The organism is Massilia sp. CFBP9012 (genome assembly GCF_034045115.1).
Lineage (GTDB): Bacteria > Pseudomonadota > Gammaproteobacteria > Burkholderiales > Burkholderiaceae_D > Telluria.
This window is the reverse complement of the sequence record NZ_JAXCWM010000005.1, coordinates 1-57671: the sequence shown is the minus strand read 5'-3', so window position 1 is coordinate 57671 and position 57671 is coordinate 1. Positions and strand designations below refer to the sequence as shown.

Genomic DNA, 57671 nt, shown 5'->3' with positions numbered 1-57671 from the left:
CAGCTCCAGTGGGCCGAGGGAATATGGGGAAAACAGCTTGCTCATGGTGACTCCTGCGTGTCGAGGAGGACAAGTCTAGTCCTGTCCACCGATTCGTGCAGGGCGCGAAAAAAAACGGGCCGCAGCCCGTTATGGTCAATCAATGCGCACCACCATGATCCCGGCGCGCAAGCCCACCCGCACGTCGGGGTTGGGGAACACGACCAGTTCCTCGTCGTGCTCGACCGTGTAGACCGTGTCGCCGTCGGAAGCGATCACCTCTCCCCGTTTCATCGGCGTGAAGTTCCAGGTCTCGCGGCCCACGCGCATGCTGAACGCATCGGACAGCTTCATGATCGAGCGTGCCGTCGCGAACACGTGCGGCGCCACTTTCGCTTCCCCGGCCGGTCGGCCGCGCAGCAAACGATCCAGCGCCTTCGATGCATCGGCGAACTGCGACAGGTCGTTCTGCCCCAGCGTGCCGACCCGCCCCAGCTCGACCGTGGTGCCGGCCGCGCCGAGATGCTCGGACGTGAAATAGCTGTAGGTGCCGGCGGAGGCCGGATTCATGATGATGGCCTGGATCCCGGCCTCGCCCATCCACGCGATGAGGGTGTCGCGGGCCCGGTCGGCGATCAGCTCGGGCACGATCGCGAACATCGGATAGTGCGAAGGCCGGATCGCCGTGTGCAGGTCGAGGTGCCAGCGCTGTGGCCCGCTGCCTTCAAAGAAGGCGCGGGTGACGTCGATCAGCACGTCGGCGCGGCCAGCCTCGAAAGTCCCGGCCAGCGAACCACGCTCCAGACGGAACATACGATTCAGGTCCGCATCGATGAAGCGCTTGGCCGAACGGATCGCATCGATGTTCCCGACGCACAGCATCAGGTCCACCGCCAGCGCCTCCGGCGTGCGCGACAGCGCCTCGACCAGGTACGCGACCATCTCGATCGGTCCGGTCTCGTCGCCATGCACGCCCACCGACACCAGCACGCTGGGACGGCCGGCATCCGGCGTCGCCGCCTTGACGGTCAGCACGCCGGAGGCCGGCTGCGCGACGGCAAAGCCGGCGCTTTCGAAGCGCTGCGCGACCGAGGCGAAATCCGCCTCGGCCAGCGCGCGCACTGCTTCAGGCAATGCGCTCACGACTCAAGCCGCCAGACGTTCCGGGCTCAGGCCTTCGGACAAGGCCCACACGTCCAGCATCGCCTGCTCCAGGTCGGCCGGCTGGGCGAAGCCGGTCAGGCCGCGCGCAGCCATCACTTCTTCCACCGCCGATTCCATATTGCCGTCCTGGCCCGCACGCTCGATCACCTGCAGCAGCAGGCGTTGCTGGGCGCGGCGCAGCGATTGCAGCGCATAGTTGCGCAGCTGTTCCTGCGACTTGCTCTGCGCCGGCAGCTTCAGGCCCAGTTCCAGCGTATCGATGCCGACCTTCTGGCGCAGCACGGTGCCGATCTGCAGGAACTGCAGCAGGGTCATGCCGCCCGGACGCTGCACCGACACGGCAGCGAACAGGAACGAGGCCTGCGATTCGATGATCTCGACCGCCTTCCAGGCCGCAGCGAACGGCACCGGCAGGCCGGTGTGGCCGTCGGCTTCCGAACGGATCTGCGGCGCCTGGCTCCCGTCGGCCTCGGCGAACAGGGTCGACAGTTCCTTCAGGCCTTCCGAATTGGCCGGCAGCGACAGCACGCCTTCGACCGTGGCGCGCAGCATGGCGCGACTGCGGTTGTCGACCGAGACCGACACATCGCGCGGCACCACCAGCGCGTCTGCGTCGAGCGCCTCGAATACCGGCGCCAGGTGCAGGGCAGCCCAGGCGCGGGCCCATGCCTTGACCACTTCGGTCTCGTCGATGCGGTGTTCCAGCGCCAGGTCGCGCAGCATCAACGGGCCGCAGCGGTTGACCGCCTCGTTGGCCAGCACGGTGGCCAGGATGGTGTTGGCCAGCGGATGATCCAGCGGATCGCGGGTCGCCACCAGCTGGGCCGGGAAGTAAGGGCGCAGCAGCGAGTCGGCCCACGCTTCGCCCGTCAGCTCGAGCGCCGCCAGGGTACGCTTGAAGCGGTTCTTGACGTTGGCGATCACCACCGCCAGCTCCGGCGCCGTCAGGCCCAGGCCCAACGACTTGCGGCGCTGCAGCTCGACGTCCGTCGGCAGCTGTTCCAGCTCGCGCGAGACGGCGCCTTCGGCTTCCAGGTTGCCGATCAGGGTGATGTAGCCGTCAACCACCGCGCTATTGGCCTGCGCCTGCACTTCGCGCGTCAGCAGGTGGGTCTGCAGCGTATTGTCGCGCAGGACCAGGCGCTCGATCTCGCCCGTCATCTCGTTCAGGATGCGGTTACGGTCGGCTTCAGGCAGCTTGCCGGCGTTGACTTCGGTGTCGAGCCAGATCTTGACGTTGACTTCATGGTCCGAGCAATCCACGCCGGCCGAGTTGTCGATCGCATCGGTGAAGATGCGGCCACCGGCGAGCGCGAACTCGATACGGCCGGCCTGGGTCGCGCCCAGGTTGCCGCCCTCGGCCACCACCTTGCAGCGCAGTTCGTTGCCGTTGACGCGGATCGCATCGTTGGCGCGGTCCTTCACTTGCGCGTGGGTTTCGGTCGAGGCCTTGATATAGGTGCCGATGCCGCCGTTGTAGAACAGGTCGACCGGCGCCTTGACGATGCGGTGCATCAGTTCCTGCGGTGGCAGCGAGGCTTCCTCGATGCCCAGCACTTCGCGGATCTGCGGCGACAATTCGATCGAGCGGGCGTTACGCGGGTACACGCCGCCGCCAGCCGAGATCAGGTTCTTGTCGTAGTCTTCCCACGACGAGCGTGGCAGCGCGAACATGCGCTCGCGCTCCTTGAACGAGACTTCGACGTCCGGGGTCGGATCGAGGAAGATGTGGCGGTGGTCGAAGGCCGCCACCAGTTTCAGCTGGCGCGACAGCAGCACGCCGTTGCCGAACACGTCGCCCGACATGTCGCCCACGCCGGTCATGGTGATCGGGTTGTTGGCCAGGTCGTGGCCCAGTTCGTAGAAGTGGCGCTTGACCGCTTCGAACGCGCCCTTGGCGGTGATGCCCATCTTCTTGTGGTCATAGCCGTTCGAGCCGCCCGAGGCGAAGGCGTCGCCCAGCCAGAAGCCACGTTCGACGGCGATGCTGTTGGCGATGTCGGAGAAGGTCGCGGTGCCCTTGTCAGCCGCCACCACCAGGTAAGGATCGTCGCCGTCATGGCGCGCGGTGGCCGCCGGCGGCACGATCTCGCCCTGCACGCGGTTGTCGGTCACTTCCAGCAGGCTGGCGATGAACAGGCGGTAGACTGCCTCGCCCTCGGCCGCCACCACTTCGCGCGGGGCGCCGGTCGGCATCTGCTTGCAGACGAAGCCGCCCTTCGAGCCGGCCGGCACGATGACGGCGTTCTTGACCATCTGCGCCTTCACCAGGCCCAGCACCTCGGTGCGGTAGTCTTCCATGCGGTCCGACCAGCGCAGGCCGCCGCGGGCGACCGGGCCGCCGCGCAGGTGCACGCCTTCGAAGCGGCGCGAGAACACATAGATCTCGCGGAAGGGACGCGGCTCCGGCGCCAGCGCCAGGTTGCTGGTGTCGACCTTGAAGATGATCTTCTCGCCCCCGTTCTGGAAGTAGTTGGTGCGCACGGTGGCCAGCGCCAGGTCGACCAGCGCGCCCATGATCTCTTCGGTGTCGGCGTGGTTCACGCTCGGCAGGCCGGTTTTGAGGGTGTACAGCTTGCTGCTGCCTTCGTTGCGCTGATCAATGCTCAGGCTCGGGTCGAAGCGCCCGATGAAGCCGGCGACGAATTCCTTCACCAGGGACGGCTGGGTGCGCAGGGTCTCGGCCATGTAGCGCACCGAGAACTTCGAGCCCAGCTGGCGCCAGTAGCTGATATAGGCGCGCACCAGCTGCACTTCGCGCAGCGACAGGCCGCCTTCGATGGTCAGGCCGTTCATGCGGCCGTCTTCGGCCTCGTCGTTGAACAGGGCGGAAAACAGTTCTTCGGCCACCTGGGCGATGCCCGGCTTGGCCAGCTTGGCCGCGCTCTCGGCATCGACCGTCAGCGCGGTCACATAGCGGCGCACGCCGTCCAGGCCGGTGTGGCGGTAGGTCTGCTCGCGGTCGACCGCGATGCCGGCGTTCTGCAGCGCCGGCAGGATGCGCGACAGCGACGGCACGGTCTCGCTCGAATACAGGCGGATCGAGGCGCCGGCGGCGTCATCGTGCTCGATGCGCGCAGTCACGCGGTCCGGACGGCAGCGGGTCAAGAGAGCATGCACGTCGCGGAACGCGGTTTCGGGCGTGGTCGCGGCGACGAAGTTGACCGGCAGGGTCGGCACGATCTTGCGCATCAGGCTGCGCTGGCGGCTTTCGTCGACCGAGTTGATCAACTCGGCGAAGCGGTCATGCCAGCCATCGAGCACGCCCAGCAGCGGACGCTGGATATCGCTTTCCAGGTCGAGCGGGTAGCGCGCGGCGTGGGCGGTCAGGTAGACGCGCGCCAGCGGGCCGTCGGCCACCAGGGTCTGGACGTCGACGTCGCGCGCGCCCGAGCTTTCCTTCAGGGCGGCGGCCAGGCTGGACGCCACGGCGGCGCTGAAGCGCTCGCGCGGCAGGTAGACCAGCACGTTCAGGTGGCGCTGGTAGACGTCGCGGCGCGCGAACACCTTGGCGCGCGGCTGCTTGTACAGCGAGACCACGGCGCCGCAGACTTCGGCCAGCCATTCCGGCTCGGCTTCCAGCGCTTCGGTGCGCGGCAGCGATTCGAGGATCTCGATGAATTTCTCGGCGCGGAAGCCTTCCTGGCGCACGCCGGCGATCGACAGCACGCGCGCCACGCGGCCGCGCGCGAACGGCAGGCGCGCCAGCGGGGTCGAGGTGGCGGCGCGGGTGAACAGGCCGATGAAGCAGTGCTCGCCCAGGATCTTGCCTTGCGCATCCAGGTCACGCACGCCGATGAAGTCCAGCGGCGCGTCGCGGTGCAGGGTGCCGGCCACGTCGGCCTTGACGATCGACAGGTTCTCGGCGCGCAGCGACAGGGTCTCGAAGTCGCCCGGAATGCTGGCCAGGCAGGTACCGTAGACCGGGTGCGCGGTGTCCTTGAGCACGCCGATGCGGCTCGGGATGTCGCGTTCGAGTTCGCGCGCGCCCGGCTTGACGACGTAGTAGGCGTAGCCGAACGGCTCGAAGCCCTCGTTCTTGGCCCACTCGAGGAAGGCCGCGACTTCCTGGCCTTCCGGGGTGCCGGCGGCAGCAGCGGCGGCGGCGACTGCCGTCATGCGGTCGCCCATGGCGACGGCGTCGCGCTGCACGGTGGCGGCGTCGTTGGCGACCATGCGCAGGCGCGCGGTCAGCTTGTCCAGTTCTTCGAACTGCAGTTCATCGTTCAGCAGGCACAGGACGATCGATTCCAGCGGGCTGCCGGCTTCGCCGATGGCGGCAAAGGCGCCATTGGCATCGCGGCGCACCGGCAGCACGGCGTTCATCACGCCGGCGGCGGTGATGCGTTCGCGGCGCAGGGCCATGACGAAGGAGTCGACCAGGTAGGGACGGTCGTCGTTCAGAATCAAGAGTGCGGTGGCGGTGCCTCCGCGGCCGTCCAGGTAGCGCATGGTGGCGATCTGGGCGCCGGGGCCGCTGCGCTGGGCCAGTTGCGAGAACCCGTCCACCAGTACCGGCGCCAGGCTTTGCGGCGCGGTGCCGGCCAGGTCTTCGTCGTCGAGCGATCCGATCCAGGCGGCGGTCAGGGCATTGACCTGCGCGCTGTCGGCGGACTGGTTGGCGTTGACCAGCGCGAGCGTCTGGTTGCGCAGATCGTTGGGCATGTCTTTCATCTTGCTTCTCCAAAGTTGTGTGCCTGGTGCGTCGACAGCTCGTGGCCCGACGCGGCCCTGCTTATACAAGGCAGGGATCTTCCCGCCCGAATACTACATCGTTACAAGTCGTACAGCCCCGGCAGTCCGAGGATGCGGGTGAGTTCTTCCAGTGCGGCCGCGCATTCGAGCGCCAGCTGCGGGTCGGCCAGGTCCTGGGGCTCGACGCGGTCGCGGTAATATTGTTCGACCCAGGCGACCAGCCGCGCATACAGCGCCTCGGTCATGATCACGCCCTGGTGCATGGCGGCGGCTTCTTCGTCGGTCAGCACCACGCGCAGGCGCAGGCAGGCCGGTCCGCCGCCATTGCGCATGCTCTGGCGCAGGTCGAATTCGACCAGCTCGTCGATCGGGCCGCCGCTGGCGACCAGGCCGGCCAGGTAATTCGACACGGCCGCGTTCTCGCGGCATTCGTGCGGCACCACCAGCGCCATGCGGCCGTCCGGCTTGGACAGCAGCTGGCTGTTGAACAGGTAGCTGGCCACGGCGTCGGCCACCGGCACCTGGCTGCTCGCCACGCGCACCGACTGCAGCTCGGTATCGACGCCGGCCAGGGCACGCCGAAGCAGATCCAGGGTGCCCGCTTCGTCGGCGAACGCCTGCTCGTGATGGAACAGCACGTTGCCGTTGCCGACCGAGATCACGTCGTTGTGGAACACGCCCTGGTCGATCACGTCCGGATTCTGGGCGGCGAACACGGTGCGCGCCGGGTCCAGGCCGTGCAGGCGCGCGATGGCCTGCGAGGCCTCGAGCGTCTGGCGCGCCGGGTATTTCTTCGGCGCCGGGGCGGATGGGTCGAACTCCACGCGCCCATAGACGAAGAATTCGACGCCGGCCGCGCCATGGCTGGCGGCGAAGCGCGTGTGGTTGGCGGCGCCCTCGTCGGCGAAGGCCGGCACCGACGGCAAGGTATCGTGCACCACGAAGCGATTGCTGTCGGCGAAGATCGCACGCAGGGTGCGGGTCGCCTGCAGGTGCTCTTCGGAGCGGTGCAGCTTGTTGTTCAGGTTCGCGGCAGTAAAGTGCACGCGGCCGTCGAGCGAGTCGGCCGACGGGCTCACGGTGCCGGCATTCGCGGTCCACATCGGCGCGGCCGACCAGGCGCAGGCCAGGATCACCGGCGCTTCGCGCCAGGCGCGCGCCAGCACGTCGGCATCGGTGCCCGAGAAGCCGAGGCTGCGCAGCAGGCGGAAGTTCGGACGGCCCTGCGGCGGCATCACCGCCTGGGCGAAGCCGCGCGCGGCCAGTTCGCGCATCTTGGCCAGGCCCTGCAGCGCGGCCTGGCGCGGATTCGAGGCCGAACGCACATTGTTGAACGAGGCGACGTTGCCGAACGAGAGGCCGGCATAGTTGTGCGACGGGCCGACCAGGCCATCGAAGTTGAATTCGCGGGCGTCGCGCATGCTCAGGCTCCTCGCGCCGGGAAGGCCAGGCCGGGCGACAGCCTGGCCGGCATTTCCAGTGCTGCGGTCTCGATCGAGGCCACCGGATAGGCGCAGTAGTCGGCCGCGTAATAGGCGCTCGGACGGTGGTTGCCCGACTTGCCGACGCCGCCGAACGGCGCCGAGCTGGCCGCGCCCGTGGTCGGACGGTTCCAGTTGACGATGCCGGCGCGGGCGCGCACGGCAAACCGCTTCCACAGTACTTCCGACGGCGACAGCAGCGCGGCAGCCAGGCCGAATTCGGTGGCGTTGGCAACGCGCAGGGCGTCATCGAAGTCGTTCACGCGGATCACCTGCAGCAGTGGACCGAACCATTCTTCGTCCGGGATGCCCTGCGCACCGGTGGTGTCGACGATGCCGGCCGTGACGAAGCCGGCGTTCGTATCGAGCTGGCGCATCTGCAGCAGGATCTTTCCACCTTTCGTCGCCATATCCGCCTGCGCCTGCACCAGGCGCGCGGCGACCGCGCTCGAAACCACCGGCCCCATGAACGGCTGCGGCTCGGCGTTCGACGGGCCGACCTGCAACTGCGCTGCCACTTCGACCAGGCGTGCCAGGAAGGCCTGCCCTGCCTCGTTATCCTGGATGACCAGGCGGCGCGCGCAGGTGCAGCGCTGGCCGGCCGAGATGAAGGCCGACATCACCGTGTGGTGGACGGCGGCGTCAATGTCTTCCACGTCCCAGACCACCAGCGGATTGTTGCCGCCCATTTCCAGCGCCAGCATCTTGCCCGGCTGGCCGCCGAACTGCTTGTGCAGCGCCGCGCCGGTCTGGCTGCTGCCGGTGAACAGCACGCCATCGATCAGCGCTTCCTGGCCCAGCGCGATGCCGGTCTCGCGACCACCGTTGACCAGATTGAGCACGCCCTTCGGCAGGCCGGCCTTCTCCCACAGTTCGACGGTTTTCACCGCCGTGCGCGGCGCATATTCGCTCGGCTTGAACACGACCGTATTCCCGGCGATCAGGGCCGGCACGATGTGGCCGTTCGGCAGGTGGCCGGGGAAGTTATAGGGGCCGTAGACGGCAAACACGCCGTGCGGACGGTGGCGCAGGACGGCATTGCCGTCGGCGACCTTGCTGGCCGTCTCGCCAGTGCGCGCGCCGTAAGAAAGGACAGAAATGTCGATCTTGTTGGCCATGGTGGCCACTTCGGTGCGCGCTTCCCACAGCGGTTTGCCGACTTCCTCGGCGATGGTCGCCGCCAGTTCCTCGGCATTTTCTTTCAGCAGGTCGCGAAAGCGTGTCGCGATGGCGATGCGTTCGTCGAGCGACGTCAGTGCCCAGGCTTCGAAGCCGGCATGCGCAGCGGAGGCGGCGCGCGCCACGTCTTGGGCCGTCGATTCATTGCTGGTCCAGGTCTGGTTGCCGGTCGACGGATCGATGGTCGCCAGTTCGCGGCCGCTGCCGGCGAGCCACTCGCCGTTGATGTAGTTCGAAAGATTAGCCATGGGAAGTCTTCCTGGTATTGAGTGTCAGGGTACGCACGTTGTCGCCCGCCTGACAGCGCAGCTGCGCCAGCTCGGCGGGGTTCAGGACCACGCTGGTGGCGCCCGGCACGGCGCGGGTCAGGATCATCCGGAAATCGTCGAGGCGCGTGTTCGACACCAGCATGTGCTCGGTGTCCGGCGCCGCCTCCTCGACCGGCAGCCCTTCGGCCGCCACCGCCAGCACGCTGTCGCGCACCGCGCGCAGTTCGGACACGCGGCCCTGCAGCACCGGACCGGCGTCGAAGATGTCGACATAGCCCTCGTAATGCATGCCTTCCTGCTCCAGCAGGCGGCGCGCCGGCTGGGTCGAGGTGTGCACCTTGCCGATCACCTCGACCGCCGACTGCGGCAGGTAGTCGACATACAGCGGCTGGCGCGGCATCAGTTCGGCTATAAAGGATTTCTTGCCGATCGCGGTCAGGCCGTCGACGTGGTTGAAGTCCATCTTGAAGAAGTGGCGGCCCAGGCCTTCGTAGAACGGCGAATCGCCCGACTCGTCCTGGTAGCCGCGCATCTCGGCGATGATTTTTTCGGTGAACAGGTGCTGGAACTGGGCGATGAACAGGAAGCGGCTCTTGGACAGCCACTTGCCGTTGAAGCCGGCGCGGTACTGCGGCAGCAGGAACAGCGAGCACAGTTCGGTCGAGCCGGTGAGGTCGTTCGACAGGTACAGCGTCTCCATCCGGGTGAACACGTTCAGCTCGCGGCTGCAGTGCACCAGGGTGCCGATGCGGTAGTTGTAGAACGGCTCGGTCAGGCCGACCGCGCCCTTGATCGCGCACACGCCGGCGATGCGGCTGTCTTCGGTATGTTCCAGCACGAACATGTAGTCGCGCTTCTCCGGCGGGATGGTTTGGGCGAACGAGGCCTCGGAGGTGGCCAGGCGCTGGCCCAACATCTCGGTGTCGGGTTTCAGGGTGGTCATGCCACTGCCGGCCTGGCGCGCCATTTCCATCAGGGCGTCGAGGTCGGACAGTCTGGAAGAACGGATCACGAGCATGCTGGTTCTCCCTGGATGCGCACGCACACCACTTCGTCGCCGGCCGAGACGCCCAGCGCCTGCTGGACCTCGCGCGGCAAGTCGATGCTGTGCGCATGTTCGATCGGTGCACAGCGCACGGTCACGGCGCGGAAACCGTTGTCGACGCTGGCGACGGCGTAGTCGACGGGCGCAACGTCGGGCGCATGAGCGGGTGCATGAGCCGGCGCATGAGCAGGACCGGCGCCCACGCGCAGCCGGTGCGAGGCGCAGAACGAACGCAGCGCGTTCTTGTGCGCCTGCAGGATCGGACCGCCGTCGAAGATGTCGATGTATTCGTCGGCCTCGAAACCTTCTTGCGCCAGCAGGTCGAAGGCCATCTGGCCGCCCGGATGGATCTGGCCCAGCGCAGCCTGGGCGTCGCCCGGCAGCAGCGGTACGTAGACCGGATAGTGCGGCATCAGCTCGACGATCAGGGTGCGGTTGCGCGCGCCCTCGATCAGGCGCTCGGCCTCGAGGAAATCCATCTTGAAGAACTTGCGGCCCAGCGCATTCCAGAACGGCGACTGGCCGTCGCCGTCCAGGCGCCCGGCCAGCGGCACGAAGAAGCGGTCGCCGAAGCGGTGCGGCGCCAGCATGGCGTACAGCAGGCGCGCGCGCGACAGCAGCGCGGCTTCGATGCCGGCGCTGTCGCGGTGACGCAAGAAGAAACCGGACAGCTGCGAATAGGCGGTGAGCTCGGAGCACAGGGTCAGCGCATGCACGCTGTGGCTGATGTTCAGGTCGCGCGAGACCTGCTGGATCACGTCGTTGCGGAACGCGAAATAGGTGCCGTTCGAGCCGGCCGAGGCGTGGATGATGGCGGTGCCGACCACTTCGCGCGAGCGCAGGTCTTCCAGCACGAACAGATACGACTCTTCGCTCGGGATATCGACCTGGGCCGCGAACGAGGCGAGCGAGCGCTCGACCGCCGCGACAATGCCCTCACGCGTGCGCGGGAGCGTGTGCACGCCCGGCATCGAGATGGCCGCCATCGCTTCCAGCGCGCCGATATCCGCGCGATCTACCGGACGGACAACATACATGTGTACTCCCTGGTGAAACGTAAGTGGAGACAATGCCCACGGCCGGCCCACCCTCCCGGGCGGGCCGGCCGTGACCGGATTCTGACGATCAGGCGCCGGTAAATTCCGCCACCGCCGCGCGCATCAGGCGGTCGGCTTCTGCGATCTGCTCGTCCGACACCACCAGTGCCGGCGCCAGGCGCACGACGTCCGGGCCGGCGATCAGCAGCATCAGGCCAAGCTTCTCGCACAGCTTGGTGTAGTCCTTCGAACGGCCCTTGACGCCTTCGGCCATCGGCAGGCCGATGAGCAGGCCCATGCCGCGCGGCTGGCCGAACACCTGCGGATAATCCGCCGCCAGTTGCTGCAGGTTGGCCATGATCTTGGCGCTGGCTTGCTTGACGCGGCCCAGGAAGGCCGGCTGGTTGATCAGCTCGAGGACCTTGAGGCCGACGCTCGATGCCAGCGGGTTGCCGCCGTAGGTGGTGCCGTGGGTGCCGACCGCCAGGTACTGGGCGATCTCGGTGGTGGTCAGCATGGCGCCGATCGGATAGCCGTTGCCCAGCGCCTTGGCCGAGGTCAGCACGTCCGGCACCACGCCCATCTGCTCGTAGGCGAACAGGGTGCCGCAGCGGCCCATGCCCGACTGCACTTCATCGAACACCAGCAGCGCGCCGGTCTGGTCGCAGAACTCGCGCAGCGCCTTCAGGTAGTCGGGATTGCCCGGGATGACGCCGCCCTCGCCCTGGATCGGTTCGACGATCACGGCGGCGACGTCGTCGGTGATGGCGGCGCGCGCCGCTTCGATGTCGTTGTACGGGATGTGGGAGAGGTCTTGCGGCAGCGGCTCGAAGCCTTCGGTGTACTTCGGCTGGCCGCCGACCGAGACGGTGAACAGGGTGCGGCCGTGGAACGACGACAGGCAGGACACGATGCGCGACTTGTGCGGGCCGAACTTGCCGTGCGCGTACTTACGCGCCAATTTGAGGGCCGCTTCGTTGGCTTCGGCGCCCGAGTTGCAGAAGAAGGCGCGTTCGGCGAAGGTGGCGGCGATCAGAGCCGAGGCCAGGCGCAGCACCGGCTCGTTGGTGTAGCCATTGCCGATATGCCACAGGGTGTTCAGTTGCTTGGTCAGCGCTTCGTTCACTTCCGGATTGGCGTGGCCCAGGGCGGTGACGGCGATGCCCGAGGTGAAGTCGAGGTAATGCTTGCCTTCCTGGTCCCACAGGTCCAGGCCCGACGCGCGCACCGGCACCATCGCGGCCGGGGCGTAGGTGGGGACCAGGACCTCGTCAAAAGTCTGACGGCTAACCGGCAGCGTGGCGATACCCGAATCAAGCTTTGCGTTCATGGCTTCTTTTCCTCATCCAATCAGTGTGGGTGGCGCGGGATAGATTCACCGCATGATCGGCCCATTATAGAAACGCTTCCCGACAACTTCTTTTAGAAGTGCGACAGGCATTTTCATTTTTGGACGACTGGGTAAGGCCCAGCCTTGCCCAGTCGTCCCCGCGAAGGCGGGGACCTAAGTTTGCTTGCGTATTCGATGCGCTTGAGCCTATGGGCAGCGCGAACGACTTGGGTTCCCGCCTCCGCGGGAACGACGTGGCTGGGCTGCGGGCCGAGGATGTGAGCAGTTACTGCGCCAGCTTGCGCTGGCGCTCTTCGCGTGGCGTATTCCCGAACAGCGCCCCAAATGCCGTCGAGAAATGCGAGCCCGAGGAAAACCCGCACATCAACCCCACCTGCACGATCGAGTGGTTGGTATCGAGCAGCAGTTGGCGGGAGCGGCGCAGGCGCAGTTCGAGGTAGTAGCGCGACGGCAGGCTGCCCAGGTATTGCTTGAACAGGCGCTCAAGCTGGCGCCGCGAAACGCCGGCCAGCTGGGCGATCTCGTCGGTCGAGAGCGGCTCTTCGATGTTCGCCTCCATCAGCGCCACCGCCTCGGACAGCTTGGGCTGCAGGGCGCCGAAACGGGCCTGCAGCGCCACCCGCTGGCGCTCGTCCGGGCCGCGCACGCGGTCGATGCACAGGGTTTCCTTCACTTGCGCCTGGACCGTGGCGCCGAACAGCAGCTCGACCAGCCGCAGGGCAAAGTCGATGCTGGCCGCGCCGCCGCAGCAGGTGAGGCGGTTGGCGTCGACCTCGTACAGATGGGGCGTGAGCACGGCCTGCTCGGCCTGGGCGTTCACGTCCGGATACAGGGCCCAGGGCAAGGCGGTGCGCACGCCATGCAGGACGCCGGCGTCGGCCAGCCACAGCACGCCGGCCCCCACCCCGCCCCAATACGGCGCGGCGCGGCAACGCTCGATCAGCGCGCGCAGGTTGGCCGGCCGCAGGGCCGCCTCGGCCTCGTCGGCCACCAGCAGCACCAGGTGCCAGTGGCGCCCGGGATCGCTCATGAATTTGTCGGGACCGCGCACGTCGACGTGCAGGCGGTCCGGCCCCAGCACCTTGGCCGCCAGACGCAGCGGCTGGTACAGCCCGGACCAGGTCAGCGCATCGGGCTCGCCGGCATTGACCAGCAGGATGCGCAGCGGGCGCTCCTGCGCCAGCAGGGACAGGTCAGGCTGCATCGCGGCGGGTGAGGGATGCCATGGCTGCAGAAGGGGACGCGCGACGGACGTGATGAAAGGACATGGTCGTCTATCATACCGGAGAACAATCGCCACGTTTCGAGCCGGCCATGCCTCCGGCAGAATCTTGCGTGGCGGGCAACGTAAGGCGCGGCGGACGGCTATAATCCCCGCCCATGGGGGAACGATATCTAAAAAGCGTCCGGCTGCTGGCCGAGTGCATGCAGGGCTTCGAGCGCGTCTCGGGCGATGCGGTGCGCCAGAACGGGTTGACGCATGCGCAGTTCGATATCATCGCCACGCTGGGCAATACCACCGGCATGAGCTACAAGGAACTGGGCGAACGTACCCTGATCACCAAGGGCACCCTGACCGGCGTCATCGAACGCCTGGAACAAAAAGGCCTGGTGCTGCGCGAGCGCAGCTGCGACGACAAGCGATCGTTCTTCGTGCGCCTGACGCCTGCCGGCGATCAAGTGTTCTGCGATGTGTTCCCGAAAGTGATTGCACGTGGAAAAGAATTATTCACCGCCTACAGCGATGCCGACTTCGCCGTGCTCGAAGACGCGCTCGGCCTGCTGCGCGAGCGCATCCGCGCCAATGGCGCCTGCGCCCGGCATGACGGCAGCGACGATGGCGACCGCCCCACTCCCTCCCTATTCCACCTGAAGGAAACGCCTTGAAAACCTCTCTCATCGACGGCAAGAAGCCACCCCATTTCGACAAGCACATCATCGGCAACATCCTGCTCGACGTCGCTCCACTGGACGAAGTGCGCGATGAACCGATGCTGATCGGCGTGCGCAACGAAGCCGGCGAGATCTATCGCCTCATCGGTGCGGCCAAGCTCAACAGCTACATGAACGCGGTCGAGGAACTGCTCGATCTCGGCCTGGTCGACGAACTGGAAAACCTCGAAGAACAGAAGGAAGGCTGCGACGCCATCTTCAGCGAAGAGTAATTACACCGGACGCCAAGGTCCCGCCGAAGTCGATACCATAGGGCAATATTTTTGCAAGCAAGATGTTGTGTTAGGGGTATAATTTTTTCATGGACCAAGTCTCCGCACTCGACAGCATCGCCGCCGAAGCCAGCCGCGGCGAACTTGCCTTCCCCACCAGCGTCAACGCCTCGCTGACCCTGCAGCGGGCGCTGGGCGAACCCGACTGCCATATCGATGCCGCCGCCCGCCTGGTGCAGGCCGAGCCGCTGCTGGCGGCGCGCACGGTCGCGATCGCCAACTCGGTGGCCTATAACCGCAGCGGCAACGACGTCACCAATGTGCGCGCGGCGGTCCAGCGGGTAGGCTTTCGCACCCTGGGCGCCCTGGCGACCTCGGTCATCGTGCGCCAGCTGGCCAGCGAGATCCGCGATCCGGGCCTGCGCCACAAGGCCGACCAGCTGTGGGCCCACTCGGCCCACGTGGCCGCGCTGGCCCAGGTGATCGCGCGCCGCGTGTCCTTCGTCGATCCCGAAACGGCGCTGTTCGCCGGCATCGTGCACGAAGTCGGCGGCTTCTACCTGCTGTCGCGCGCCGAAGCCCTGCCCGGCCTGCTGGACGACAACCTCGATGCCTGGCTCGACCATGGCGAAGCGGCCATCGGCCGCGGCGTGCTGCACAAGCTGGGCGTCCCGGCCCCGGTGATGGGCGCGATCGAAGCGCTGTGGGACGGCATGCGCGCGCTGCCGCCGGAAACCCTGGGCGACACCCTGCTGCTGGCCAATGACCTGTCGCCCCTGCCTTCTCCCCTGTTCGCGCCGCCCGGCGCCACTACCCATGCGGCAGCGGCGACCATCGACTTCGTGTTCGGCGAAGGCACGCTCAAGGGCGTGCTGGAAGAATCGGGCGAGGAAGTGAAGAGCCTGACGTCGGCCCTGATGTAAGCATCCCACAAAAAAAACGCCCGCTCGGTAAGGAGCGGGCCAAGTCCAAAACTAGGGATGTCCTGAAAGAGACAGCTTCATCTTAAGCCTGGCGGCGTAGCGCACTCCGTACGTTCACGCACACTGGCCATCACTCTTTTCGCTTCGCCCGTTCCGGGCCATTGCCGGCCCAGCCGTGCATTTCCCATCCTCGCTTTCTGCTAAGGTCGTTCTGCCAGGACGCGACTGCAGAGCGCGTCCGGCGCAATCACGCTCTGGAGGACATCCCATGAAAATCAGCCTGAACGACCAGGTGGCGCTCGTGACCGGCGGCGACTCCGGCATCGGCCGCGCCATCAGCATCGCCTTCGCCGCGGCCGGCGCCAAGGTGGTAGTCAACTACAACAGCAGCCAGGACAAGGCTGACGAAGTCGTACGACAGATCAAGGAAGCCGGCGGCGATGCGCTGGCGGTGCAGTGCAATGTATCCAGCGAAGACGACGTCGAGCGCCTGTTCGCGCAGGCCGACAAGGCCTTCGGCGGCCTCGACATCCTGGTGGCCAATGCCGGCATGCAAAAGGATGCCGGCATTGCCGAGATGTCGCTGGATGACTGGAAAGCCGTGCTCGAAGTCAATCTGACCGGCCAGTTCCTTTGCGCCCGCGCGGCAGTCAAGCGCTTTCGCCATCAGGGCAACCGCGGCCGCATGCGCGCCAACGGCGTCATCCTGTGCATGAGCTCGGTCCACGAAACCATCCCCTGGGCCGGCCACGTCAACTATGCCGCGTCCAAGGGCGGCATCGGCATGTTCATGCGCTCGCTGGCCCAGGAGGTCGCGCAAGAACGCATCCGCGTCAACGGCATCGCCCCCGGCGCCATCCGCACCCCGATCAATGAAGACGCCACCGAAGGCGAGGCGGGCAAGAAGCTGCTCGAGCTGATTCCGTATGGACGCATCGGCGAGACCGACGACGTGGCCACCTTGGCGCTGTTCATGGCGTCCGACCTGGCCGATTACATGACCGGCACCACGGTCTATGTCGACGGTGGCATGTCGCTCTACCCAGGATTTGAAGACAATGGCTGAACCAAACGCAACCCGCCCGCCGCGCCCGATCGGCGACCACGGCGCCATCGGCAATATGGCCACGATCGCGCTCGTGGCGCTCGATGGCGCCATCGACTTCCTGTGCTGGCCCGACTTCGACAGCCCCAGCATCTTTGCCGCCCTGCTCGACCCCGAACAGGGCGGCCACTTCACCATCGCGCCCGAAGACGGGGACATGCGTGTGGTGCAGACCTATGTGCCCGACACCAATGTGCTGCTGACGCAATGGATGGGCGAAACGGCCAACGTCGAGATCACCGACTTCATGGTCGGCCCCGAGGAGCTCGGCCACGGCCCGGCGCGCCTGCTGCGCCGGGTGCGGGTCAGCAGCGGCGAGGCCCGCATCCGGATCGACTGCCAGCCGCGCTTCGACTATGCCCGCCAGCGGCCCCAAGTGACGGTGGGGCAGGACCACGCGCTGTTCGCCGCTCCTGGCGCCCCTCGCCTGCGCCTGTCGGCGCCGGTGGAATTCGTGGCGACCGACGGCGGCGCCAGCGCCTCGGTCGTGCTGCACGACGGCGACGTGATGGACTTCGTGCTCGACCAGGATGGCGACTCGAGCCTCGACGCCGGCGCGCGCGACGCCCTGCTCGCCGAAGTCATACAGCGCTGGCAGGACTGGACCAGGCGCTCGACCTACAAGGGCCGCTGGCGCGAGGCGGTCAACCGCTCGGCGCTGGTGCTCAAGCTGATGACCTCGTGCCGCCACGGCTCGATGGTCGCGGCCGCGACCTTCGGCCTGCCCGAGGTATTGGGCGGTTCGCGCAACTGGGACTACCGCGCAACCTGGATCCGCGACGCCTCGTTTACCGTGTATGCGCTGATGCGGCTCGGCTACACCGACGAGGCCAAGGCGTTCACCCGCTGGGCGGCCGAGCGGCCGAAGCATGACTCGACCGAAAGCCACCTGCGCATCATGTACGCGCTCGACGGCAGCCAGATCGGCGAGGAAATCGAGCTCGACCACCTAACCGGGTATGCCGGTTCCAGGCCGGTACGCATCGGCAATGCGGCCGCGACCCAGCTCCAGCTCGACATCTTCGGCGCCCTGCTCGACGCCATCTACCTGAGCAACAAGTATGGCGAGGCGATCTCGCATGCCGACTGGGTCGGCGTGTGCGAGGTGGTCGGCTATGTCTGCGACAACTGGCAGCGTCCCGACATCGGCATCTGGGAAGGCCGCGAAGAGCCGCGCGAACACCTGCATTCCCAACTCATGTGCTGGGTGGCGGTCGACCGCGCGGTGCGCCTGGCCAGCAAGCGCTCGCTGCGGGCGCCGTTCGAGCGCTGGATCGCGGCGCGCAACGATATCTCGCGTTATATCTGGGACACGTTCTGGAACGAAGAGCTCGGCCACTTCGTGCGCAGCAAGGGTTCGCGCGACCTGGATGGCGCGCTCCTGATGATGCCGCTGGTGCGCTTCGTCGGATCGACCGACCCGCAGTGGCTGGCCACGCTGGACGCGATCGGGGAACAGCTCGGCGACGATGCGCTGGTGCTGCGCTACGACCGCGACGACGGCCTCGAGGGCCAGGAAGGCGCGTTCGCGGCCTGCTCCTTCTGGTACGTCGAATGCCTGGCGCGTGCCGGCCGCATCGACCAGGCCCGCAACAATATGGAAAAGCTGCTCGCCTACGGCAACCACGTCCACCTGTATGCGGAAGAGTTCACCAGCAAGGCTGAGCTGCTCGGCAACTTCCCGCAAGCCTTTACGCACCTGGCCCTGATCAGCGCCGCGACCTATCTCGATGCTGCGCTCGACGGCAAGATCGAGCATCCGTGGCAGTTGTAGAAACTGCGGACAAAAAAGGCGCTGTCATCGTTACCTGTTGATGACCCCGAATGCAATACGCAGTAATTGCTCGACGGAAGTGACTCGGCCGCCATCGAGCGCCCACTGCCAGCCCAGATAGTTTGGGAGCCAGCGCGACGCCACGCCATGGAAGCGCGCCAGCCATTCCTTGAATCGGCGGTGATAGGCATTGACGTTTTGAACGTGGATGGCGCCCTCGGCGCCATTGCGGACGCGTTCGCCGGCACTAAGATTGACGGCCTGGTGGGCGATGTCATGGGCACGGGCGAAGGCGGGATAGGCGGCGTTGGCGTCGGTGACCAGCAGTGCCTGGGGATCGAGTTTTGGCAGCAAGTGCTTGACCAGCTGGACCACTTTCAAGGTGCCGCGTCCGGTAACAGCGTCGATGGTTTGTCCGCCGCGGTCGCGTGCCACCAGGATGCAGTCGAGGTGATGCGAAATCCCGCGCAGGGCTGCCCTGCCGCCACGCTTGCGCGGCCGGCGATCGAGCTTGCGCGAACCTTTTTGCGATTCGAGCAGGAACATCTCGTCGGCCTCGACGATGCCTAGCAGACGTTCAGGCCGGTCGTCCTTGACCCGGTCGAGAAAGCGGTGACGCCAGCGAAAGGTCGTGTTGGAGTGCACGCCGAGCCGCTTAGCTGCAGAGCGGACCGTGCGGGAATCGAGGACCGTGTCCAGATAATCGAGCCACTTGCCCTTGTGCCTGAGCCGCGCTAGTGGCGTACCCGTCAGGTCGTTGAAGGTGCGGCCGCATGCGCAACAGCGAAAGCGTTGCAGGTCGTTAGCGTGACCATGCCGGTGGCAACGCTCGCAGCCGCAATCCGGGCAGCACCGCCCCTTTGACCGGATCTCGCCTATGAGAGCAACCACCCGGTCGAGCCCGGCAGCTGGATGCAGGGCGGCGAGCACCTGCTGACGCTGCGGCTGGTTCAGTTGAGGCAGCTGGGCGAACAGCTTCTCAAACTTCGGTGCTTTCATCGTGCGCTCCCGATCGATGACGACCAGGATTTGACCGCGGGTCAGCTCAGCAGTTCAATGCTCATCCATATCTAACGATGACAGCGCCACAAAAAAAACCCGCTCCGTTGCCGGGGCGGGTTGAAGTCCAAAACTAGGGATGTCCTGAAAGAGACGAGTCCATCTTACTGTTGGCAAGGCGGTAGCTCGGTGCGCTGATTCACACTTTGACATGATTTTTTGACATGTCTGCCCTCCTCGATTATTCCGATCAGCGAAATAATCATGTGCCAACAGAGTCATTCCCATCAAATTCATTTGATCCCACACTGCTTGCATGGGGCGCGATTGACGCGCTCCATTAACCAACCAGGGATCAAGAACATGAAAATCCATCACCACCCGCTGTCCGGCCATTCCCACCGTGTCGTGCTGTTCGCTTCGCTCCTCGGCGTGCCGCACGAGCTGGTCGAAGTCGATCTCAAGACGGGCGCGCACAAGAAGCCCGCCTTTCTCGCACTGAACCCGTTTGGCCAGGTGCCGGTGCTGGAAGACGAAGGCACGGTCATCGCCGATTCGAACGCCATCCTGGTCTATCTCGCCACCAAAGCCGGCCGTAATGATTGGCTTCCCGTGGACGCGGCCGGCGCCGCGGCCGTGCAGCGCTGGCTGTCGGTGGCTGCCGGCGAAGTCGCCTACGGTCCGGCGGCAGCGCGCCTGATCACCGTATTCGGCGCCAAGTACCATGCCGACGAAGTCATCGCCCGCGCCCACGCCCTGCTCGCCCGGCTCGAAGGCCACCTGGCCGGCGGCGACTGGCTGGCAGCAGACCATCCGACCATCGCCGACGTCGCGCTCTACAGCTACCTCGCCCGCGCGCCCGAAGGCAATGTCGACCTGTCCGGCTATCCCGCCGTGCAGGCCTTCCTGCGCCGCATCGAGGCCTTGCCGGGCTTCGTTCCGTTTGTCCAGACGTCGGTCGGCCTGGCTGCCGCAGCGTAACGACGGCCCACGCATTGAGAGGAGACGACATGGCCGAACAACTGGAAAAGCTGCCCACCTGGCACGAAGGCGAAAAATTCATCCAGGCGAAATTAGGGGTGGTCGAACGCATGGATATCGTCGGCCGGCGCGTGGTGCGGGATTTCATGCCCGACCAGCACCGCGCCTTCTATGCCCAGCTGCCCTTCATCGTGCTGGGCAGCGTGGATGCCAGCGGCGATGCGTGGGCAACTTTTCTTGAAGGCCGGCCTGGCTTCATGTCGTCGCCGACGCGCACCTCGCTCGACCTCGCCACCCGTGTGCACCCAGCCGACCCGGCCGCCGGAGGCATGCGCGATGGCGCGCCGGTGGGCCTCTTGGGCATGGAGATGCACACGCGGCGCCGCAACCGCATGAACGGACGCCTGGCGCACACGGATGCCGGGCTGCATATCGACGTCGACCAGAGCTTCGGCAACTGTCCGCGCTACATCCAGCTGCGCGAGTTCGCTTTCGGGCGCGAGCCGGGCGCCACGTTCACCGGCCAGGCCGAGCACCTGGCCGCGCTCGACCCGGAGGCGCGCGCGCTGATCGCAGGGGCCGACGCCTTCTTCGTCGCCTCCTATGCCGACCGGAGCGATCGTACGGAACGGCGCCAGGTCGACGTCTCGCACCGCGGCGGGAAAGCCGGCTTCGTGCGCATCGCCGGCGACGGCACGCTCACGATTCCCGACTTCGACGGCAACCTGTTCTTCAATACGCTGGGCAATATCGTCGTCAACGGCAAGGCCGGCCTGCTGTTCGTCGACTTCGCCAGCGGAGACATGCTGCAGATGAGCGGCGACGCCGAAGTCGTGTTCGACTCGCCCGAGATTGCCGCCTTCCAGGGCGCCGAGCGGCTGTGGACGTTCAAGCCGCGCCGCATCGTGCGCCGGCGCGCCGGCCTGGCCTTGCGCTGGACCTTCCAGGACGGTGGCTGGTCGGACAACTCGCTGATGACCGGCGACTGGCAGCAGGCTAGCGAGCGCCTGCGTGCGCTTGACTTCGCCAACCGCTGGCGCAGCCTGAAGGTGGCGCGCATCGTCGAGGAAAGCACGGCGATCCGCTCCTTCTACCTGGAGCCGGACGACGGCGCCGGGCTACTGCCGCACCTGCCGGGGCAGCACCTGCCGATCCGGGTCACGTTGCCCGGAGCCGACAAGCCGCTCATCCGTACCTATACCCTGTCGCACGCGCCTTCCGATGGCGGCTACCGGATCAGCGTCAAGCGCGAGAGCCTGGTGTCGCGCTACCTGCATGAGCAGCTGCGCGAAGGCGACGTGCTCGAAACCCGCGCGCCGGCCGGCGACTTCACGCTCGACATGGCGACCAGCCGCCCGGTGGTGCTGCTGGCCGGCGGCGTCGGCATCACGCCGATGCTGGCGATGCTGCGCCATATCGTCTACGAAGGATTGCGCAAACAAAAGATTCGTCCGACAACCCTGTTCTATGCCGCCCGCTCGAAGGCCGAGCGCGCCTTCGACAGCGAACTGGCCGAACTGGTCGCCGCCGCGAAGGGCGCCGTCAAGCTGGTGCGCGTGCTGAGCGAACCGGACGAGGCCGGCGAGGGCCAGGACTACGAGGCCGCCGGCCGCATCGACATGGCGCTGCTCGGCCAATACCTGTCCTTCGGCGACTACGCGTTCTACCTGTGCGGCCCTCCGGCCTTCAGCCAGGCGATCTATGACGGGCTGCGCGGCTACGGCATCGCCGACAGCCGGATCCATGCCGAAGCCTTCGGGCCAGCCTCCCTGGCGCGCACGCCCGACTGCGCCGCCGTGGCGGCCCCTGCGCGGCTACCGCCGGCGACAAAAACCGTCCCGGTCATGTTCATGGATTCGCTCAAGGAAGCGCGCTGGACACCCGGCAGCGGCACCCTGCTCGAGCTGGCCGAGGCGCGCGGACTGGAACCGGAATTCAGTTGCCGCGAAGGCACGTGCGGAACCTGCCGCACCAAGCTGCTCAAGGGCGCGGTGACCTATATCAAGGAGCCAGGCGCGAGCGTGGCAGACGACGAGGTGCTGGTCTGCTGCGCCGTGCCGGCGGAGCAGCCGGATGGCGACGGCGGCCTGCAGCTGGCCCTGTAAAGCGCGGCCGTGGGATGGTGGGGTAACGGGGCAAAAAAAACCCGCTTCGTTGCGGAAGCGGGTGAAGTCCAAAACTAGGGATGTCCTGAAAGAGACAGGTTCACTATAGGCGGGCCATGGTGGCGATTCCGTGCGCTGCCACACACAACACTGTGAAATTCGTAGCGCAACAGCGTCACATCAAACAAAATGCCGCCGCGGCAAGCCGGGGCGGCATTTTTTATGCGCAGCGGAAAGCTTAAACCACCGCGCCGTCGGTCTCGTCCTTTTCCTTGATCGGCTTGATCAGGTCTTCGCGCTTGACGCCCAGCCACATGGCCACCGCCGCCGCCACGAACACCGACGAATACACGCCGAACAGGATGCCGATGGCCAGCGCGATCGCGAAGTAGTGCAGCGCGTAGCCGCCGAAGAACAGCATCGACATCACCATCATCAGGGTCGAGCCGTGGGTGATGATGGTGCGCGAGATGGTGCTGGTGATCGCGTGGTCGATGACTTCCGACGTCGACATCTTGCGCTGCTTGCGGAACATCTCGCGGATCCGGTCGAAGATGACGACCGATTCGTTGACCGAGTAGCCCAGCACCGCCAGCGTTGCCGCCAGCACCGTCAGCGAGAATTCCCACTGGAAGAAGGCGAAGAAGCCCAGGATGATGACCACGTCGTGCAGGTTGGCGACCACGGCGGCGACGGCGAATTTCCATTCGAAGCGGATCGCCAGGTAGATCATGATGCCGACGATGACCATGATCAGCGCGTTCAGGCCGTTCTGGGCCAGCTCCTCGCCGACCGATGGGCCGACGAACTCGACCCGCTGCAGGCTGATCAGTTCTTCGCCGGACGCCTTGGCGCAGCTGGTGTGGTTGATCACCTCGCCTTTTTCGGTCGTGACCTGGCTCTGCTTCGGCGCACCGCCGTCGGCGGCGCAGATGGCGTTGAAGACGCGGGCCGAGGTGCCGGCCGCTTCCGCGCCTTCCAGGATCGGCAGGCGCAGCATGATGTCCTGGGCAGTGCCGAAGCTGGCCACTTCAGGATGCGAATAGCCCATGCCGCGCAGCGTGTCGCGGATCTTTTCCTGGTTGGCCGCATGCGGATAGCGCAACTCCATCACGGTGCCGCCTGTGAATTCCACCGAGAAGTTCAGCCCTTTGCTGAACAGGAAGAACACCGCGAGCACGAAAGTCAGCACCGAGATCGCATTGAGGATCAGGGCGTGGCGCATGAACGGGATGTCCCGTTTGATCTTGAAAAATTCCATGTCAGTCTCGAGTCCTTACTTCTTGGTAGGCGACATGCCCGGCTGCCAGACCGTGCCGATCGAAATCTTGGTCAGTTTCTTCTGGCGGCCGTACCACAGGTTTGCGAAACCGCGGGCCACGACGACGGCCGAGAACATCGAGGTCAGGATGCCCAGGCAGTGCACCACGGCGAAGCCGCGCACCGGACCGGAACCGAAGATCAGCAGCGCCAGGCCGACGATCAGGGTGGTCACGTTGGAGTCGACGATGGTGTCCCAGGCGTGCTTGGAACCGGCCGCGATCGCCGCCTGCGGCGGCGCGCCGCCACGCAGCTCTTCGCGGATACGCTCGTTGACCAGCACGTTGGAGTCGATCGCGACGCCCAGCGCCAGCGCGATTGCGGCGATGCCCGGCAGGGTAAGCGTAATGCCCAGGATCGACAGCAGGGCCAGCAGGAACAGCACGTTGGCCGCCAGCGCCAGCGCCGAGAACACGCCGAACAGGTGGTAGTAGACGATCATGAAGACCGCGATCGCCACGAAGCCCCAGATGGTCGAGTGCAGGCCGCGATCGATGTTTTCCTGGCCCAGTTGCGGGCCGATCACGCGTTCCTCGACGAATTCCATCGGCGCCGACAGCGCGCCCGAGCGCAGCAGCAGGGCCAGCTCGTTGGCGTCCTGCGAGGTGCCCATATTGGTGATCTGGAACGACGAACCCAGCTCGCTCTGGATGGTCGGGGCCGACAGGACGTTGTACACGCCCTTTTCTTTCAGCAGGATGGCCATGCGCTTGCCCACGTTGTCGCGGGTAGCCTGGCGGATGCGGCGGCCGCCGTCGCCGTTCAGGTCGAGAGAGACAGCCGGCTGCTGGTTCGAATCGAAGCTGGCGGTGGCGCTCGAGATGTATTCGCCGGTCAGGATGATGTCACGTGACAGCACGACCGGGGCGCCGCGGCCTTCGGTGAACAGTTCGGAATTGATCGGGATGGCGGCCGACAGCTCGGTGCCCGGGGTCACGGTCGAGTCGACCATGCGCAGCTCGAGGGTCGCGGTACGGCCGATGATGTCCTTGGCGCGCGCCACGTCCTGCACGCCCGGCAGCTGGACCACGATGCGGTCGGCGCCCTGCTGCTGGATGATCGGCTCGGTGGTGCCCAGTTCATTGATACGCTTGGACAGGGTCACGATGTTCTGCTTGACGCCGTCTTCGATGGAACGCTTGATCGCATCCGGCTTCAGGCTGACGACCAGTTTCTGGTCGGCGCCGTCGGCGGCGTCGGCGAAGTTGATCTCGTTCGACTGCGCGCTCAGCACGCCGCGGGCGGCGGTGCGGGTGGCGGCGTCGCGGAAGCGCACTTCGATGTTGTCGCCCACGCGCTCGATGCCGGCGTGGCGCACGTTCTTGTCGCGCAGATTGCTGCGCACGCTCGATTGAAGCGCCTTGACCTTATTGTCGATCACGGCCTTGGTGTCGACCTGCAGCAGGAAGTGCACGCCGCCACGCAAGTCGAGGCCCAGGCTCATCGGACCGGCGCCGATCTTTTCCATCCAGGCAGGAGTATTCTTGACCAGGTTGACGGTGACGATGTAATCGGGATTGGCCGGGTCGCGGTTGAGCTCTTTTTCGAGGGCCAACTTGGCCTTGAACTGCTCTTCGGTACCGGCAAAGCGAGCGCGCACTGACGTGCTGTGGCCCGTGCCCTCGAGGGTGATGCCGGTGGAGGGAACGCCGACACGCTTGAGCGCATCCTCGACCAGGCCAACCGAGGCGCTGGTGATGTTCAGGGTCGAACGGCCCGATGTCACCTGCAACGCCGGCGTTTCGCCGAAGTAGTTAGGCGCCGTGTACAACGCGCCGAGCAACAGCGCGAAGACGATCAGTAGGTATTTCCAGACGGGATAGCGATTCATAGTGTTCCGGCGTTCAGGTTGGGCAGTGCGGCCCGGGTGGAGCCGCACAGGCTTGCACTTACAGGGCTTTCAGGGTGCCCTTCGGCAGCAGGGTGGTCACCGCGTTCTTCTGCACGGTGATGTCGGTGCCGGTCGCAATTTCCAGGGACACATAGCCGTCGGTCACTTTCGAGACGCGGCCCACGATGCCGCCGGCGGTGACGACTTCGTCGCCCTTGGTCAGTGCTTCCATCATCGCTTTCAGCTCGCGCTGGCGTTTCTGCTGAGGACGGATCATCAGGAAGTACATGACCACGAACATCAGGATCAGCGGCAGGAAGGTCGTCAGGCTGCCCATGATGCCTGGGTCAGCGGCGGCGGTTTGCGCGTAAGCGTTGGAAATGAACACAAGAACTCCGATTGTGAAGTTAAAAAAATAAGCGGTGTATTCTAGCATCGGCTAGACACCGAAAACCAAATCTGGCAATAGGTAATCTTGCTTTTCAGTATTGCAAGAGCCAACTAGAAATTTAGCACGGGGCAGCAGCGTCAATACGATGCTGCCCCGCTCAGCGAGTAAGCAAGCGCTTACACGCCGCGCGCGCGGCCCGCATTGAACTCGATGCGGAACTCGTTGAAACGGTCGGCATCGATGGCGTCGCGCATTTCCTGCATCAGCTTGAGGTAGTAATGCAGGTTGTGGATGGTGTTCAGGCGGGCGCCAAGGATCTCGTTCGAGCGGTGCAGGTGATGCAAGTAGGCGCGCGAGAAATTCTTGCAGCAATAGCAATCGCAGCTCTCGTCGAGCGGCGCCTGGTCTTCCTTGTAGCGCGCGTTCTTGATCTTGACGTCGCCGAAGCGGGTGAACAGCCAGCCATTGCGCGCGTTCCGGGTCGGCATCACGCAGTCGAACATGTCGACGCCATTCGCCACGCCGTCGACCAGGTCTTCCGGCGTGCCGACGCCCATCAGGTAGTGCGGCTTGTTCTCAGGCAGGCGCGGGCCGACGTGGGCCAGGATGCGCTTCATGTCTTCCTTCGGCTCACCCACCGACAGGCCGCCGATCGCCAGGCCCGGGAAATTAATATCCTCGAGGCCGGCCAGCGACTCGTCGCGCAGGTGCTCGTACATGCCGCCCTGGACGATGCCGAACAGCGCGTTCGGGTTTTCGCCGCCGGTGAACTCGTTCATCGAGCGCTGGGCCCAGCGCAGCGACATGCGCATCGACTTGGCGGCCTCCTCTGCGGTGGCCGGACGGCCGTCGATTTCGTAGGGCGTGCACTCGTCGAACTGCATCACGATGTCCGAGTTCAGCGCGCGCTGGATCTGCATCGAGATCTCGGGCGACAGGAACAGTTTCGAGCCGTCGATCGGCGAGGAGAACTTGACGCCCTCTTCCGTGATCTTGCGCATCGCGCCCAGCGAAAACACCTGGAAGCCGCCGGAGTCGGTCAGGATCGGCTTGTCCCAGCCCATGAACCCGTGCAGGCCGCCGAACTTGTTCATCACGTCCACGCCGGGACGCAGCCACAGGTGGAAAGTGTTACCGAGGATGATTTGCGAGCCGACTTCCTTGAGTTCGACCGGGTCCATCGCCTTGACCGAACCATAGGTGCCGACCGGCATGAAGATCGGGGTTTCGATGGTGCCGTGGTTCAGTTTCAGGCGGCCGCGGCGGGCGTGCGACAGGCCGCTGGTGTCTTTTTTGAGCAGGGTAAATTCGAGCATCGTTTTTCTATCAACGTGAAGTGGTCGTCAGCAGCATGGCGTCGCCATAGCTGAAGAAGCGGTATTCATTGGCGATCGCGTGGGCATAGGCCTTGCGGATCGGAGCATAGCCGGCGAAGGCCGACACCAGCATCAGCAGCGTCGACTTGGGCAGGTGGAAGTTGGTGACCAGGCGCGAGACCGTCTTGAAGGTGTAGCCGGGCGTGATGAACAGCGCGGTATCGGCGCTGCCGGCGACCAGCTCACCGCTTTGCGAGGCCGATTCCAGCGCGCGCAGGCTGGTGGTGCCGACGGCAACCACGTCGCGGCCCGCCGCTTTCGCGGCGCGCACCGCGTCCACCGTCTCTTGCGCAATGGTGTACCACTCGGTGTGCATCTTGTGCTCGCTCAAATCCTCGACCCGCACCGGCTGGAAGGTGCCGGCGCCCACGTGCAGAGTGACGTAGGCGAACTGGACGCCTTTTTGCGACAACTTGTCGAGCAGGGGCTGGTCGAAGTGAAGGCCGGCCGTCGGCGCGGCGACCGCGCCCGGTTCCTTCGAGTACACGGTCTGGTAGCGCTGTTCGTCGAATTCGTCGGCGGTGTGCTCGATATACGGGGGCAGCGGCAGGCGGCCGTGGGCCTCGATCAGCTCGAACACATCGCCCTCGAAATGGAGGGTAAAGAATTCGCCGGCGCGTTCACCGGTGGTCACATCGAAAGCGTCGGCCAGGCGGATGCGGTTGCCGGGCTTGGGCGACTTGGAGGCGCGCACCTGGGCCAGCACGGTGCGGTTGTCGAGCACGCGCTCGACCAGCACCTCGACCTGGCCGCCGGTTTCCTTGACGCCGAAGAAGCGCGCCTTGAGCACGCGGGTATTGTTCATCACCAGGAGGTCGCCCGGCTGGAGCTGGTCGACGATGTCGGCGAAGTGGCGATCTAGGATCTGGTCATGATCGAGCTGCAGCAGGCGCGAGGCGCTGCGATCGGGCAGCGGCAGCTGCGCGATGCGCTCGGGGGGCAGCTCGAAGTCGAAATCGGAAAGCGAGTACATTATTCTCAATTCTGGGAAAATAAGCGCTGCCAGCTTTACAATACAGGCTCCAGCGCTGATGGCGAACCTTCTATTTTACGCCAGCGAGCGCCATTTTGCCGCGATATGCCCGCCTCCAAGACCACAAATCCTCCCAAAACCCTCGAAAGCAAGCTCGCCCGCCTTGGACTGCGCAGCGACATGGACCTGGTATTGCACCTGCCGATGCGCTACGAGGACGAGACCCAGATCGTGTCCATCCGCGAGGCCTGCCTGCGCGGCGGCCACGTTTCGCAGGTCGAAGGCGTGGTGACCAAGAACGAAATCTCGTTCAAGCCGCGGCGCCAGCTGCTGGTGACCATCGCCGACGAATCGGGCGATTTGCTGCTGCGCTTCATGAATTTCTATGGCAGCCAGGTCAAGCAGATGGCCGAAGGCGCGCGCATCCGTGCTCGCGGCGAACTGAAACACGGCTTCTTCGGGGCCGAGATGGTGCATCCGCAATATAAGGTCGTCAACGAAGGCGCACCGCTGCCTTCCTCGCTCACGCCTGTCTATCCGTCCGGCGAAGGCCTGTCGCAGACGGTGCTGCGGCGCGCGATCGCCGATGCGATGAAGCGGATCGACTGGAGCGATACCGTCCCCGCGGGCATCCGCGCCAAGATGGGCTTGATCGACTTCGAGCCGGCCGTGAAGCTGCTGCACTATCCGCCGGCCGACGTCGACGAACACGCACTGGGCGAAAAATCGCATCCGGCCTGGGAGCGTATGAAGTTCGACGAGCTGCTGGCGCAGCAGCTGTCCCTCAAACGCGCCCAGCGCGCCAGGCGCGAAAAAGGCGCTCCGCACTTGCGCGCAGTGGGTGCGCTGTCCGACGCATTCCTGAAAGGGTTGCCGTTTGCGCTCACCGGCGCCCAGCAGCGCGTGGTGGAAGAGATCCGTGCCGACCTGCGCGAAGGCTATCCGATGCAGCGCCTGCTGCAGGGCGACGTCGGCAGCGGCAAGACCGTGGTCTCGGCGCTGGCCGCGGCGCAGGCGATCGACAGCGGCTACCAGGCGGCGCTGATGGCGCCAACCGAGATCCTGGCCGAGCAGCATTTCAGGAAGATCGCGGCCTGGATGGAGCCGCTCGGCGTGAAGGTCGCCTGGCTCACCGGCAGCCTCAAGAAAAAAGAGAAGGCCGCGTCGAACGAGTTGATCGAGTCGGGCGAGGCGAATCTGGTGATCGGCACCCATGCGCTGATCCAGGATACGGTGCAGTTCGCGAAATTGGGCCTGGTGATCGTCGACGAACAGCACCGCTTCGGCGTCGGCCAGCGCCTCACCCTGCGCAACAAGGGCAGCGACGGCCTGGTGCCGCACCAACTGATGATGTCGGCCACGCCGATCCCGCGCACCCTGGCGATGACCTATTACGCCGACCTCGAAGTATCGGTGATCGACGAGCTGCCGCCTGGCCGCAGCCCGATCGTCACGCGCGCGATCGACCAGATGCGGCGTGACGAGGTAATCGAGCGCGTCTACGCGGCAGCGCTCGAAGGCCGGCAAGCGTACTGGGTCTGCCCGCTGATCGAGGAATCCGAAGCCCTGCAATTGCAGACCGCGACCGAGACCTACGAAACCCTGGCCGAATCGCTGCCCGAGCTGCAGGTGGGGCTGGTGCATGGCCGCATGAAGCCGGCCGAGAAACAGGAAGTGATGGACGCCTTCACGGCCGGCCAGGTGCATGTGCTGGTGGCGACTACCGTGATCGAGGTCGGGGTGGACGTGCCGAATGCCTCGCTGATGGTGATCGAGCATGCCGAGCGCTTCGGCCTGTCGCAGCTGCACCAGTTGCGCGGGCGTGTGGGGCGCGGATCGGCGGCCTCGGTGTGCCTGCTGCTGTATCAAGCGCCGCTGGGCCAGGTGGCAAAGCAGCGTTTGATGACGATGCGCGAGACGACCGATGGCTTCGAGATCGCGCGGCGCGACCTTGAGATCCGCGGGCCGGGAGAGTTTTTGGGGGCGCGCCAGTCGGGCCAGGCGATGCTGCGCTTCGCCGACCTGGAGCTCGATGGCTGGCTGGTCGACCGCGCGCGCGACGTGGCGCAGTACCTGCTCGACGGCGAAAAACCCGAGAAGATCGCGGTGGTCGATGCGCACCTGGCGCGCTGGTTGGGCGGGCGCGAGGAATTCCTGAAGGTCTGATGGAGAGACGAACGATGAATACGGAACAGGCATTGAATATCGATGAACTGCGTGCCCTCGCACTGGCCTCGGCGCAGGTAGCAGACAGCTGCGCATGCGAGATCGCGAGTTACCCCGGGTGGACGCGTACGCCGGTATCGTTCCCGCAGGCGCAGATGCGCCCGGCCGGCACGCTGGCCGGCGATCCCTACGCCGAGCCGACCTTCGCCGAATACCATCCGCACGGGACCAATTACTGGTCGCCGGACGCGCCGGTCGCCATCCACTATTTTCCCTACAACCGCTGCGCGGTCCAGCAATGCAGCGTATGCCTGCGCTACTGCCTCAGCTATGTGGAAGCAGGCGGCTACTACGTCGAGCCGCGCATTCGCGCGCTCGATGTGCGGCATATCTTGGATGCGCCTGCCCTGGATTGAGCATTTCGCGCCGGGACTACACCGCGCGCAGGATGGCTGGCTGCGGCGCACCGTCCGACACCAGGCCTACGCGGCAGTGGCCTCCTTCGGTCTGGTGCATCCGCAACAGATCGTACGCCTCGATCATCGTGCGCAGGTTCTTGTAGCCATAAGCTGCGTGTGAAAAACCGGCGTGTGCCGCCCTCAGATGGTTGCCCAGTGCGCCGAGATCGACCCTGCCATCTGGCGATGAAAGCGCCAGCGAACGTACCGCCTCGACCACGAATCTCGGCCTGCGCTTGACGATCTCCGCAGCCGCTGCCGCTGCATGCGCCGGCGCGGCATCCGGTGGCGCCGGAGGGGCCGACTCATGGAACCTGTCGCAGGCGTGGCGCAGGGCCGCCGGTGTTTTCACCTCACCGAAGACATGCACATTGGCGCCACGCTCCTGCAGCTTGCGGCACAGGCCGACGAAATCGGAATCGCTGGTGATGATGACAAAACGGTCGGCGCGCCGGTCAAGCAGCATCTCCAGCGCATCCAGCGCCAGCGCGATGTCCGCAGTATTCTTGCCGGTCACATACTGGAATTGCATGCAGGGGGCGAACCCATGGCGCACCAGCGCATCCTGCCACTTGCTCGCCAGGGCGGTGTGGTTACCGTAGCCGCGCCGCAAGGCCACCCGTCCGAGGGTCGATGCAAGCCGCATCGCCTCGTCGATCACGCTCGGCTGCGCATTCTCGCAGTCCACGAGGACGGCGACATTCTGGTCCGGGGTCATGTGTTTTCCTTCTGGGAAATTACATTCACTCTAGCAGGATCTTGTCCGGATAAATACGCCCTGCCTCACGATCCGGTAGCGATGTTGTGAGAACGCACTGTGAGAATCGGTGAGACATCCAGGCTGCGATGTCGGCTATCTTTGCTGTCTTCCCGACGAACACTGAACACGGAACCTGCAATGCCCCTCATCGGACTCGGACTGCACTTCCTCATCGCCATCTTCTTCGCGATCCACGCCGTACGCAACCGCCGTCAGTTGTACTGGCTGCTGATCCTGTTCTCCTTTCCACTGCTCGGCAGCCTCGCCTACTTCGTGGCTGAATACCTGCCGGCCTCGCGTCTCGAGCGGCGCGGGCGCATGGCCGGGCGGGCGCTTCAGAAAAGCCTCGATCCTGGCCGCGACGTACGCGAGGCCCGGAGCGCGTTCGACCTGACGCCGACCGCCCACAACCAGATGCGCCTGGCGGCCGCCCTGCTCGAGGCTGGCGAATCGGAAGAAGCGGTGCGCCATTACGATGCCTGCCTGAACGGGCCGTTCGCGGGCGACCCTGAGGTCATCCTGGGCGCGGCGCGCGCCAATGCGGCGCACGGACAACCAGCGGCGGCGATTGCACTGCTGGCGCCGCTGCAATCGAAGCATCCGAACTTTCGCGCCGACGAAGTCGGGCTGGAGCTGGGCCGCGCCTATGCCGCCGTCGGCCGGCAAGACGACGCGGGCACCGAATTCGAGGCCGTGGTCGAACGTTTCGGCAGCATCGAGGCGCGCGTCGAACTGGCGCTGTGGGCGCTCGCCAACGGCAAGGAGGCGGTGGCGCAGCGCGAATTGAAGGAGATCGGGCATGCGCGCACGCACATGGAGAAGCACACGCGGGAACTGCACCGGGAGTTGTTCAAGCGGCTGGATGCAGCCACCGCGCCGAAATAGGATGCCGGCCCGCTAGTCGGCGAACGTCAGCCGGTTCCCGAACGGATCCTTGACGCTCAGCTCGCGCGTCTCCCACGGCGTGTCCTCGATCCCGGGCCGGGCATAACCATATTGTTTGGCGGTGAGGTCGGCATGCAGGCCGTCGATGTCGTCGACCGCGATCCGCAGCGCGGCGCCCGGGCAGCAGTCGCCGTGATGCTCGCTCAGGTGCAGCACGCAGTCGCCGCGCGAGACCTGCAGGTAGAGCGGCATGCCGGGGCCGAAGCGGTGATCCCAGTCGACCGTGAAACCGAGGTAGTCGACATAGAATTCCCTGGCCTTGGCCTCATCAAAAATGCGCAGGATCGGCGTGACGCTCCCGAGCTTCATGGCATCTTCCCTACGCGCGGTCGGCCGCGTAACGCAGGCCGATCTGGCGCCGGATCTCGTCCATCACGCCCATCAGCGCCAGCGTCTCGCCCTGCGTCATCGACGGGCTTTCCAGCAGCCCCTGCTGCCAGCAGCGCTGGGCCTCGATCGCCTCGTGCACATAGCCGTTGCCGAGATACGGCGTCTCGATCGTGCGCTCGCTGCCGTCGTCCAGCTTGACGGTGACCGAAGTCGCGCGGTGGAACATGGTGTTCATCCGCACCTGCCCGCGCTCGCCCGACACGGTCAGTTCGGCCGGCGTGCGCGCCAGGAAGGAGCAGCTGCAGACCGACATGCCGCCGCCTTCATGCTTGAGCGTGAAACCGGTCTGCACGTCGACACCGGTCGGGCCCATCTCGGCTTGCGCACGGACTTCGATCACTGGCCCCAGCAGGCCGGCCGCGACCGACAGCGGATAGATACCCAGGTCGAGCAGCGCGCCGCCGCCCAGCTCGGGATTGAACACGCGGTGCTCGGGACCGAAGGCGGCGGCGAAGCCGAAGTCGGCGACGATCTGGCGCGGGGTGCCGATCTCGCCCGAGGCCAGGATGCGTTTCACTTCCAGATAGGCCGGCAGGTAGCGCGTCCACATCGCCTCCATCAGGAACAGGCGTTTCGAGCGCGCCAGCGTCACCACCTGCTCGGCTTCGCGCAGGTTCATCGTGAACGGCTTCTCGCACAGCACGCCCTTGCCGGCGCGCAGCGCCATCAGGGCGTTGCCGGCATGTTCCGGATGCGGCGTGCCGATGTAGATCAGGTCGATGCCCTCGGCCTGGGCCAGCAGCTCGCATGAGCCGTAGCTGGCCGGCGCGCCGAATTCCTCGGCGAAGGCCGCGGCCTTGTCCTGGCTGCGCGAACCCACGGCGGCCAGTACGGCGCCCGGCACGTCTTTCAATGCATTGGCAAAGGCACGCGAAATCTTGCCCGTGCCGAGAATTCCCCAGCGTACCGTTTCAGCCATCGGCTTCTCCCTTTTCACGCCGTCCGCTTGGGACGGAACACAGTCGTATCCAGATAAAAATCAGTGTCTTGCCCAGGCCACCAGCCTGGAATGCCCAGCACCTGCAGTGGCGTGAAGCCGCCCGGCGTAAGCTCTTCATTCGCCAGGCTGGCCGTCACCTCGCGGTCGAGCCAGGCGCGGCGCGCATCGCCTTCCAGCGCAAAGTAATCGTCGCCGGCGAACACCACCCGCGTATGTGCGGTGATCGCCTTGCGCGGCGCCACCAGCTTTTCCATCAGCGCGTGGCCGAACAGCCAGACCTCGACGTCCTTGCCGAACAAGTCACGCTTATCGTACAGGGCGGCGAGCCAGCGGTGCGCACGCAAGTCGTCGACCAGCGAGCGCCCTGCCTCGTTGTCGCGCACCACCAGCAAGGCTGCGTTCTCGTCGAAGATGGTGGCGGCGTCGCGCGCCGGCCCGCGCGACTTGCCGACGCCGGCCTCGGCGATCTGCGCCGCCTGCAGCGCGTTCAGCGCGCGCTTGATACCCGGGAAGGTCTGCCACACCAGCGCATTGAAGAAATCGTGCAGGTTGTCGCGGGTCGGCACCTGGCCGGTGGCGCCGATGAATTCTTCATAGGCCGTCCCTTCCGGCAGCGCGGCTTGCGGCACGAAGGACAGCGGCATGCCGCCGCCGTTACGGAGGTCGAGCGCGCGCGCCGCCACGTTGAAGGCATCGATGAAGCCGTCAAGCGGCGGCGCGGCCCGTTCAAAGCTTGGACGCACCGTGTCGTACCACGGCTGCGCCCAGTCGATCGGCGGCAGCACGGCTCCGCTTATACCATCTTCCAGTTGATGCTCTCGCCCGCGTTCAGCGGCACCAGCTGGTGTTCGCCCATCGGCACCGATTCCGGCAGGGTCCACGATTCGCGCTTGAGCGTGATCGTGCCCTCGTTGCGCGGCAGGTTGTAGAAGGCCGGGCCGTTGAAGCTGGCGAAGGCTTCCAGTTTGTCGAGCGCGCCAGCCTGGGCGAAGGCTTCGGTATACATCTCCATCGCGTGCAGCGCGGTGTAGCAGCCGGCGCAGCCGCAGGCGGCGTACTTGGTGTGCACAGCGTGGGGCGCCGAGTCGGTGCCCAGGAAGAAGCGTTCGTCGCCGCTGGTGGCGGCGGTGACCAGCGCCAGGCGGTGTTCTTCGCGCTTGAGCACGGGCAGGCAGTAGAAGTGCGGGCGGATGCCACCGCGGAAAATCTCGTTGCGGTTGTACAGCAGGTGGTGGGCGGTGATGGTGGCCGCGATCGGGCCTTCGGCCTCGGCCACGTACTGGGCCGCGTCCTTGGTGGTGATGTGCTCGAACACCACGTTCAGCGCCGGCATGTCTTTACGCAGCGGGCGCATCACGCGCTCGATGAATACGGCTTCGCGGTCGAACAGGTCGATCTCGTTGTCGGTCACTTCGCCATGCACCAGCAGCGGCATGCCGACTTCCTGCATCACTTCCAGCGTCTTGTAGCACTTCTTGAGGTCGGTGACGCCGGCGTCCGAGTTGGTGGTGGCGCCGGCCGGGTACAGCTTGACCGCGTGGATGAAACCGGTGTCCTGGGCGCGGCGGATCTCGTCCGGATCGGTGTTGTCGGTCAGGTACAGGGTCATCAACGGCTCGAAGCGCATCCCCTCCGGCAGCGCGGCCAGGATGCGGGCGCGGTATTCAAGAGCGGCGGCGGCCGTGGTCACGGGCGGGCGCAGGTTCGGCATCACGATCGCGCGGCCGAACTGGCGGGCGGTGTGCGGCAATACGCTGGCCATCGCCGCGCCGTCGCGCAGGTGCAGGTGCCAGTCATCTGGGCGGGTGATGGTGATGGTGTCTGGGGTCTCGATGGTGGACATGGCGGCTCTCGAAAAACGAATGGCGTATGAAAGGCGTATTTTACCTGCGCTGCGCCGCGCCGCGCGGGGTGCGTTCGGCGGGCCGGAAAGTCATGTCGGATTACCGTAACGGCAACGGTGTAAGCGTGCTTGACAGCACTAACTGTGCCTAGGATACTGCGGAACTTGCCATAATCTTCAGTACCAACCGGCCTTCGGTCCTCGAAAACCGGTCATTGCCCGAACAACCTGCCAGCGACAGCGCAATCCGCCGCCGCCGGCCCTGCACAGGTCCACACGACAGGAAGCTTTATGAACAATCGAAATCGCCTGACTACCTTCATCATGATCGCCCTGGTGGTCGGCATCGTGGTCGGCTACCTGGTCAACACCAATACCGATGCGACGGGCGCGACGAGCTTCTCCGACACGATGTCGCTGATTACCACGATGTTCCTCCGCCTGATCAAGATGATCATCGCGCCGCTGGTGTTCGCGACCCTGGTGGTCGGCATCGCCAAGATGGGCGACGCCAAGGAAGTCGGCCGCATCGGCATCAAGGCGCTGGGCTGGTTCATGATCGCCTCGGTCATCTCGCTGTCGCTCGGCCTGATCCTGGTGAACATCTTCCGTCCGGGCGACGCGCTGTTCGCGGCAGGCATGATGCCACCGGTCGACGCGACCTCGGGCATCACGAGCGGCAGCCTGACGATGAAGGACTTCATTACCCACCTGATCCCGACCTCGATCGTCGACGGCATGGCCAAGAACGAGATCCTGCAGATCGTGGTGTTCTCGCTGTTCTTCGGCACCGCTGCCGCGGCGGTCGGCGCGCGCGCCACGCCGATGATCGACGCCATCGACGGCGTTGCCCACGTCATGCTCAAGCTGACCGGCTACGTGATGAACTTCGCGCCGATCGCTGTGTTCGCGGCGGTGGCCGGCATCATCGCCAAGAGCGGCTTGGGCGTGCTGTCGACCTATGGCATCTTCATGGCCCAGTTCTACTTCGGCATCGCGCTGCTGTGGATCGTCCTGATCGGCATCGGCATGGCCGTGATCGGCCCACGCATACTGCGCCTGGTCTCCGAACTGCGCGGCCCGACCGTGCTGGCCTTCTCGACCGCCTCGTCCGAAGCGGCATTCCCGAAAACCCTGGAAAGCCTGGAGCGCTTCGGCGTCAAGAACCGCCTGGCCTCGTTCGTGCTGCCGATCGGCTACTCGTTCAACCTGGACGGCTCGATGATGTACTGCACCTTCGCGGCCGTCTTCATCGCCCAGGCCTACGGCATCGACCTGTCGATCGGCACCCAGATCACCATGATGCTGGTGCTGATGCTGACCTCGAAGGGCATGGCCGGCGTGCCGCGCGCCTCGCTGGTCGTGATCGCCGCCACCCTGAACCAGTTCGACATCCCGGAAGCGGGCCTGCTGCTGCTGCTGGCGATCGACCACTTCCTGGACATGGCGCGCTCGGCCACCAACGTGATCGGCAACGGCATCGCCACCGCCGTCGTCGCCAAGTGGGAAGGCGACTTGGGAGAACCCAACAAGGAACCCGCCATCTCACCGCTGAAGTAGGTGTGGTGAGCGACTGCCCGTAGCACCCGAGGCCTTCCAGCAATGGAGGGCCTTTGTTTTTTCAACATCGATAATCACAACAAGGAGAGATAGATGAAACAGATGGTTGCCGCCGGCATGCTGCTGGCCCTGAACAGCGCGCACGCCGCCACCCAGACGGTCGACTGCGGCCGGCTGCTGGACGTCCAGAAAGGCGTCTGGCGCGAGCGCGTCAGCATCGTGATCGAGAACGGCAGCATCGTCTCGGTCGGACCCATGACGCAGGCTGCCGGCAACATCGACCTCTCGCGCCACAGCTGCCTGCCGGGCCTGATCGACATGCACGTGCACCTGACCAGCGAAACCCAGCCGGCGGTCGACGCCTACCGCGACCGCCTGGCCGCCAATCCGGCCGACATGGCCTATCGTTCGGTGAAATACGCCGAGCGCACCCTGATGGCCGGCTTCACCACGGTGCGCGACCTGGGCGCTGCCGATAACCTGAACATCTCGCTCAAGCGCGCCATCGCCGCCGGCGAAGTGCCGGGCCCGCGCATGTTCACCGCCGGTAAATCGCTGGCCACCACCGGCGGCCACGCCGATCCGACCAACAACCTGTCGCACTTCCTGTCCGAGAAGATCGGCACGCCCGGCCCGACCGAGGGTGTGCTCAACAGCCCCGAGGAAGCGCGCCAGGCGGTGCGCACCCGCTACAAGGATGGCGCCGACCTGATCAAGGTTACCGCCACCGGCGGCGTCCTGAGCCAGGCCGCCAGCGGCCACAACTCGCAGTACACCGAGGACGAGCTGCGCGCCGTGGTGAGCACCGCGAAGGACTACGGTTTTCGCGTCGCGGCCCACGCCCACGGCGCCGAAGGCATGAAGCGCGCGCTGCGCGTCGGCGTCGACTCGATCGAGCACGGCACCCTGATGGACGACGAAGTCATCGCGCTGTTCAAGAAGGGCGGCGGCTGGTACGTGCCGACCATCTCGGCCGGCCGCTACGTGGCGGACAAGGCCAAGGAACCGAATTATTATTCCGCCCTCGTGCGTCCGAAAGCGGCCGCGATCGGTCCTCAGCTGCAGGCCACCTTCAGCCGTGCCCATAAAGCCGGCGTGAAGATCGCCTTCGGCACCGATGCCGGTGTGTTCCCGCACGGCGACAATGCCAAGGAATTCGGCTATATGGTCGAAGCGGGCATGACGCCGGCCGACGCAATCCGCTCGGCCACGGTCAACGCCGCCATCCTGCTCGACCAGCCGAAGCGCCTGGGCGCGATCGACGCGGGCTTCGCGGCCGACATCATCGCGGTCGAGGGCGATCCTTTGCAGGATGTGAAAGTGCTCGAGCAGGTCAAGTTTGTGATGAAGGATGGCGTGGTCTACAAGAAGCCCTGATTTCCAGGGCGTCCCGCCAGTTTTAGAAAGGTAGTAACACGATGTCCAAGCAGTTCCCCCAAGCCGTAGGCACCATGCTGTGCGGCTTTCTGTTCATGTTCGCGGCCGCAGCCGTGCAAGCCCAGACGGCCAAGCTGCCGAACGTGACCATTCTCGCCACCGGCGGCACCATCGCCGGCACCGGCGCCACCAGCACCACCACGGTCGGCTACACCGCCGCCACCGTGGGCGTGCAATCGCTGATCGCGGCGGTGCCCGAGATCGCCAAGGTGGCGAATGTCACCGGCGAGCAGGTGTTCCAGATCGCCAGCGAAAACATCAGCGATGCGCAATGGCTGCAACTGGCCAAGCGCGTCAACGTGCTGCTGGCGCAGCCGAACGTGGACGGCATCGTGATCACCCACGGCACCGACACGCTCGAAGAAACGGCGTATTTCCTGCACCTGACGGTCAAGAGCAAAAAGCCGGTGGTGGTGGTCGGCTCGATGCGGCCGTCGACCGCGTTGTCGGCCGACGGCCCGATCAACCTGTACAACGCGGTGCGCCTGGCCGGCACGCCCGAGGCGGCGGGCCGCGGCGTGATGGTGGCGATGAACGACCAGATCCATTCGGCGCGCGACGTCACCAAGGCCAACACCACCACGACCGACACCTTCCGCACCTCGGAACTGGGCGTGATCGGCTACATCCAGGGCGGCAAGCCGTTCTTCTACCGTAACGTGGTGCGCAACCACACGCTGGACACCGAGTTCGACGTGAGCAAACTCGATGCGCTGCCGCAGGTCGACGTGGCCTATGCGTATGCGAACGTGGGCGACGTCGCGGTGAATGCGCTGGTCGCAGCCGGCGCCAGGGGGCTGGTGCATGCGGGCGTGGGCAATGGCAGCCTGCCGGCAAAGACGAAGCCGGCACTGGTCAAGGCGCGCAAGGACGGCGTCGTGATCGTGCGCGCGAGCCGCGTCGGCCAGGGCATCGTGGCGCGCAATGGCGAAGCCAATGACGACGAGCTGGACTTCGTGGTGGCCGACACCCTGAGCCCGCAGAAGGCGCGCATTCTGCTGATGCTGGCGTTGACCAAGACGACCGATACCAAAAACATCCAGCGGATGTTCTACACCTACTGATCGAGTCGGACAGGTACATGACCCGTCGTTCCCGCGTAGGCGGGAACCCAAGTGTGCGTGCGGACCACTACTGCATGCTTTTGCGATAAGCGAAGGGCTTGGGTTCCCGCCTGCGCGGGAACGACGTTCCAAGGCAGGTGGTGCTAATCCTGCTGCACGCGCAGTGCTTCCACCTCCAGCGGCGGCGACGCCACATCCTCATCCGGCCGCGCCAGTTGCCGTTCCCACATCTGCGCATACAGGCCCTGCGCCGCCAGCAGCGAATAGTGCGTGCCTCGCTCGACGATCCTGCCGTGGTCGAGCACGATGATCTGCTGCGCATCGGCGATCGTCGACAGGCGGTGCGCGATCACCAGGGTCGTGCGGTTCTTCGCGATCTCCTTCAGCTCGGCCTGGATCGCCTGCTCCGCGCGCGAATCGAGCGCCGACGTGGCCTCGTCGAAGATCAGGATCGCCGGGTCTTTCAACAAGGTGCGCGCGATCGCCACCCGCTGCTTTTCGCCGCCCGACAGTTTCAGGCCGCGCTCGCCCACCATGCTCCCGTAGCCATCCGGCAGGCTTTCGATGAAGTCGTGGATCGAGGCCGCGCGCGCGGCCGCCACGATGTCCTCGCGGCTGGCGCCGGGCCGGCCGTAGGCGATGTTGTATTCGATCGTGTCGTTGAACAGCACCGTGTCCTGCGGCACGATGCCGATCGCGGCGCGCAGCGATTCCTGGGTGATGTCGCGCAGGTCCTGGCCGTCGATGCGGATCGCGCCGCCGTTGACGTCGTAGAAACGGAACAGCAGCCGCGACAGGGTCGACTTGCCCGAGCCGCTATGCCCCACCACCGCGGTCGTGGTCCCGGCGGGAATCGTGAAGTCGACGTCGAACAGGATCTGCCGCTTGGTCTCGTAGCTGAATTCGACGTGCGAGAACGCGACCTCGGCGCCTTTCGTCGCCAGCGGCTGGGCCTTGGGACTGTCGGCCACTTCGCGATTCTGGTCCAGGAGGCCAAACAGACGTTCCATATCGGCCAGGCTTTGCTTGATCTCGCGATAGATCACGCCCAGGAAGTTGAGCGGCAGGTAGAGCTGGATCATGAAGGTATTGACCAGCACCAGGTCGCCCAGGCTCATGGTGCCGGCAATGACGCCCTCGGTCGCGCGCCACAGGATCAAGGTGACGGCGGTCGCGATGATCAGGGACTGGCCGGTGTTAAGGAAGGACAGCGAGGTCTGCGAGCGCACCCCGGCGTTCTCGTAGTTCTTGAGGCCTTCGTCGTAGCGCCGCGCCTCGTAGTCTTCGTTGCCAAAGTACTTGACCGTCTCGTAGTTGAGCAGCGAGTCGATCGCCTTGGTCGATGCTTTTGACTCCAGCTCGTTCATCGTGCGCCGGAAGTGCGTGCGCCACTCGGTCACGACCACCGTGAAGGTGATGTAGGACGCCAGCGCCACCGCCGTGATGATGGTGAACCAGATATCGTAGTTGAACACCAGGTAGGCCAGCACCAGCGTGATCTCGACCAGGGTCGGCAAGATGTTAAACAGCGAATACGAGATCAGCGAATTGACGCCGCGCGTGCCGCGCTCGATGTCGCGCGTCATGCCGCCGGTCTGGCGATTCAGGTGGAAGCGCAGCGACAGCGCGTGAAGGTGGCGGAACACCTTGAGCGCGATGGTGCGTACCGCGCGCTGGGTCACGCGCGCGAACAGGAACTCGCGCAGCTCGGTGAAGACCGTCATCGACAGGCGCAGCAGGCCATAGCCGGCCAGCAGTCCGAGCGGCAGCACCAGCAGCGCATGCGGGTGCGCCGGGTCGATCGCCAGGCCGTCGATGATCTTCTTGAGCACCAGCGGCACGCCGACGTTGGCCATCTTGGCGCCGACCAGCGCGGCCATGGCGGCCATCACCCGCCACTTGTAGACCCACAGGTAGGGAAACAGGGTTTTGAGGGTGCCCCAGTCGTTGCGGGGCACACCGTTGGTGTCGGGAGGGAGTGGAGCGGAGTTGCGGCGCATGACGGGGCTTCTGGATTTATGGTTCAATTCGGGTCGATTGTAGCTTTTACCGAGAATTCACGATGACCACGCCCGAAAACGCCCCGACCGCCCCTGCCACCGTCCCAACCGCGGTACGTCTGCCGGCAGGAAAAATGCCCGAATTGCGCGTCATGCCCGCCCCGTCCGACGCCAATGTGTACGGCGACGTGTTCGGCGGCTGGATCATGGCCCAGGTCGACCTGGCCGGCTCGCTGCCCGCCACCCGCCGCGCCAATGGCCGCGTGGCGACCATCGCCGTCAACTCCTTCCTGTTCAAGAACCCGGTGTTCGTGGGCGACCTGCTGTCGTTTTACGCCGACATCACCAAGGTCGGCAACACCTCGGTCACCGTCTTCGTCGAGGTGTATGCCGAACGCAACCGTCTGGCGGCCGAGGTGGTCAAGGTGACCGAGGCGACGCTGACCTATGTCGCCACCGGCCCTGACCGCAAACCGCGTCAGCTGCCCCCGCTCGAGTCGCTGGTGGCGCACCGCTAGATCGGTTGAATCATTAGCCCCAAAACGTCGTTCGCGCGAAGGCGGGAACCTAAGGTGCTTGCATTATCGCTACGCTGGCAAACTTAGGGGGAACAGTGCCAGTGGCACTGTTCCCGCCTGCGCGGGAACGACGTGGCTGTACTGAGTTAAACGATCAAATTGACGCGCAAGCCGGTCAAGCGGTCTTCTTCTCGTCCCGCAGTTCGCGCCGCAGGATCTTGCCGACGTTTGTCTTCGGCAGGGTCTCGCGGAATTCGATGAACTTGGGCCGCTTGTAGCCGGTCAGCCGTTCCTTGCAGAATTCCTTGATCTGTTCAGTGGTGAGATCGGCGTCCTTCTTCACCACGTACAGCTTCACGGCTTCGCCCGAGTTCTGGTCGGGCACGCCCACGCATGCCACTTCCAGCACGCCCGGGTGCGAGGCCACCACACCCTCGACTTCGTTCGGATAGACGTTGAAGCCCGAGACCAGGATCATGTCCTTCTTGCGGTCGACGATGCGGGTATAGCCTTGCGCGTCCATGATGCCGATGTCGCCGGTCTTGAAGAAGCCGTCCGCGGTCATGACCTTGGCCGTCTCGTCGTCGCGCTGCCAGTAGCCGGCCATCACTTGCGGGCCGCGCACGGCGATCTCGCCGGCGGTGCCGAACGGGACTTCATTGCCCGCGTCGTCCAGGATGCGCAGCTCGGTCGAGGGCAGCGGCAGGCCGATGGTGCCGGTGAAATCGGTGATGTCGCAGCGGTTGGCGCTCACCACCGGCGAGGTCTCCGACAGGCCGTAACCCTCGACGATCGGGATGCCGGTGGTCTTGAGCCACTTGTCGGCCACCGCCTTCTGCACCGCCATGCCGCCGCCCGGGCACACCATCAGGCCCGAGAAATCGAGCTTGGCGAAATCGTCGTTGTTGAGCAGGCCGTTGTAGAGCGTGTTCACGGCCGGGAAGATGTTGATGCGGTAGCCGCCCAGCTCCTTGATGAAGCCCTTGATGTCGCGCGGGTTCGGGATCAACAGGTTCATGCCGCCGATGCGCAGGCCCAGCAGCGCGCAGACCGTGAGCGCATAGATGTGGTACAGCGGCAGCGCGCAGGCGAACTGCGGCTGCTCGCCGGCCTTCAGTTTGGCGAGGGTCGGGGCGAACCAGGCTTCGTTCTGCAGCACGTTGGCGATCACGTGGCGGTGCAGCAGCACCGCGCCTTTCGACACGCCGGTGGTGCCGCCCGTGTACTGCAGGAAGGCGATGTCGTCGTGGCCGATCGTGACCGGCTTGAGGGTTTCTCGCGCGCCGTCGGCCAGCACCTTGTTGAAACCGATCGCGCCCGGCAGCGAATAGGCCGGCACCATCTTCTTGACCTTGCGCACCACCAGGTTGACCAGCGTGCCTTTCAGGCCGCCCAGCAGGTCGCCCATGGTCGCCAACACGATGTGCTTGACGTTCGTCTGGCGCACCACCTGCTCGACCGTGTGGGCGAAGTTCTCGAGTACCACGATCGCCTCGGCGCCCGAGTCGACCAGCTGGTGCTGCAGCTCGCGCGGGGTGTACAGCGGATTGACGTTGACGACCACGTAGCCGGCGCGCAGCACGGCGGCCAGCGCCACCGGATACTGCAGCACGTTGGGCAGCATGATCGCCACGCGCGCGCCGGCTTGAAGGCCGCGCGCCTGCAGCCAGGCCGCTAAGCGCAGCGACATCGCATCGAGTTCCGCGAACGTGATGGACTTGCCCATGCAGGCATAGGCCTTGCGGTCGGCGTACTTGCGAAACGCCTCCTCCAGCAAATGCGTCAGCGAGCGGTACTGGGTCGGATCGATTTCCGTCGCCACGCCGTTCTCGTACGACGAGAGCCAAAATTTGTCCATCTGTCCTGCCTTCCTTGTTGGTTCCAATAAAACGCGAAAGCCGCCCGACGGGGCGGCTTTCGCCGGGTAAGTCCCGTCACAATGCTTATGCCACCGTCTCCGGCTGCTTTTTCTCGTCCCTCAGCGCCCGCCTGAGGATCTTGCCGACGTTCGTCTTCGGCAGCTCGTCGCGGAATTCGATGTACTTCGGTCGCTTGTAGCCGGTGAACTGCTCCTTGCAGTAGCCCATCAGCTGTTCGGCCGTGAGGCCAGGGTCTTTCTTTACCACGAATACCTTGACCGCCTCGCCCGAATGCTCGTCCGGCACCCCGACCACGGCGCATTCGAGCACGCCCGCATGGCCGGCGATCACGCCTTCGAGCTCGTTCGGATAGACGTTGAAGCCCGAGACCAGGATCATGTCCTTCTTGCGGTCGACGATCTTCACGAAGCCGGTAGCGTCCATGATGCCGACGTCGCCCGAGCGGAAGAAGCCATCGGCGGTCATCACCTTCGCGGTTTCGTCCGGACGGTTCCAGTAGCCAGTCATCACCTGCGGGCCGCGGATGGCGATCTCGCCGATCTCGCCGGGCGCCAGGTGGCGGCCTTCGTCGTCGATGATCGCGATGTCGGTCGACGGCACCGGCAGGCCGATGGTGCCGGTGAATTCGGTGCCGTCGGCGCGGTTGCAGGTGGCCACCGGCGAGGTCTCGGACAGGCCATAGCCTTCGATGATCGCCACACCGGTGATCTGGCGCCACTTGTCGGCCACGGGCTTTTGCACCGCCATGCCGCCGCCGTTGCATACCCGCAGCGCCGAGAAATCGAGGTGGGCGAATTCGGGATTGTTGGCCAGCGCGTTGTACAGCGTGTTCACCGCCGGCAGCATGTTGAAGCGGTATTTTGCCAGCTCCTTGACGAAGGCCGGAATGTCGCGCGGATTGACGATCAGGACGTTCAGCGCGCCCATGCGCATGCCCCACATCGCGCAGGCGGTGAGTGCGAAGATGTGGTACAGCGGCAGCGCGCACACGATCGTCATCTGCTCGCCGCCGGCCTCGCCCAGCGCCGGTTGCGACCAGGCCTCGCTCTGCAGCACGTTGGCGATCACGTTGCGGTGGCTGAGCGTGGCGCCCTTCGACACGCCGGTGGTGCCGCCCGTGTACTGCAGGAAGGCGACGTCGTCGATCTTGAGTTCGGCCTGCTTGAACGGCATGCGCTCGCCCTGGGCCAGCGCGTCCTTGAAGGTGACCATATTCGGCAGCGAGAACTCGGGCACCATCTTCTTGACGTTGCGCACCACGAAGTTGACCAGCATGCCTTTCACGCCGCCCAGCATCTCGCCCATGCTGGCCACCACCACGTGGCGCACGGGCGTCTTGCCCATCACCTTTTGCACGGTGTGGGCGAAATTTTCCAGCACGATGATCGCTTCGCTGCCCGAGTCGGTGAGCTGGTGCTCGAGTTCGCGCGCGGTGTACAGCGGATTGACGTTGACAACGGTGTAGCCGGCGCGCAGCACGGCGGCCAGTGCGACCGGATATTGCAGCACGTTCGGCATCATGATCGCCACGCGCGCGCCGGGGGCCAGGCCGCGGCTCTGCAGCCAGGCAGCCAGGCGCTTCGAATACGCATCGAGTTCGCCGTAGGTGAGGAACTTGTCCATGCACACATAGGCTTTGCGGTCCGCGAACTTGCTGAAGGATTCTTCGAGCAAATGCACCAAGGAGCGGTATTGATCCGGATCAATCTCCGCAGGCACGCCTGGGGGATACGACTGCAGCCAAATTTTGTCCATCGGTCACCTCTGTCTCGATTTTTATCGTTCTGATCGGGCGGCCGGAGGTGCTTGCCGGGCGCGCCTGCGCACGTGGCTTATAGGTTTGCCATCGCTGATGTGATGCTATCGGGCAGCGCCCCTGTGCGCAAGCGGTTTTACCGCGATTGGAACCGGTCCTCTACGGGGACGCTCCCATGGTGCGCTGCACCACCAGCGTGCCCGGCGTGGCCGTCGCGCCCAGGCGTTTCAAGACGCGATGACGCTCTTCCTTGTCGAGCTTGGCCAACTGGTTGACGGCCTTGTAGAAGCCGCGCCACGACTTCTCGCGGCGCAGCAAAACGCGAAACGCCGGCACGAAATCGTTATAGGTCGCCACCGATGCCAGGTGGGCATTCGACAGCGGCTCGGCGAAGAAGCGGTCGTAACCCGCGTAGCCGCCCCAGTTCGCCTTGAGCACCTGGTAGTCGTCCTGCAGCGCCAGGAACAGGCGCGCCTTGGTGGCGCGCTTGACGCTGTCGGGCTCCATGCTCTTGTACGTACGCTCCAGCTCGCCGCGATAGCGGAGCAGCAGCGCCAGGAAGTCGCTCTTGCGGGTTTTGTAGCGCTCGTAGGCTTCGCTCATCTGGGGATTGCCGAAGCGCTCGAGCCACGCCTCCACGCCGGCCTGCTCCACCGCGCTGGCAAACGATTCGTTGAACTGCGAATCGCCCGCTACGTAGACCACCTGGTGCGCCAGTTCATGGAAGATCAGGCGCGCCAGCTCGGCGTCCGGATAATTGATGAAGGTCGACATCAGGGGATCGCTGAACCAGCCCAGGGTCGAATAGGCGCTCACGCCTCCGACCTCGACGTCGTTGCCCTGCGCGCGCAGTTGCCTGGCATACGCCTGGGCCTCGGCCTTGCTGTAGTAGCCGCGATAGCTCACGCAGCCGGCCACCGGGAAGCACCACTGGATGGGCTTGAGCGACAGCTCGGGCGTGGCGACCACGTTCCACAACACGTAGGGCCGGCCGAGATTGGTGTAGTTGGTATAGCTGCCGTTGTCGGGCAGCTTCATTTCCTGGATGGCGAAGCGGCGAATCTGGCGCGCCGATTCGAGGCGGTGGCGCAGCTTGACGTTGGTATTGCTATCGGCGATCCAGTCGTCGATCGGTCGCGCATTGGTCAGCAATTGCAGCTGGCCTTGCGCGGCCTGGGTGTAGTAGGAGAGGGATGAGCAGCTTGACAACATGAGGGCCGCGGCGGCTGCGACCATGACTGGCTTGAAGGCCTGGGAAAATCTAGATGGTTTCATCTCGCGTCAAGGGTGCAGCTCTTTCGACCTGCACAAGGGTGTCGTAGAAAGTGGGCGCCCGGCCCATGTCGGTCAAACGCTGGCTGGTGACTTCATTGGCGTTCTTGCCGTCACTGGCGAGTTTCTTCCACCAGACAGACAAGCCCACCACCAATCCAGCACGCGCCTTGTCGGTCACGCGTGCGCGGGCGAGGAACGAACCGCGGTCGTTAAAAATACGCGCCATCTCACCGTGGGCGATGCCGCGTGCGGCAGCATCGTTCGGGTGGATGTCGAGGTGCGGTTCGCCCTCAGTTGCACGTAGGCTCTTTACATTGACAAACGTCGAGTTGAGGAAGTTCCGCGCCGGCGGAGAAATCATCGCGAGTGGGTATTTTTCGGCCAATACAGGGTTAGAAGCAACAGACTCGTAGGGCGGAATATAAGTGGGCACCGGATCGAGCCCATCGGCCAGCATGCTCTCCGAGAAAAACTCGCACTTGCCGGACGGGGTCGTGAAGCCGCCCTCGGCGAACGGCGCGGCCGGCATGTTCAGCTTTTTCCAGCCGCTGCGCTTGAGCGAATCCCAGTCGAAGTGGATCGCGCGCGCATCGTTCTTGTTGAAGGCCTGGGCCGCGATCTCGTCGTCGCTCTCCTGGAAGCACGGGTCGTCATAGCCCATGCGCGTCGCCAGCAGGCGGAAGAATTCGGTGTTCGGCTTCGATTCGCCGACGGGGGCGATGGCGGCATTATTCGCCATCATGTACAGGTGGCCGTAGGCCAGGTGCGCATCGACGTGCTCGAGCTGGGTGGTGGCCGGCAGCAGGATGTCGGCATAGTCGGCGCTATCGGTATGAAAGTGCTCGAGCACCACGGTGAACAGGTCTTCGCGCTCGAAGCCCTGCTGCACCTTGCGCGAATCGGGCGCGATCGCCAGCGGATTGGCGTTGTAGACGATGACGGCCTCGATCTTCGGGCCGAATTCGGGCGATGCTTGCCTGAGCAGGTCGTCGCCGATGGTAGTCATATTGATCGTGCGCGGCGTGCGGCCGGCCAGCAGATCCGGGCGCTGCAAGGCCGGGCGGTTGACCGGGAACGACGCCGAGGTCGACAGCTGGATGCCGCCGGCCGGCAAGCGCCAGGCGCCCACCAGCGCCGGCAGGCAGGTGATGTTGCGCACCGCCATACCGCCGCCGCGCACGCGCTGGATGCCATAGTTGACGCGGATCGCGGCCGCTTCGCCGCGCTTCGCGGTCTGTCCGTACAGGCGCGCCAGCTTGACCACTTCGTCGACCGTGATGCCGCAGGTTTCCGCGGTGCGTTCTGGCGTCCACTCCAGGGCGCGCGCCTTCAGGGGTTCGAAGCCGAGCGTGTATTGCGCGATATAGTCATGGTCGAGCAGGTCTTCCTTGATCAACACATGCATCATGCCCAGCGCCAGCGCCGCATCGGTGCCCGGCAGCAGGGCGATGTGCTGGTGGCACTTCTCGGCCGTCAGCGAACGATAGGGATCGATCGCGATCAAGGTCGCGCCACGGCGCTTGGCTTCTTGCGCGCGCATCCAGAAATGCAGGTTGGATGCGATCGGGTTGCCGCCCCAGATCAGGATCAGTTTGGCGTCCTGGAACTGTTCGAGGTCGGTACCGATCGAACTGCCGATGGTATAGCGATAACCGGTGGCGCCGGCGGTGGCGCAGATGGTGCGATCGAGCAGCGAGGCGCCCAGTTTATTAAAGAAGCGCAGCGACATCGATTCGCCCTGCACCAGGCCCATGGTGCCGCAGTAGCTATAGGGCAGGATGGCTTGCGGGTCGCGCGCGCCGATGTCTTTCAGACGTGCTGCGATGGTGTCGAGCGCTTCATCCCAGCTGATGCGTTCGAATTTTCCTTCTCCCTTGCGGCCCACGCGGCGCATCGGATACAGCACGCGGTCCGGGTGATAGGTGCGCTCGACATAGCGCGATACCTTGGTGCACAACACCCCGGCCGTGGTCGGATGCTCCGGATCGCCCTTCACTTCCGTCGCGACGCCGTCTTCGACTTTGACGAGGATGGCGCAGGTATCGGGACAATCGTGGGGGCAGGTCGCACGGACGTGGGTAATGGTCATTTTCTTATGAGGCTACGGTGAAAAAACTGCGTGAATCCAATACTTTATACGATTCCAGCAGGCTTCGCGCCCTCCTCTGTCAAGTCTGTTTGAGGCACGCTACAATAGTTAAAACGATGCCATGCAAAGGCTGGACAGCGTGGTGACACATTCGCAAACCGCGAGGAGAACACGATGAAACTAGTGGAACCTATCCTGGCGTCTCAAGCAGAGATCCAGGCCATCCGACGTGACCTGCATGCCCACCCGGAGCTGTGCTACGAAGAACACCGCACCGCGGAAATCGTTGCCGAACGCCTGAGCGCGTGGGGCATCCCCGTGGTGCGCGGCCTGGGCGTGACCGGCGTGGTCGGCATCATCAAGAACGGCACCTCGGAACGCGCGATCGGCCTGCGCGCCGACATGGACGCGCTGCCGATGCAGGAATTGAACGGCTTCGCGCATGCCTCGACCCACGCGGGCAAGATGCACGCCTGCGGCCATGACGGCCATACCGCGATGCTGCTCGGCGCCGCCCATTACCTGGCGCAGCACCGCAACTTCGACGGCACCGTGTACCTGATCTTCCAGCCAGCCGAGGAAGGCGGCGGCGGCGCCAAGCGCATGATCGACGACGGCCTGTTCGAGCGCTTCCCGATGGACGCCGTGTATGGCATGCACAATTGGCCGGGCATCCCTGAAGGGCATTTCGGTGTCGTCTCCGGCCCGATGATGGCCTCGAGTAATGAGTTCCGCGTGACCGTGCGCGGCAAGGGCGCGCACGCGGCGCAGCCGCATCGCGGCATCGATCCGGTGATGGTGGCGGTGCAGATCGCGCAAGCCTGGCAGACCATCGTCTCGCGCGAGAAGAACCCGCTGCACACCGCGGTGCTGTCGATCACGCAAATCCATGCCGGCAGCGCCACCAATATCATCCCCGATGAAGCCGAACTGGTCGGCACGGTGCGCACCTTTACCACCGGGGTGCTCGACCTGATCGAGCGCCGCATGCAGGAGATGGCGAATGGCATCGCGGCGGCTTTTAGCGCCAGCATCGACTTCGGTTTCAAGCGCAATTACCCGCCGCTGGTGAACCATCCGGAACAGACCGCGTTCGCGATCGAAGCGATGCGCGCAGTGGTGGGCCCGGCCCAGGTCGACGCCAATGTCGAACCGACCATGGGCGCCGAGGACTTCGCCTTCATGCTGCAGGCCAAGCCGGGCTGCTACGTCTTCCTCGGCAATGGCGAAGGCGATCACCGCGCCGGCGGCCATGGGCTCGGCCCTTGCCAGCTGCACAATGCCAGCTATGACTTCAACGACAACCTGCTGCCGATCGGCGCCAGCTACTGGGTGCGGCTGGCGGAGATGAGCCTCAAGGCTTAGAACAAGCCGAGGAATTTCTTCCGGGCCGTGTTCTTGCGCGCCGGGTCGACCACGTCGGTGACGTTGAACTGGTTGAACTTGTCGATCAGCGCCGCGAAGCCGCGGCGGCGCGCCAGGTTCAGCTCTTCCTTGTACAGCGGCACGACGCAATGGAAATAGACGTCCTTGCCGTCGACCGTGACCGAGTGGAACGGTTCCGGGCTCGATGCCGGCGGCAGCACGATGGCGCCGCAGAAGCCGATGCTGGCGATATACGGCTTGGCCGGGTTCCCGTTCGGCAAGGAGTGGCCGAGGCCGATCCAGGTACGCTCTGTATGCGGATAGTGCGCCAGGTGGCGCAGCAGGGCGACCGGCCAGTACCAGCGCTCGTCCTGCATCGCGGCCTCATCCAGTTGCCAGTTCGCCGGCAAGGCCATCATGAGCTCGGCATAGGCCGGTGCGCCTTCCGGCACGTTCATCGGCTGCTTGCTCATGCCCGACGTCACCAGGCGCACGTAGGGATAGGCGTCGGTTGGCCCGATCACATGGATGTCTACCTGGACGCCGTCCGTCTGTGTTTCGTGGAAGTACAGGGCGGGCTTGCCGAGATGGGCGGCGATGTGCTCGCCTACCGGGTCGTGCGGCAGCACTGCGGGTTCGGGCTGGCGCACCATGGGCGCGGCTAGTGGGTATAAAGGAGCGACGCTTGGTTCGATTGGTTCGGCCATTATTATTGAGGTGGTTCGGGTTTGGCGGGCGTCTATGATACCTTCGCCACATGGTTACGTGGCCGCCAGCACGCTATTGTTCTCGCTAGTACAATAGCGCATCAAACAAGAATTACGCTCTTCCTTCCAAGGATAACCATGATCACTACCAAGAAAATTGGCGCCCTGGCGGCTTGCTGCGCCGCGCTGTTCGCTCCGTTCGCTTCGGCCCAGTCCAGCGTCGGCAATGGCTACATCGATTCCGCCTCGTTCGAAGTCGGCACCAACCCGCAGCAGCGCATGTACCGCATCGCGGTCCAGTCCGACTGGGACAAGCGCTGGTTCGCCGGCAACGGCCGTCACCTGTCGGGCTACTGGGAAGGCAACCTGGCCCTGTGGCGCCTGAATTCCTATGAGAACGTCCGCGGCCAGAACAAGAATATGGCGGCGATCGGCTTCACCCCGGTGTTCCGCTACCAGAATGACAACAAGCTCGGCCTGTACGGCGAGATCGGTATCGGCGTCAACCTGTTCTCGACCCTGTACAAGAACGAAGACAAGGAACTGTCGACCGCCTTCCAGTTCGGCGACCACATCGGCATCGGCTACACCACCCAGAAGTGGGATTTCGGCCTGAAGTACCAGCACTACTCGAACGCCAGTATCAAGAGCCCGAACGCGGGCGCCAACTGGTTCATCGCCAAGGCGGCGTACCGCTTCTGATGTGCATGATGCGCGCATGGGCCGGCAACGGCCGGTCCATGGCGCGGCCATCTTGCAGTTTGTGACACAATCGGGCCTCTGGCGGCCGCTGCCGCCTGCCGTTTTTCCGAGGCCCGATTGACCCCTTCGCCCACCCTCAAGCGCTACCTTCCCTGGCTCGTTGCGACTGCCCTGTTCATGGAGCAGCTCGATGCGACCATCGTCAATACCGCCATTCCCAGCATTGCCGCCAGCCTCGGCGTCACCCCGCTGAGCCTGAAATCGGTCGTCACCAGCTACATCCTCGGCCTCGCGGTCGGCATTCCCTTGAGCGGCTGGATGGCCGACCGCTTCGGCACCCGGCGCGTGTTCTTCACGGCCATTGCCGTGTTCACCTTCGCATCGGTGCTGTGCGGGCTGTCAGTGAGCGCCCACATGATGACCGGCGCGCGGCTGCTGCAAGGATTGGGCGGGGCCATGATGATCCCGATCGGCCGCCTGTCGATCGTGCGCACCTTCCCCAAGAACGAGCTGCTGGGGGCGATGAACTTCGTCATCATCCCGGCCCTGATCGGGCCGCTGCTGGGGCCGACGGTCGGCGGCCTGATCGTGCACTGGACCTCGTGGCGCGTGATCTTCTTCGTCAATATCCCGGTCGGACTGGCTGCGCTGTATTTTGTCTGGCGCTATATGCCTGACTATCGCGCCGAGCAGCGGCGTCCGCTCGATGTCCCCGGCCTGATCCTGTTCAGCAGCGGCACCGCCCTGCTGTCCTGGGTGCTCGAAGTATTTGGCGAGCATACGCTCGACGGCATGACGGCCGGCCTGCTGTTCCTGCTGGCGCTCGGCCTGCTGGGCGCGTATGCCTGGCATGCCTGCCGTACCAAGTTCCCGCTCCTGCGCCTGACTTTGCTCAAGGTGCGCACCTTCCGCATCGCGGTGCTGGGCGGCTTCGTCACCCGGCTCGGCGTCGGCGGCCTGCCCTTTTTACTGCCGCTGCTGTACCAGCTGGGGCTGGGGCTGCCGGCATGGCAATCGGGCTTGCTGATGATGCCGGCGGCGCTGGCGGCGATGGGCATGAAGGTGTTCGCACCCGGCTTGCTGGCGCGCTTCGGCTATCGCCGGGTGCTGCTGGTAAATACGATCATGATTGGCGTGACCATTGCCATGTTCACGCTGGTGGATGCCGGCACGCCGCTGGCGGTGATCGTCGGCATCGGCCTGATGCAGGGCTTCTTCAACTCGCTGCAGTTCTCGAGCATGAATACGCTGGCCTATGCCGACGTTGAGCCGGCCGATACCAGCATGGCCAGCACGATCTCCAGCTCGTTCCAGCAGTTGTCGATGAGCTTTGGCCTGGCGGCCGGATCGATCGTCACCGCCTGGTTCCTGGGCGGCGTGTCGCAGACCAACCAGGGTCAGGTGACGCAGGCCCTGCACCATGGCTTCGCCGTCCTGGCGGTGCTGACCCTGCTTTCCTCGGCCGTGTTTTGGCGCCTGCGCCGCAACGATGGCGACAGCATCAGCCGCGGGCAAAGCGTGGCCCCGACGGCCGAGCCGGTGACGGTGACGGCGCAGTAATTCAGGCGGCCGGCCGGCCGCCGTTCACTGCCACCGACAACTCCTGGTGGCAACATACCATCGACTTTCCAGCGCAATCAACTCCGTGATTCTTTTCCGTTAGACATGCACTAGTGTATTAGCGAGTCGTAATCTGGCGGTCCATAAAAAAGATTACGGAGACGAGAATGAGCAGGCATACAGTAATGCATTGCCGTACACGGCGCCTGTCCGGCGCGGTTGCGATGGCCCTGGCTTCGCTTGCGACCGGCGTACCGGTGCACGCACAACAGGCCGGGCAAACGGAGCAGGACTCAACGACAAGCAGTCCCGCCAGTGCCCCCACCACCGTACGCGTGGTGGGTACGCGGCAGGCCCAGGAAAGCGCGATCGGCAGGAAGAAACAAGCCGACACCGCCCAGGATTCCATCGTGGCGGAAGACGTGGGCGCCTTCCCGGACCGGAACGTGGCGGATGCGATTTCCCGGATCGCCGGGGTGGCCGTGGACCGTGGCGACTATGGCGAAGGGATCTCGGTCTCGATCCGGGGCAACGGCCCGGAACTGACCCGCGTCGAACTCGATGGACAGGGCGTACAGTCCGCCGGCGGCGCCGATCTGCTGGGCGGGATGAACGCCGGCTCGGACCAGGCCGGTGGACGCGCCGTCGAGATGCGTCAGCTATCGTCCGACCTGATCAAGAGCGTGGACGTGGTGAAAGGTTCCACCGCCGACATGGTAGAAGGGGCACTTGGCGGCTCGGTGCGCATCACCACCCGAAATGGCCTGGACTTCAAGAAGGATTACCTGTCGATGCGTGTCGCAGGAATGCAAAACACGCTCAATGAAAAACTCAACCCCAACCTGAACCTCGTCGGCGTAAAAAAACTGATGAACGACCGGCTGGGCGTGCTGGTCAATCTTTCCAGGAGCAAGGTTGCCCACGAGTCGCACTCGATCAACCAGGGCGGCAGCAGCAATGCCGTCGGCGCCTATCGTCCGCTGGACTTCGACAACTCGCCGGAAAAAACGTTCTCATTCCAACCGGGTACCGTCAAACTGGACGATCCGCTGTCGACGACACCGCTGCTGACATCGAATCTCATCGGTGGCGGCACGTTCAACGCAGCCACACCCCAGGAAATCGTGGCCAGATCGGCCGCTGCGCAAACCAAGGCGGCGTGTTACCAGGCATTTCCACTGCTGTCCGAGGCCCAGGCGAACGCCATCGTGGCTGGCGCCACCCGTACCAGTGCGATCAACCAGCGTCAGACGGAACTGCTGTCCTGCCTGGGACAATGGAACGATTACGTGCCCAGCAGTACCCGCTACTTCGTGAATCGCCAGGACGAAGACCGCAACTCGGGCGACATCCGCCTGGATTTCAAGGTCAGCGACGGCCTGCAGGTCTACGTCAAGCACAGCCGCTCGTCACGCAATATCGTCTCGGAAGCGAGCAGCGCGGGCTACGGCGGCCCAGCCTTCAACGGCACGGCAGTCACCGGTCCGAATGGCTATATCGGCCCATCCTTCACCGACACGGTGTCGCCGACCCAGCTGCCCAACGGCGCATGGGCGACGCGCAATGTAGTACCCGCGTCTGGCTATTTCCTGTATCCGGACCTGAGCTGGCGTGGCGGGGGCGCCGCCAACGGGTCGACGTCGAATATCGATCCGAACTCCGTCACGGTCGACGCGAACCACCATTTAACCGGCTACACGATTGCCGATGGCGGTTTCGGTGTCGAAAACACCATGCTCAATATTCGGGAAAAATCGCGTTACACCCAGGCTGGCGGCACCTACAAGAATCGCTACGTATTCGCCGAGCTGTTGCTGGGCGATGCGCGCAGCGACTTCTCGCGCTACGAGCGGCGCGCCGGCATGAGCGGCTATACGGGGCCCGTCCAGGCAAACCTGTTATCGAATGGTATATGGGATTACAAGCCGACCACGAGCTTCGATCCCAACAATCCCAACAACTACTTCGCGCTGCGGCCGCAGCCGGCACTCGCCGCTTTCGCCGGCAATGCATTCGGCCCGGCGACGCCCGCCTATACCGCGGACCAGCTACCGCTGATCGATCCGGCGAGGACGCTCTCGCTGCAGAATGCGCGCATCAACGAACAGACCGAGCGCACCGTGAAACTCGATGTGGCCTTCAATACCAGCGACTTCACCAACGGCTATCTGCCGCGCTTCAAGGTCGGATACAACCGCCGCAAGAGCGACTACTCGGCCTGGGGCACCGGCGGCATGACGGTCCAGGAGCCCCAAGGCACCTGGGGCACGCCAGGCTATATTCCAGGCATTTACGTCCCCAATAAAAATCTGCGCACCACCTACCAGATTTGCGAAGACACCCCCGGCTCGCTGGGGCCAGGCGGGCGGCCATGCAAGTACGGCTATACCCCCAATGCCGACCCGCGCGCCAATCTCGGCGGGACGATCCAGATCACCGCCGACCAGTTCCGGGACATGTTCGCGCAGGTCTATACGAAGCAGCCGACATCCCAGTTCTACGGCGGCGATCCCGATCGTCCGGCGGGGCTGATTGGCGGCTGGACCGAGATCGACATCGGCAAACTCTATGAGCTGCTCGGCGTACCGAACTACAACCTCGATTGCGTGAAATCCTGCGCCGGCAGCGACGGCCAGATGTATGCCCAGCCGATGAACAAGCTGGTGGAAACCGTCGATGCGGGCTACCTGATGACGGACTTCAGCCTGGACCGCATACCGTTCAGCGAACGTCCGCTGCCGTTCGGCATAGCCTTCGATGGCAACGTCGGCGTGCGCATCGTGCGCACCGGGGTGGTCGGCACCGGCCAGCTGGCCTTCCAGTCGACGGTGAAGAACCCGAGCTTCAATCCCGCCGACCCGGAGAATGCCAACGGTGTGACGACGGCGATCTACCGCCGGGATACCGAGATCTCGGACGTCAGCACCGACTACCTGCCCTCGATCAACCTGAACACGTGGTTTCTGCCCAATGAGCTCGTACTGCGCTACAACTGGGGCAAGACCGTCGCACGCCCGCCCGGCGGCCGCCTGATCCCGAGCGGCACCTGCTTCTATGACGAGCGATTCACCGACCAACTCGATGCTGACGGCGAGCCTCGCGCACAATATTGCTCTGGCACCATGGGTAATCCGTCACTGGAGCCGATGACCAACCACAACCAGAACCTGTCGCTCGAGTGGTATCCCAACAAGAACTACATGCTCGCCGGCGCCGTGTACCGGCAGGAGGGCGTCATCGGTGCACCGACGCTGATCGAGGCGGTCAATGCCGCCGCGCTGTTTGCCGGCTCGAACCAGGTGGACAGCCAGACCGGCAAGCCGCTGGCAGACCAGCAGTTCGACTACCGTCGCTGGATCAATCAGTTGCCGAACACCCGTACCGGCTACGAGCTGTCGGGAAAGGCTGCGTTCACCTTCCTGCCGTGGTATCTGCGCTATCTTGGCATGGACGCCAACTACACGCGCAACAAGTCCAAGTTGACCGGGACCGCCGTGCGCGATCTGCTGACCGGTACCGTCATGCCGGTGGCCGGCGAGCCCCACCATTCCTGGAACGCGTCGCTGTGGTATGACGATGGCAAGTTATCGGCCAGGGTGGCGGTGCAGTTCGTGGCCGAGAAGTTCAGTTGCATATCGGGCTGTAATTCGACCGCTATCAACAATTATCCGGCGCAGGGGCTGACTACTGTTCGGAATCCGGTCTATGCGCCTGGGGCGCCCAGCTTCAGGCTGGGGACGCGGTACATTGATGCGAAAATCGGGTATCGGGTCAATGAGAATATCGAGTTGTTCCTCGAGGGGCGGAATCTCGGACGGATTCATACGGGGACGACGACGGGGGGATTTGCACAATTTGCGGATGGGACGCCGAATGTGTACACCGATGCGTATGCGGGCGCGACCTATATGGCGGGGGTGAATTTCAGGTTCGAATAAGGCGCGGTTAAAGCAAAAAACCCCCACCTGCACTACGCGCGATCTTGAGCGCGCGTAGGCTGGTGGGGGTTTTTCTTATAACTAGCCTGACGATAACCTACTTTCACACTGGTTGCAGCACTATCATCGGCGCAAAGTCGTTTCACGGTCCTGTTCGGGATGGGAAGGGGTGGGA

44 protein-coding genes and 1 rRNA gene (1 of these 45 running past the window's edge) are annotated in these 57671 nt (G+C 64.9%); 18 read left to right on the top strand and 27 right to left on the bottom strand.

Annotated features, from left to right (window positions below; translation table 11 throughout):
- From SOM61_RS09315 to SOM61_RS09275, 9 genes are all read right to left on the bottom strand, one after another.
- Positions 1 to 45 carry the beginning of an NADH:flavin oxidoreductase/NADH oxidase gene (locus SOM61_RS09315; protein WP_320473832.1) on the bottom strand. It extends 1068 nt beyond the left edge of the window, so 45 of the gene's 1113 nt are visible here — the first part of the coding sequence; it begins with the start codon at positions 43 to 45; its stop codon lies beyond the left edge, outside the window.
- Positions 46 to 135: 90 nt separating this feature from the next.
- Positions 136 to 1122 (bottom strand): succinylglutamate desuccinylase, encoded by a 987-nt coding sequence (locus tag SOM61_RS09310; RefSeq protein WP_320473831.1) that lies wholly within the window; start codon positions 1120 to 1122, stop codon positions 136 to 138.
- Positions 1123 to 1125: 3 nt separating this feature from the next.
- Positions 1126 to 5817, bottom strand: coding sequence for an NAD-glutamate dehydrogenase domain-containing protein (locus SOM61_RS09305; protein ID WP_320473830.1), 4692 nt, complete (start codon positions 5815 to 5817; stop codon positions 1126 to 1128).
- 101 nt (positions 5818 to 5918) lie between these two features.
- Complete coding sequence (astB, locus tag SOM61_RS09300; protein ID WP_320473829.1) at positions 5919 to 7259, bottom strand: N-succinylarginine dihydrolase; 1341 nt, start codon at positions 7257 to 7259, stop codon at positions 5919 to 5921.
- A 2-nt stretch (positions 7260 to 7261) separates the two neighbouring features.
- Positions 7262 to 8746 (bottom strand): succinylglutamate-semialdehyde dehydrogenase, encoded by a 1485-nt coding sequence (astD, locus tag SOM61_RS09295; protein WP_320473828.1) that lies wholly within the window; start codon positions 8744 to 8746, stop codon positions 7262 to 7264.
- On the bottom strand, positions 8739 to 9785 hold the full coding sequence (astA, locus tag SOM61_RS09290) for an arginine N-succinyltransferase (RefSeq protein WP_320473827.1): 1047 nt from the start codon (positions 9783 to 9785) through the stop codon (positions 8739 to 8741). The genes astD and astA overlap by 8 nt, the downstream gene beginning before the upstream one ends.
- Positions 9776 to 10849 carry an arginine N-succinyltransferase gene (locus SOM61_RS09285; RefSeq protein ID WP_320473826.1) on the bottom strand — a complete coding sequence of 358 codons (1074 nt, stop codon included), beginning with the start codon at positions 10847 to 10849 and terminating at the stop codon, positions 9776 to 9778. The genes astA and SOM61_RS09285 overlap by 10 nt, the downstream gene beginning before the upstream one ends.
- Positions 10850 to 10937: 88 nt before the next feature.
- The gene (locus SOM61_RS09280; protein WP_320473825.1) at positions 10938 to 12179 is read right to left on the bottom strand and encodes an acetylornithine/succinyldiaminopimelate transaminase; all 1242 of its coding nucleotides are present in this window, start codon (positions 12177 to 12179) and stop codon (positions 10938 to 10940) included.
- A gap of 286 nt (positions 12180 to 12465) precedes the next feature.
- Positions 12466 to 13404 carry a GlxA family transcriptional regulator gene (locus SOM61_RS09275; RefSeq protein ID WP_320473824.1) on the bottom strand — a complete coding sequence of 313 codons (939 nt, stop codon included), beginning with the start codon at positions 13402 to 13404 and terminating at the stop codon, positions 12466 to 12468.
- A gap of 176 nt (positions 13405 to 13580) precedes the next feature.
- Between SOM61_RS09275 and SOM61_RS09270 the strand changes: the two genes are divergently transcribed.
- From SOM61_RS09270 to SOM61_RS09250, 5 genes are all read left to right on the top strand, one after another.
- Complete coding sequence (locus SOM61_RS09270) at positions 13581 to 14087, top strand: MarR family winged helix-turn-helix transcriptional regulator (RefSeq protein WP_123067774.1); 507 nt, start codon at positions 13581 to 13583, stop codon at positions 14085 to 14087.
- Positions 14084 to 14365, top strand: a complete 282-nt coding sequence (locus SOM61_RS09265; RefSeq protein ID WP_320473823.1) for a hypothetical protein — start codon at positions 14084 to 14086, stop codon at positions 14363 to 14365. The genes SOM61_RS09270 and SOM61_RS09265 overlap by 4 nt, the downstream gene beginning before the upstream one ends.
- A gap of 89 nt (positions 14366 to 14454) precedes the next feature.
- Positions 14455 to 15288, top strand: a complete 834-nt coding sequence (locus SOM61_RS09260) for an HDOD domain-containing protein (RefSeq protein ID WP_320473822.1) — start codon at positions 14455 to 14457, stop codon at positions 15286 to 15288.
- 268 nt (positions 15289 to 15556) lie between these two features.
- A complete protein-coding gene (locus SOM61_RS09255) occupies positions 15557 to 16354 on the top strand; it encodes a glucose 1-dehydrogenase (RefSeq protein WP_320473821.1) in 798 nt (265 codons plus the stop codon).
- A complete protein-coding gene (locus tag SOM61_RS09250) occupies positions 16347 to 18167 on the top strand; it encodes a glycoside hydrolase family 15 protein (RefSeq protein ID WP_320473820.1) in 1821 nt (606 codons plus the stop codon). Before SOM61_RS09255 ends, SOM61_RS09250 begins: the two co-directional genes overlap by 8 nt.
- 30 nt (positions 18168 to 18197) lie before the next feature.
- On the opposite strand, the gene SOM61_RS09245 is transcribed toward SOM61_RS09250, so the two are convergent.
- Positions 18198 to 19166, bottom strand: coding sequence for an IS1595 family transposase (locus SOM61_RS09245; protein WP_320473819.1), 969 nt, complete (start codon positions 19164 to 19166; stop codon positions 18198 to 18200).
- Positions 19167 to 19529: 363 nt separating this feature from the next.
- Between SOM61_RS09245 and SOM61_RS09240 the strand changes: the two genes are divergently transcribed.
- Positions 19530 to 20147 carry a glutathione S-transferase family protein gene (locus SOM61_RS09240; protein WP_320473818.1) on the top strand — a complete coding sequence of 206 codons (618 nt, stop codon included), beginning with the start codon at positions 19530 to 19532 and terminating at the stop codon, positions 20145 to 20147.
- Positions 20148 to 20176: 29 nt separating this feature from the next.
- On the top strand, positions 20177 to 22252 hold the full coding sequence (locus SOM61_RS09235; RefSeq protein ID WP_320473817.1) for a 2Fe-2S iron-sulfur cluster-binding protein: 2076 nt from the start codon (positions 20177 to 20179) through the stop codon (positions 22250 to 22252).
- A 238-nt stretch (positions 22253 to 22490) separates the two neighbouring features.
- Here SOM61_RS09235 and secF read toward each other — a convergent pair whose 3' ends face one another.
- The 5 genes from secF to queA form a co-directional block, all read right to left on the bottom strand.
- Positions 22491 to 23513 carry a protein translocase subunit SecF gene (secF, locus tag SOM61_RS09230; protein WP_320473816.1) on the bottom strand — a complete coding sequence of 341 codons (1023 nt, stop codon included), beginning with the start codon at positions 23511 to 23513 and terminating at the stop codon, positions 22491 to 22493.
- A 15-nt stretch (positions 23514 to 23528) separates the two neighbouring features.
- Positions 23529 to 25403 carry a protein translocase subunit SecD gene (gene secD, locus SOM61_RS09225; RefSeq protein ID WP_320473815.1) on the bottom strand — a complete coding sequence of 625 codons (1875 nt, stop codon included), beginning with the start codon at positions 25401 to 25403 and terminating at the stop codon, positions 23529 to 23531.
- A gap of 58 nt (positions 25404 to 25461) precedes the next feature.
- Entirely contained in the window at positions 25462 to 25791 is a 330-nt protein-coding gene (gene yajC, locus SOM61_RS09220) for a preprotein translocase subunit YajC (RefSeq protein WP_320473814.1), read from the bottom strand.
- 179 nt (positions 25792 to 25970) lie between these two features.
- Positions 25971 to 27110: a tRNA guanosine(34) transglycosylase Tgt gene (gene tgt, locus SOM61_RS09215; RefSeq protein ID WP_320473813.1), complete on the bottom strand. Its 1140-nt coding sequence runs from the start codon at positions 27108 to 27110 to the stop codon at positions 25971 to 25973.
- A gap of 10 nt (positions 27111 to 27120) precedes the next feature.
- Positions 27121 to 28143, bottom strand: coding sequence for a tRNA preQ1(34) S-adenosylmethionine ribosyltransferase-isomerase QueA (queA, locus tag SOM61_RS09210; RefSeq protein WP_320473812.1), 1023 nt, complete (start codon positions 28141 to 28143; stop codon positions 27121 to 27123).
- Positions 28144 to 28248: 105 nt separating this feature from the next.
- On the opposite strand from queA, the gene recG reads away from it, so the two are divergent.
- Positions 28249 to 30309 (top strand): ATP-dependent DNA helicase RecG, encoded by a 2061-nt coding sequence (recG, locus tag SOM61_RS09205; RefSeq protein ID WP_320473811.1) that lies wholly within the window; start codon positions 28249 to 28251, stop codon positions 30307 to 30309.
- A 14-nt stretch (positions 30310 to 30323) separates the two neighbouring features.
- Positions 30324 to 30725, top strand: coding sequence for a hypothetical protein (locus SOM61_RS09200; protein ID WP_320473810.1), 402 nt, complete (start codon positions 30324 to 30326; stop codon positions 30723 to 30725).
- A gap of 16 nt (positions 30726 to 30741) precedes the next feature.
- Here SOM61_RS09200 and SOM61_RS09195 read toward each other — a convergent pair whose 3' ends face one another.
- Positions 30742 to 31485 (bottom strand): NYN domain-containing protein, encoded by a 744-nt coding sequence (locus SOM61_RS09195; protein ID WP_320473809.1) that lies wholly within the window; start codon positions 31483 to 31485, stop codon positions 30742 to 30744.
- Positions 31486 to 31665: 180 nt separating this feature from the next.
- Here SOM61_RS09195 and SOM61_RS09190 point away from each other — a divergent pair, with 180 nt between their 5' ends.
- Positions 31666 to 32412 (top strand): hypothetical protein, encoded by a 747-nt coding sequence (locus SOM61_RS09190; protein WP_320473808.1) that lies wholly within the window; start codon positions 31666 to 31668, stop codon positions 32410 to 32412.
- Between the two features lie 12 nt (positions 32413 to 32424).
- On the opposite strand, the gene SOM61_RS09185 is transcribed toward SOM61_RS09190, so the two are convergent.
- The 4 genes from SOM61_RS09185 to pyrC are packed head-to-tail and all read right to left on the bottom strand — an operon-like array spanning position 32425 to position 35645.
- Positions 32425 to 32781 carry a glyoxalase superfamily protein gene (locus SOM61_RS09185; protein WP_320473807.1) on the bottom strand — a complete coding sequence of 119 codons (357 nt, stop codon included), beginning with the start codon at positions 32779 to 32781 and terminating at the stop codon, positions 32425 to 32427.
- A gap of 10 nt (positions 32782 to 32791) precedes the next feature.
- Complete coding sequence (locus tag SOM61_RS09180; RefSeq protein WP_320473806.1) at positions 32792 to 33781, bottom strand: Gfo/Idh/MocA family protein; 990 nt, start codon at positions 33779 to 33781, stop codon at positions 32792 to 32794.
- A 14-nt stretch (positions 33782 to 33795) separates the two neighbouring features.
- Positions 33796 to 34587 carry a DUF3025 domain-containing protein gene (locus SOM61_RS09175; protein WP_320473805.1) on the bottom strand — a complete coding sequence of 264 codons (792 nt, stop codon included), beginning with the start codon at positions 34585 to 34587 and terminating at the stop codon, positions 33796 to 33798.
- An 8-nt stretch (positions 34588 to 34595) separates the two neighbouring features.
- On the bottom strand, positions 34596 to 35645 hold the full coding sequence (gene pyrC / locus SOM61_RS09170) for a dihydroorotase (RefSeq protein ID WP_208279595.1): 1050 nt from the start codon (positions 35643 to 35645) through the stop codon (positions 34596 to 34598).
- Between the two features lie 291 nt (positions 35646 to 35936).
- Between pyrC and SOM61_RS09165 the strand changes: the two genes are divergently transcribed.
- The 3 genes from SOM61_RS09165 (at position 35937) to SOM61_RS09155 (ending at position 39706) form a co-directional block, all read left to right on the top strand.
- Positions 35937 to 37205 carry a dicarboxylate/amino acid:cation symporter gene (locus SOM61_RS09165; protein ID WP_320473804.1) on the top strand — a complete coding sequence of 423 codons (1269 nt, stop codon included), beginning with the start codon at positions 35937 to 35939 and terminating at the stop codon, positions 37203 to 37205.
- 93 nt (positions 37206 to 37298) lie between these two features.
- Positions 37299 to 38582 carry a metal-dependent hydrolase family protein gene (locus SOM61_RS09160; protein ID WP_320473803.1) on the top strand — a complete coding sequence of 428 codons (1284 nt, stop codon included), beginning with the start codon at positions 37299 to 37301 and terminating at the stop codon, positions 38580 to 38582.
- 41 nt (positions 38583 to 38623) lie between these two features.
- Positions 38624 to 39706, top strand: coding sequence for a type II asparaginase (locus tag SOM61_RS09155; protein ID WP_414674957.1), 1083 nt, complete (start codon positions 38624 to 38626; stop codon positions 39704 to 39706).
- 143 nt (positions 39707 to 39849) lie between these two features.
- Here the strand turns inward: SOM61_RS09155 and SOM61_RS09150 are convergent, their stop codons facing one another.
- A complete protein-coding gene (locus SOM61_RS09150) occupies positions 39850 to 41706 on the bottom strand; it encodes an ABCB family ABC transporter ATP-binding protein/permease (RefSeq protein WP_320473802.1) in 1857 nt (618 codons plus the stop codon).
- A 62-nt stretch (positions 41707 to 41768) separates the two neighbouring features.
- On the opposite strand from SOM61_RS09150, the gene SOM61_RS09145 reads away from it, so the two are divergent.
- Positions 41769 to 42224: an acyl-CoA thioesterase gene (locus SOM61_RS09145; protein WP_320473801.1), complete on the top strand. Its 456-nt coding sequence runs from the start codon at positions 41769 to 41771 to the stop codon at positions 42222 to 42224.
- Positions 42225 to 42399: 175 nt separating this feature from the next.
- Here the strand turns inward: SOM61_RS09145 and SOM61_RS09140 are convergent, their stop codons facing one another.
- The 4 genes from SOM61_RS09140 to SOM61_RS09125 all read right to left on the bottom strand — a co-directional run bounded on the left by SOM61_RS09140 (position 42400) and on the right by SOM61_RS09125 (position 49224).
- Positions 42400 to 44082 carry a long-chain-fatty-acid--CoA ligase gene (locus tag SOM61_RS09140; RefSeq protein WP_320473800.1) on the bottom strand — a complete coding sequence of 561 codons (1683 nt, stop codon included), beginning with the start codon at positions 44080 to 44082 and terminating at the stop codon, positions 42400 to 42402.
- An 85-nt stretch (positions 44083 to 44167) separates the two neighbouring features.
- Entirely contained in the window at positions 44168 to 45859 is a 1692-nt protein-coding gene (locus SOM61_RS09135) for a long-chain-fatty-acid--CoA ligase (RefSeq protein WP_320473799.1), read from the bottom strand.
- Positions 45860 to 46019: 160 nt separating this feature from the next.
- A complete protein-coding gene (locus SOM61_RS09130) occupies positions 46020 to 47096 on the bottom strand; it encodes an aminopeptidase (RefSeq protein ID WP_320474116.1) in 1077 nt (358 codons plus the stop codon).
- Between the two features lie 25 nt (positions 47097 to 47121).
- On the bottom strand, positions 47122 to 49224 hold the full coding sequence (locus SOM61_RS09125; RefSeq protein ID WP_320473798.1) for a molybdopterin-containing oxidoreductase family protein: 2103 nt from the start codon (positions 49222 to 49224) through the stop codon (positions 47122 to 47124).
- A 174-nt stretch (positions 49225 to 49398) separates the two neighbouring features.
- Here SOM61_RS09125 and SOM61_RS09120 point away from each other — a divergent pair, with 174 nt between their 5' ends.
- A complete protein-coding gene (locus SOM61_RS09120; RefSeq protein ID WP_320473797.1) occupies positions 49399 to 50589 on the top strand; it encodes a M20 aminoacylase family protein in 1191 nt (396 codons plus the stop codon).
- Here the strand turns inward: SOM61_RS09120 and SOM61_RS09115 are convergent.
- Entirely contained in the window at positions 50586 to 51242 is a 657-nt protein-coding gene (locus tag SOM61_RS09115; protein WP_320473796.1) for a suppressor of fused domain protein, read from the bottom strand. The genes SOM61_RS09120 and SOM61_RS09115 overlap by 4 nt on opposite strands.
- Before the next feature lie 192 nt (positions 51243 to 51434).
- Between SOM61_RS09115 and SOM61_RS09110 the strand changes: the two genes are divergently transcribed.
- The 3 genes from SOM61_RS09110 to SOM61_RS09100 all read left to right on the top strand — a co-directional run bounded on the left by SOM61_RS09110 (position 51435) and on the right by SOM61_RS09100 (position 57496).
- The gene (locus SOM61_RS09110) at positions 51435 to 51998 is read left to right on the top strand and encodes an acyloxyacyl hydrolase (protein WP_320473795.1); all 564 of its coding nucleotides are present in this window, start codon (positions 51435 to 51437) and stop codon (positions 51996 to 51998) included.
- Positions 51999 to 52115: 117 nt separating this feature from the next.
- The gene (locus tag SOM61_RS09105) at positions 52116 to 53558 is read left to right on the top strand and encodes a DHA2 family efflux MFS transporter permease subunit (RefSeq protein ID WP_123069893.1); all 1443 of its coding nucleotides are present in this window, start codon (positions 52116 to 52118) and stop codon (positions 53556 to 53558) included.
- A 167-nt stretch (positions 53559 to 53725) separates the two neighbouring features.
- Positions 53726 to 57496 carry a TonB-dependent receptor gene (locus SOM61_RS09100; RefSeq protein ID WP_320473794.1) on the top strand — a complete coding sequence of 1257 codons (3771 nt, stop codon included), beginning with the start codon at positions 53726 to 53728 and terminating at the stop codon, positions 57494 to 57496.
- A gap of 84 nt (positions 57497 to 57580) precedes the next feature.
- Here the strand turns inward: SOM61_RS09100 and rrf are convergent.
- Positions 57581 to 57671: ribosomal RNA gene (gene rrf, locus SOM61_RS26525) — 5S ribosomal RNA — on the bottom strand; the annotation flags it as partial.

What these genes read in the sequence shown, in the direction of transcription:
- SOM61_RS09305 (WP_320473830.1), bottom strand. Translation starts at nt 5,817, where the DNA reads ATGAAAGACATGCCCAACGATCTGCGCAACCAGACGCTCGCGCTGGTC.
- astB (WP_320473829.1), bottom strand. Translation starts at nt 7,259, where the DNA reads ATGCGCGACGCCCGCGAATTCAACTTCGATGGCCTGGTCGGCCCGTCG.
- astD (WP_320473828.1), bottom strand. Translation starts at nt 8,746, where the DNA reads ATGGCTAATCTTTCGAACTACATCAACGGCGAGTGGCTCGCCGGCAGC.
- astA (WP_320473827.1), bottom strand. Translation starts at nt 9,785, where the DNA reads ATGCTCGTGATCCGTTCTTCCAGACTGTCCGACCTCGACGCCCTGATG.
- SOM61_RS09285 (WP_320473826.1), bottom strand. Translation starts at nt 10,849, where the DNA reads ATGTATGTTGTCCGTCCGGTAGATCGCGCGGATATCGGCGCGCTGGAA.
- SOM61_RS09280 (WP_320473825.1), bottom strand. Translation starts at nt 12,179, where the DNA reads ATGAACGCAAAGCTTGATTCGGGTATCGCCACGCTGCCGGTTAGCCGT.
- SOM61_RS09275 (WP_320473824.1), bottom strand. Translation starts at nt 13,404, where the DNA reads ATGCAGCCTGACCTGTCCCTGCTGGCGCAGGAGCGCCCGCTGCGCATC.
- SOM61_RS09270 (WP_123067774.1), top strand. Translation starts at nt 13,581, where the DNA reads ATGGGGGAACGATATCTAAAAAGCGTCCGGCTGCTGGCCGAGTGCATG.
- SOM61_RS09260 (WP_320473822.1), top strand. Translation starts at nt 14,455, where the DNA reads ATGGACCAAGTCTCCGCACTCGACAGCATCGCCGCCGAAGCCAGCCGC.
- SOM61_RS09255 (WP_320473821.1), top strand. Translation starts at nt 15,557, where the DNA reads ATGAAAATCAGCCTGAACGACCAGGTGGCGCTCGTGACCGGCGGCGAC.
- SOM61_RS09250 (WP_320473820.1), top strand. Translation starts at nt 16,347, where the DNA reads ATGGCTGAACCAAACGCAACCCGCCCGCCGCGCCCGATCGGCGACCAC.
- SOM61_RS09245 (WP_320473819.1), bottom strand. Translation starts at nt 19,166, where the DNA reads ATGAAAGCACCGAAGTTTGAGAAGCTGTTCGCCCAGCTGCCTCAACTG.
- SOM61_RS09240 (WP_320473818.1), top strand. Translation starts at nt 19,530, where the DNA reads ATGAAAATCCATCACCACCCGCTGTCCGGCCATTCCCACCGTGTCGTG.
- SOM61_RS09235 (WP_320473817.1), top strand. Translation starts at nt 20,177, where the DNA reads ATGGCCGAACAACTGGAAAAGCTGCCCACCTGGCACGAAGGCGAAAAA.
- secF (WP_320473816.1), bottom strand. Translation starts at nt 23,513, where the DNA reads ATGGAATTTTTCAAGATCAAACGGGACATCCCGTTCATGCGCCACGCC.
- secD (WP_320473815.1), bottom strand. Translation starts at nt 25,403, where the DNA reads ATGAATCGCTATCCCGTCTGGAAATACCTACTGATCGTCTTCGCGCTG.
- tgt (WP_320473813.1), bottom strand. Translation starts at nt 27,110, where the DNA reads ATGCTCGAATTTACCCTGCTCAAAAAAGACACCAGCGGCCTGTCGCAC.
- queA (WP_320473812.1), bottom strand. Translation starts at nt 28,143, where the DNA reads ATGTACTCGCTTTCCGATTTCGACTTCGAGCTGCCCCCCGAGCGCATC.
- recG (WP_320473811.1), top strand. Translation starts at nt 28,249, where the DNA reads ATGCCCGCCTCCAAGACCACAAATCCTCCCAAAACCCTCGAAAGCAAG.
- SOM61_RS09200 (WP_320473810.1), top strand. Translation starts at nt 30,324, where the DNA reads ATGAATACGGAACAGGCATTGAATATCGATGAACTGCGTGCCCTCGCA.
- SOM61_RS09195 (WP_320473809.1), bottom strand. Translation starts at nt 31,485, where the DNA reads ATGACCCCGGACCAGAATGTCGCCGTCCTCGTGGACTGCGAGAATGCG.
- SOM61_RS09190 (WP_320473808.1), top strand. Translation starts at nt 31,666, where the DNA reads ATGCCCCTCATCGGACTCGGACTGCACTTCCTCATCGCCATCTTCTTC.
- SOM61_RS09185 (WP_320473807.1), bottom strand. Translation starts at nt 32,781, where the DNA reads ATGAAGCTCGGGAGCGTCACGCCGATCCTGCGCATTTTTGATGAGGCC.
- SOM61_RS09180 (WP_320473806.1), bottom strand. Translation starts at nt 33,781, where the DNA reads ATGGCTGAAACGGTACGCTGGGGAATTCTCGGCACGGGCAAGATTTCG.
- pyrC (WP_208279595.1), bottom strand. Translation starts at nt 35,645, where the DNA reads ATGTCCACCATCGAGACCCCAGACACCATCACCATCACCCGCCCAGAT.
- SOM61_RS09165 (WP_320473804.1), top strand. Translation starts at nt 35,937, where the DNA reads ATGAACAATCGAAATCGCCTGACTACCTTCATCATGATCGCCCTGGTG.
- SOM61_RS09160 (WP_320473803.1), top strand. Translation starts at nt 37,299, where the DNA reads ATGAAACAGATGGTTGCCGCCGGCATGCTGCTGGCCCTGAACAGCGCG.
- SOM61_RS09155 (WP_414674957.1), top strand. Translation starts at nt 38,624, where the DNA reads ATGTCCAAGCAGTTCCCCCAAGCCGTAGGCACCATGCTGTGCGGCTTT.
- SOM61_RS09150 (WP_320473802.1), bottom strand. Translation starts at nt 41,706, where the DNA reads ATGCGCCGCAACTCCGCTCCACTCCCTCCCGACACCAACGGTGTGCCC.
- SOM61_RS09145 (WP_320473801.1), top strand. Translation starts at nt 41,769, where the DNA reads ATGACCACGCCCGAAAACGCCCCGACCGCCCCTGCCACCGTCCCAACC.
- SOM61_RS09140 (WP_320473800.1), bottom strand. Translation starts at nt 44,082, where the DNA reads ATGGACAAATTTTGGCTCTCGTCGTACGAGAACGGCGTGGCGACGGAA.
- SOM61_RS09135 (WP_320473799.1), bottom strand. Translation starts at nt 45,859, where the DNA reads ATGGACAAAATTTGGCTGCAGTCGTATCCCCCAGGCGTGCCTGCGGAG.
- SOM61_RS09130 (WP_320474116.1), bottom strand. Translation starts at nt 47,096, where the DNA reads ATGGTCGCAGCCGCCGCGGCCCTCATGTTGTCAAGCTGCTCATCCCTC.
- SOM61_RS09125 (WP_320473798.1), bottom strand. Translation starts at nt 49,224, where the DNA reads ATGACCATTACCCACGTCCGTGCGACCTGCCCCCACGATTGTCCCGAT.
- SOM61_RS09120 (WP_320473797.1), top strand. Translation starts at nt 49,399, where the DNA reads ATGAAACTAGTGGAACCTATCCTGGCGTCTCAAGCAGAGATCCAGGCC.
- SOM61_RS09115 (WP_320473796.1), bottom strand. Translation starts at nt 51,242, where the DNA reads ATGGTGCGCCAGCCCGAACCCGCAGTGCTGCCGCACGACCCGGTAGGC.
- SOM61_RS09110 (WP_320473795.1), top strand. Translation starts at nt 51,435, where the DNA reads ATGATCACTACCAAGAAAATTGGCGCCCTGGCGGCTTGCTGCGCCGCG.
- SOM61_RS09100 (WP_320473794.1), top strand. Translation starts at nt 53,726, where the DNA reads ATGAGCAGGCATACAGTAATGCATTGCCGTACACGGCGCCTGTCCGGC.